The 57,671-nt window shown below is 73.8% G+C and carries 33 protein-coding genes (1 of these 33 running past the window's edge); 26 read left to right on the forward strand and 7 right to left on the reverse strand.

The features are described 5' to 3' along the window. The 12 genes from AB0F03_RS18770 to AB0F03_RS18825 all read left to right on the forward strand — a co-directional run. Nucleotides 1-8,581, forward strand: an 8,581-nt coding sequence (locus tag AB0F03_RS18770) for an SDR family NAD(P)-dependent oxidoreductase (protein ID WP_361992840.1), incomplete at its 5' end; no start/stop codon positions are given. A gap of 94 nt (nucleotides 8,582-8,675) precedes the next feature. Further along, on the forward strand, nucleotides 8,676-19,607 hold the full coding sequence (locus tag AB0F03_RS18775) for a type I polyketide synthase (RefSeq protein ID WP_361992843.1): 10,932 nt from the start codon (nucleotides 8,676-8,678) through the stop codon (nucleotides 19,605-19,607). A 30-nt stretch (nucleotides 19,608-19,637) separates the two neighbouring features. Beyond that, nucleotides 19,638-30,224, forward strand: coding sequence for a type I polyketide synthase (locus AB0F03_RS18780; RefSeq protein WP_361992846.1), 10,587 nt, complete (start codon nucleotides 19,638-19,640; stop codon nucleotides 30,222-30,224). A gap of 43 nt (nucleotides 30,225-30,267) precedes the next feature. Beyond that, nucleotides 30,268-31,065, forward strand: coding sequence for an arylamine N-acetyltransferase (locus tag AB0F03_RS18785; RefSeq protein ID WP_361992848.1), 798 nt, complete (start codon nucleotides 30,268-30,270; stop codon nucleotides 31,063-31,065). A 56-nt stretch (nucleotides 31,066-31,121) separates the two neighbouring features. Further along, nucleotides 31,122-32,465 (forward strand): NAD(P)/FAD-dependent oxidoreductase, encoded by a 1,344-nt coding sequence (locus tag AB0F03_RS18790; protein ID WP_361992851.1) that lies wholly within the window; start codon nucleotides 31,122-31,124, stop codon nucleotides 32,463-32,465. 96 nt (nucleotides 32,466-32,561) lie between these two features. Continuing rightward, nucleotides 32,562-33,638 carry a 3-dehydroquinate synthase family protein gene (locus AB0F03_RS18795; RefSeq protein WP_361992854.1) on the forward strand — a complete coding sequence of 359 codons (1,077 nt, stop codon included), beginning with the start codon at nucleotides 32,562-32,564 and terminating at the stop codon, nucleotides 33,636-33,638. Further along, a complete protein-coding gene (locus tag AB0F03_RS18800; RefSeq protein ID WP_361992857.1) occupies nucleotides 33,635-35,053 on the forward strand; it encodes a 3-deoxy-7-phosphoheptulonate synthase class II in 1,419 nt (472 codons plus the stop codon). Before AB0F03_RS18795 ends, AB0F03_RS18800 begins: the two co-directional genes overlap by 4 nt. Further along, nucleotides 35,050-36,006 carry a ThiF family adenylyltransferase gene (locus AB0F03_RS18805; protein ID WP_361992860.1) on the forward strand — a complete coding sequence of 319 codons (957 nt, stop codon included), beginning with the start codon at nucleotides 35,050-35,052 and terminating at the stop codon, nucleotides 36,004-36,006. Before AB0F03_RS18800 ends, AB0F03_RS18805 begins: the two co-directional genes overlap by 4 nt. A 167-nt stretch (nucleotides 36,007-36,173) precedes the next feature. After that, nucleotides 36,174-37,334, forward strand: a complete 1,161-nt coding sequence (gene rifK, locus AB0F03_RS18810) for a 3-amino-5-hydroxybenzoate synthase (protein ID WP_361992863.1) — start codon at nucleotides 36,174-36,176, stop codon at nucleotides 37,332-37,334. After that, complete coding sequence (locus AB0F03_RS18815; RefSeq protein WP_361992866.1) at nucleotides 37,331-38,425, forward strand: Gfo/Idh/MocA family oxidoreductase; 1,095 nt, start codon at nucleotides 37,331-37,333, stop codon at nucleotides 38,423-38,425. Before rifK ends, AB0F03_RS18815 begins: the two co-directional genes overlap by 4 nt. Nucleotides 38,426-38,432: 7 nt before the next feature. Further along, a complete protein-coding gene (locus AB0F03_RS18820) occupies nucleotides 38,433-39,128 on the forward strand; it encodes an HAD-IA family hydrolase (protein ID WP_361992868.1) in 696 nt (231 codons plus the stop codon). Nucleotides 39,129-39,130: 2 nt separating this feature from the next. Continuing rightward, a complete protein-coding gene (locus AB0F03_RS18825; RefSeq protein ID WP_361992871.1) occupies nucleotides 39,131-40,051 on the forward strand; it encodes an ROK family protein in 921 nt (306 codons plus the stop codon). A 59-nt stretch (nucleotides 40,052-40,110) separates the two neighbouring features. Here the strand turns inward: AB0F03_RS18825 and AB0F03_RS18830 are convergent, their stop codons facing one another. After that, entirely contained in the window at nucleotides 40,111-41,718 is a 1,608-nt protein-coding gene (locus AB0F03_RS18830) for a bifunctional 3-(3-hydroxy-phenyl)propionate/3-hydroxycinnamic acid hydroxylase (protein ID WP_361992874.1), read from the reverse strand. Nucleotides 41,719-42,063: 345 nt separating this feature from the next. Between AB0F03_RS18830 and AB0F03_RS18835 the strand changes: the two genes are divergently transcribed. The 5 genes from AB0F03_RS18835 to AB0F03_RS18855 all read left to right on the forward strand — a co-directional run bounded on the left by AB0F03_RS18835 (nucleotide 42,064) and on the right by AB0F03_RS18855 (nucleotide 46,068). Continuing rightward, nucleotides 42,064-42,837 (forward strand): alpha/beta fold hydrolase, encoded by a 774-nt coding sequence (locus tag AB0F03_RS18835; protein WP_361992877.1) that lies wholly within the window; start codon nucleotides 42,064-42,066, stop codon nucleotides 42,835-42,837. A gap of 32 nt (nucleotides 42,838-42,869) precedes the next feature. Further along, entirely contained in the window at nucleotides 42,870-44,264 is a 1,395-nt protein-coding gene (locus AB0F03_RS18840) for a cation:proton antiporter (protein WP_361992880.1), read from the forward strand. After that, nucleotides 44,261-44,704 carry a type II 3-dehydroquinate dehydratase gene (locus AB0F03_RS18845; RefSeq protein WP_361992883.1) on the forward strand — a complete coding sequence of 148 codons (444 nt, stop codon included), beginning with the start codon at nucleotides 44,261-44,263 and terminating at the stop codon, nucleotides 44,702-44,704. The genes AB0F03_RS18840 and AB0F03_RS18845 overlap by 4 nt, the downstream gene beginning before the upstream one ends. 64 nt (nucleotides 44,705-44,768) lie before the next feature. Further along, nucleotides 44,769-45,461 (forward strand): alpha/beta hydrolase, encoded by a 693-nt coding sequence (locus AB0F03_RS18850; protein ID WP_361992885.1) that lies wholly within the window; start codon nucleotides 44,769-44,771, stop codon nucleotides 45,459-45,461. A 22-nt stretch (nucleotides 45,462-45,483) separates the two neighbouring features. Further along, entirely contained in the window at nucleotides 45,484-46,068 is a 585-nt protein-coding gene (locus AB0F03_RS18855; RefSeq protein WP_361992888.1) for an SRPBCC domain-containing protein, read from the forward strand. On the opposite strand, the gene AB0F03_RS18860 is transcribed toward AB0F03_RS18855, so the two are convergent. Together AB0F03_RS18860 and AB0F03_RS18865 are read right to left on the reverse strand one after the other, a co-directional pair. Continuing rightward, entirely contained in the window at nucleotides 46,052-46,825 is a 774-nt protein-coding gene (locus AB0F03_RS18860; protein ID WP_361992891.1) for a restriction endonuclease, read from the reverse strand. The genes AB0F03_RS18855 and AB0F03_RS18860 overlap by 17 nt on opposite strands. Before the next feature lie 258 nt (nucleotides 46,826-47,083). Then, the gene (locus tag AB0F03_RS18865) at nucleotides 47,084-47,287 is read right to left on the reverse strand and encodes a cold-shock protein (RefSeq protein WP_121785754.1); all 204 of its coding nucleotides are present in this window, start codon (nucleotides 47,285-47,287) and stop codon (nucleotides 47,084-47,086) included. Nucleotides 47,288-47,618: 331 nt separating this feature from the next. Here AB0F03_RS18865 and AB0F03_RS18870 point away from each other — a divergent pair, with 331 nt between their 5' ends. The 6 genes from AB0F03_RS18870 (at nucleotide 47,619) to AB0F03_RS18895 (ending at nucleotide 51,574) form a co-directional block, all read left to right on the forward strand. Next, nucleotides 47,619-47,813 carry a DUF2795 domain-containing protein gene (locus AB0F03_RS18870; protein WP_361992895.1) on the forward strand — a complete coding sequence of 65 codons (195 nt, stop codon included), beginning with the start codon at nucleotides 47,619-47,621 and terminating at the stop codon, nucleotides 47,811-47,813. A gap of 81 nt (nucleotides 47,814-47,894) precedes the next feature. Then, a complete protein-coding gene (locus AB0F03_RS18875; protein ID WP_361992898.1) occupies nucleotides 47,895-48,842 on the forward strand; it encodes a polysaccharide pyruvyl transferase family protein in 948 nt (315 codons plus the stop codon). Nucleotides 48,843-49,096: 254 nt separating this feature from the next. After that, the gene (locus AB0F03_RS18880) at nucleotides 49,097-49,258 is read left to right on the forward strand and encodes a hypothetical protein (protein WP_361992901.1); all 162 of its coding nucleotides are present in this window, start codon (nucleotides 49,097-49,099) and stop codon (nucleotides 49,256-49,258) included. 20 nt (nucleotides 49,259-49,278) lie between these two features. Then, nucleotides 49,279-50,424: a Vms1/Ankzf1 family peptidyl-tRNA hydrolase gene (locus AB0F03_RS18885; protein WP_361992904.1), complete on the forward strand. Its 1,146-nt coding sequence runs from the start codon at nucleotides 49,279-49,281 to the stop codon at nucleotides 50,422-50,424. Between the two features lie 176 nt (nucleotides 50,425-50,600). Beyond that, nucleotides 50,601-50,789 carry an SDR family NAD(P)-dependent oxidoreductase gene (locus AB0F03_RS18890; RefSeq protein WP_361992906.1) on the forward strand — a complete coding sequence of 63 codons (189 nt, stop codon included), beginning with the start codon at nucleotides 50,601-50,603 and terminating at the stop codon, nucleotides 50,787-50,789. Continuing rightward, a complete protein-coding gene (locus AB0F03_RS18895; protein ID WP_361992909.1) occupies nucleotides 50,786-51,574 on the forward strand; it encodes an alpha/beta hydrolase in 789 nt (262 codons plus the stop codon). Before AB0F03_RS18890 ends, AB0F03_RS18895 begins: the two co-directional genes overlap by 4 nt. A 25-nt stretch (nucleotides 51,575-51,599) precedes the next feature. On the opposite strand, the gene AB0F03_RS18900 is transcribed toward AB0F03_RS18895, so the two are convergent. Then, nucleotides 51,600-52,880 carry a PP2C family protein-serine/threonine phosphatase gene (locus tag AB0F03_RS18900; protein WP_361992912.1) on the reverse strand — a complete coding sequence of 427 codons (1,281 nt, stop codon included), beginning with the start codon at nucleotides 52,878-52,880 and terminating at the stop codon, nucleotides 51,600-51,602. A 111-nt stretch (nucleotides 52,881-52,991) separates the two neighbouring features. Continuing rightward, complete coding sequence (locus AB0F03_RS18905) at nucleotides 52,992-53,720, reverse strand: GAF and ANTAR domain-containing protein (protein ID WP_361992915.1); 729 nt, start codon at nucleotides 53,718-53,720, stop codon at nucleotides 52,992-52,994. Between the two features lie 551 nt (nucleotides 53,721-54,271). Between AB0F03_RS18905 and AB0F03_RS18910 the strand changes: the two genes are divergently transcribed. Next, on the forward strand, nucleotides 54,272-55,972 hold the full coding sequence (locus AB0F03_RS18910) for a RecQ family ATP-dependent DNA helicase (RefSeq protein WP_361992917.1): 1,701 nt from the start codon (nucleotides 54,272-54,274) through the stop codon (nucleotides 55,970-55,972). Nucleotides 55,973-56,041: 69 nt separating this feature from the next. After that, entirely contained in the window at nucleotides 56,042-56,284 is a 243-nt protein-coding gene (locus AB0F03_RS18915) for a hypothetical protein (protein WP_361992920.1), read from the forward strand. 18 nt (nucleotides 56,285-56,302) lie between these two features. Here AB0F03_RS18915 and AB0F03_RS18920 read toward each other — a convergent pair whose 3' ends face one another. Continuing rightward, nucleotides 56,303-56,584, reverse strand: coding sequence for a hypothetical protein (locus tag AB0F03_RS18920; RefSeq protein WP_361992923.1), 282 nt, complete (start codon nucleotides 56,582-56,584; stop codon nucleotides 56,303-56,305). 202 nt (nucleotides 56,585-56,786) lie between these two features. Between AB0F03_RS18920 and AB0F03_RS18925 the strand changes: the two genes are divergently transcribed. Next, nucleotides 56,787-57,263 carry an ATP-binding protein gene (locus AB0F03_RS18925; RefSeq protein ID WP_361992926.1) on the forward strand — a complete coding sequence of 159 codons (477 nt, stop codon included), beginning with the start codon at nucleotides 56,787-56,789 and terminating at the stop codon, nucleotides 57,261-57,263. Between the two features lie 21 nt (nucleotides 57,264-57,284). Here AB0F03_RS18925 and AB0F03_RS18930 read toward each other — a convergent pair whose 3' ends face one another. Further along, on the reverse strand, nucleotides 57,285-57,671 hold the 3' end of the coding sequence (locus AB0F03_RS18930; RefSeq protein ID WP_361992929.1) for a MerR family transcriptional regulator. It continues 696 nt past the right edge of the window; only the last 387 of its 1,083 coding nucleotides appear in the window; the start codon falls outside the window, past its right edge; the stop codon is at nucleotides 57,285-57,287.

Below are 57,671 nucleotides of genomic sequence, written 5' to 3' on the forward strand. Positions count from 1 at the left end.
CGGTGATGCGGAAGCTTTGGACGAGGCGCTGGCCGTGCTGGAGGCGGACGGTGTGCGGGTGCGCCGGGTCGCGGTGGATTACGCCTCGCACACCCGTCATGTCGAGGCGATCGAGACGGCGTTGGGGGAGGCGTTCGCGGACATCCGCAGTCAGGCGCCGGTGGTGCCGTTCTTCTCGACGGTGACCGGTACCTGGGTGCGCGACGAAGATGCCCTGGACGGCGGTTACTGGTACCGCAATCTGCGCGGCCAGGTCCGTTTCGGGCCGGCGATCGCCTCCCTGCTCGCCGAGGGGCACTCGGTGTTCGTGGAGTCCAGCGCCCACCCCGTTCTCGTGCAGCCGGTGAACGAGATCGTGGACGAGGCGCAGTGCGAGGCGGTCGTCACGGGCTCCCTGCGCCGGGAAGAGGGCGGGTTCCGGCGGTTGTTGACGTCGATGGCGGAACTCTTCGTCAAGGGCGTGGCGGTCGACTGGACCGGTGTGCTGCCCGAGGGCGCCGAGACCGCCGACGTGGAACTGCCGACGTATGCCTTCGAGCACCGGCATTACTGGCTGAAGCCCGCTCCGGCGGCGGACGCGGCCTCCCTGGGGCAGACCCGCGCCGACCACCCGCTGCTCGGCGCGGTCGTGGAAGTGCCCGAGACGGGTGGGGTGTTGTGCACCTCGCGGCTGTCGCTGCGCACACATCCCTGGCTGGCGGACCACGCCGTCGGCGGCGCGGTGCTCGTCCCCGGTACCGGGCTGGTGGAGCTGGCCGTACGGGCCGGTGACGAGGTGGGCTGCGGGATTCTCGAGGAGCTGGTCGTCGAGGCACCGCTGGTCCTGCCGGAGCAGGGCGGAGTACGCGTGCAGGTCACCGTGGGCGGCCCGGAGGAGACGGGCACCCGGACGGTCGCCGTCTACTCCGCGCCCGACGACACCACCGGAGACGCGGGCGCCGACGCCTGGACCCGGCACGCCACCGGCACGCTCACCGCCCTGGTGACCGCCGACGCGCCCCAGTCGGACGCCGGCCTCACCGTGTGGCCGCCTACCGGCGCCCGCCAGGTGGACATCTCCGGCGGCTACGAACTGCTGGCCCAAGCCGGCTACGGCTATGGGCCGGTCTTCCAGGGCGTACGAGCCCTGTGGCGGCGCGGCGACGACCTCTTCGCCGAGGTCGCCCTCCCGGAGGACCAGCGGGCGAGCGCCGCCCGGTTCGGCATTCACCCGGCGCTGCTCGACGCCGCGCTGCACCCCGCGATGCTGGAGGTGGCGCTCTCGGACCCCGAGGGCGAGAACCGTACCGACGACGGTGTCCACCTCCCGTTCGGCTGGAACGGGCTGCGCCTGCACGCGGCCGGTGCCACGGCGCTGCGGGTGCGTCTGAATCGGTCCGCGCCCGACGCCCTGGCCCTGGAAGCGGCGGACGAGACCGGCGCTCCGGTGCTCACGCTGCGCTCGCTGGTCTCGCGGAGCGTGTCCGCCGACCAGCTGGGCGGGTCGGGCGACGACAGCCGGCAGTCCCTGTTCCGCGTGGAGTGGACGGAGCTGCCCGCGACGACGGAGCCCGGCACCGACCTGCCGCCCGCCTGGGTGCCCATCGCCGAGCCGGCGCACGTGGCCGCGCTGACCGACGGCTCGGGCGTGCCCCCGGTCGTCGTCCTAGAGGCCGGCCGCGGCGACGTGACGGCCGGCACGGACGACGAAGCGGCGCTGGCCGCCACGGGCCGTGTGCTGGAGATCGTCCAGGAGTGGCTGGCCAGGCCCGGACTGGAGGCGGCCCAGCTGGTCGTCGTCACCCGGGGCGCCGTGCCCGCCGACGGGGAGCGGACGGTGACCGACCTGGCGGGGGCCGCCGTATGGGGCCTGGTCCGCGTGGTCCAGGCGGAGAATCCCGACCGGATCGTCCTGCTCGACACGGACACCCCCGCAGGTGCTGACGTCGAGTCGCTGCTCACCGCCGTACTGGCCACGGCGGAACCCCAGGTGGCCGTGCGTGGCACCCGCCTGTTCGCGCCGAGGCTCGCCCGCGCGACGGCGCCCACGGTTGCGGACCCCCATTTCGGCCCGGAGGGGTCGGTGCTGGTCACGGGTGGCACCGGTGTGCTGGGCGCGCTGGTGGCGCGGCATCTGGTCGTGCGTCATGGGGTGCGGCATCTGGTGCTGGCCAGCCGGCGTGGTGTGCAGGCGGAGGGTGCCGCGGAGCTGGTGGCGGAGCTGTCCGGTCTGGGTGCGGAGTCGGTGTCCGTGGTGGCGGCGGATGTGTCGGACCGTGCGCAGGTGGCGGAGCTGCTGGGCGCGGTGGCGGCGGAGCGTCCGTTGTCGGGTGTGGTGCACACGGCCGGTGTCCTGGACGACGGCGTGATCGGCGCCCTCACCCCCGAGCGCCTGGCGGGGGTGTTCGCGCCCAAGGTCCCGGCAGTCACACATCTCGACGAACTCACCCGTGAACTCCTCCCGGCTTCCGGTGCGTTCATCGTGTTCTCGTCGGCGGCGGGCGTGTTCGGTTCGGCGGGACAGGGCAACTACGCGGCGGCGAACGCCTATCTGGACGCGGTGGTGCAGCGGCGCCGGTCCGCGGGCCTGCCGGGTGTGTCGCTGGCGTGGGGCCTGTGGGAGCAGGCCACCGGAATGACCGGCCACCTCGACACCGCCGACCAGGCCCGGGTGAGCCGCAACCGTAGTCAGACCCTGGCGTCCGACGAGGGCCTGGACCTGTTCGACGCGGCCCTGCGCACCGGGGACCCGCTGCTCGTCCCGATCAAGCTGGACCTGCGGGCGATGCGTGCCGACGCCGCTGCCGGACGCGGTGTGCAGCCCCTGCTGCGGGGCCTGGTCAAGGTCCCCCGGCAGGCCGCCCGGGCAGCGGCCACCGCCGGTGACGACACCGGGCACCTGGCGCGCCGGCTGGCCGGGCTGGGCACGGCGGAGCAGGAGGCGTTGCTGCTGGACCTGGTCCGCACGCACGCGGCGACCGTGCTCGGGCATGCCGGTCCGGAGGGCGTCAAGCCGGACACGGCGTTCCGTGACTCCGGGTTCGATTCGCTCACCTCGGTCGAACTGCGCAACCGGCTCCGCGACGCGACCGGCCTCAAACTGCCCGCCACCGTCGTCTTCGACCATCCGACCCCGCTCGCCCTGGTCCGTCATCTGCACGGCGAGCTGGGGGAGACGGTGTCGGTGGCGACCACCGAACCGGTCACGGCACTCGCCGACCCGGACGAGCCGATCGCGATCGTCGGCATGGCGTGCCGGCTGCCCGGCGGCGTCAACAGCCCCGAGGCATTGTGGAAGTTGGTGTCCGAGGGCCGGGACGCGATGTCGGGCTTCCCCGACGACCGCGGCTGGGACCTGGAGGGCCTGTTCGACGCCGACCCCGACAAGGCCGGTACGTCGTACGTCGACCAGGGCGGATTCCTGCACGAGGCGGGCCTGTTCGACGCATCCTTCTTCGGTATCTCCCCGCGTGAGGCGCTGGCGATGGATCCGCAGCAGCGGCTGCTGCTGGAGACCTCCTGGGAGGCACTGGAACGGGCCGGTATCGACCCGACCTCCCTCAAGGGCACCGACGTCGGCGTGTTCTCCGGCCTGATGGGCCAGGGCTACGGCTCCGGCGGCGAGGTGCCCGCGGAGCTGGAGGGATTCGTCACCACCGGAGCCGGCAGCAGCGTGGCCTCGGGCCGGGTGTCGTACGTCTTCGGCTTCGAGGGGCCGGCGGTGACCGTGGACACGGCGTGTTCCTCGTCCCTGGTCGCCATGCACCTGGCCGCCCAGGCTCTGCGGGGCGGCGAGTGCTCCCTGGCCCTGGCCAGCGGCGCGGCCGTCATGTCCAGCCCCGGCGCCTTCGTCCAGTTCTCGCGGCAGCGGGGTCTGGCCGCCGACGGTCGCTGCAAGTCGTACGCGGACGCGGCCGACGGCACGGGCTGGGCCGAGGGCGCGGGTGTCGTCGTACTGGAGCGGCTGTCGGAGGCGCGCCGCATGGGGCACCGGGTGCTGGCGGTCGTACGCGGCAGTGCCGTGAACCAGGACGGTGCGTCGAATGGTCTGACCGCTCCCAACGGGCCGTCGCAGCAGCGGGTGATCCGCAAGGCGCTGGCGAACGCGGGCCTGACCCCGGCGGACGTGGACGCGGTCGAGGGCCACGGCACCGGCACCGTCCTCGGTGACCCGATCGAGGCACAAGCACTCCTCGCCACGTACGGCAAGGAGCGGAAAGAGCCTTTGTGGCTGGGCTCGTTGAAGTCCAACATCGGACACACACAGGCCGCCTCCGGTGTGGCCGGCGTGATCAAGATGGTGGAAGCCATGCAGCACGGTGTCCTGCCGCCCACCCTGCACGTGGACGCGCCGTCGTCCCAGGTCGACTGGACCGCCGGAGCGGTCGAACTGCTCACGGAAGCACGCGACTGGCCCGACACCGGGCGCCCGCGCCGCGTCGGCGTCTCCTCGTTCGGACTGAGCGGGACGAACGCGCATCTGATCCTGGAGCAGGCGGCGGAGGAGGAGGCCACCGAGCCGACGGCCCCGGTCGATGGTGTGGTGCCGCTGATCGTCTCCGCGCGCAGCACCGGCGCACTGGCCGGCCAGGCGGGCCGCCTGGCGGAGTTCGTCCGCCGGACCGACGCACCGACGGCGTCAGTCGCCGGTGCCCTGGTCACCCGGCGGGCGGTTCTGGCCGAGCGGGCGGTCGTGGTTGCCGGTTCGCGTGAGGAGGCGGTGGCGGGACTGGGCGCGCTGGCTGCGGGGGAGTCGTCCCCGGTCGTGGTGACGGGGTCGGATGCCGGTGGGAAGACGGTGTTCGTGTTCCCGGGTCAGGGTTCGCAGCGGGTGGGTATGGGCGCGGAGTTGTATGAGCGGTTCCCGGTGTTCGCGGGGGCGTTGGACGAGGCGTGTGCGGCTCTGGATGCGCAGCTTGCGGGTGCGGTGGAGCACTCGGTGCGGGATGTGGTGTTCGGGGCGGGTGACGGCGGTCTGATCGATCAGACGGTGTTCACTCAGGCGGGGTTGTTCGCGGTGGAGTCGGCGTTGTTCCGGCTGGTGGAGTCGTGGGGTGTGCGGCCGGATGTGGTGGCCGGGCATTCGATCGGTGAGGTTGTGGCCGCGCATGTGGCTGGGGTGTTGTCCCTCACGGATGCGGCGGCGTTGGTGGCGGCTCGGGGTCGGTTGATGCAGGCGTTGCCGTCGGGTGGGGCGATGGTGGCGGTGGCGGCGAGTGAGGCGGAGGTCGCCGGACACCTGGGTGCGGGTGTGGATCTGGCGGCGGTGAACGCGCCGGGTTCGGTTGTCCTGTCGGGTGGCGAGGACGCCGTGAATGGAGTGGTGGAGAGGCTGCGGGAGCAGGGTCGCCGGGTGAAGCGGCTGACCGTCTCGCATGCTTTCCATTCGGCGTTGATGGAGCCGATGCTGGCCGAGTTCGGCGAGGTGCTGTCGGGGCTGACCTGGCACGAGCCGGCCATCGCTGTCGTGTCGAACGTGACCGGAAAGCTGGCCGAGCCGGGCCAGTTGAGCGATCCCGCCTACTGGGTGGATCACGTCCGGCGTCCGGTCCGTTTCGCCGACGGCATCGCCGCCTCGGGTGGGTCGGTGTTCCTGGAACTCGGTCCCGGCGGCGCCCTGACCGGTGCCATCGCGGAATCGGCCGGTGAGGACGCGGTGAGCGTTCCCGCCCTGCGGGATGACCGGGGGGAGGAGCAGACCCTCCTGCTGTCCGTCGCGGAGCTGTTCGTGCGCGGTACGAAGATGGACTGGGCGGCGGTGTTGCCCGAGGGTGCCGGCACGGTGCACGTGGACCTGCCGACGTACGCCTTCGACCACCAGCACTACTGGCTGCGCATGGCTCCCGCCACGGACGCGGTCGCGCTCGGCCAGAGCACGGCGGACCATCCACTGCTGGGCGCGGTGGTCCAGTTGCCGCAGTCGGACGGCCTAGTCTTCACCTCGCGTCTCTCCCTGCGCACCCACCCCTGGCTGGCCGACCACGCCGTCGGGGGAGTGGTCCTGGTGCCCGGTGCGGGGTTGGTCGAGCTGGCCGTGCGCGCCGGTGACGAGGTCGGCTGCGGAGCGGTGGACGAGCTGGTCATCGAGGCACCGCTGGTCGTTCCCGAGCAGGGCGGTGTGCGAGTACAGGTCACCGTCGAGGCGCCCGACGCGGAAGGCCGCCGCCCGCTGGCGATCCACTCCGCGAGGGAGGACACCGTCGGTGACGTCGGTGCCGACGGCTGGACCCGGCACGCCACCGGCGCCCTGAGCACGGCACCCGCTGCCACCGAGACCTTCGACTTCACCGCCTGGCCCCCGCCCGGTGCCCAGTCCGAAGATCTTTCGGGCGCGGAGGAGCGGCTGCTCCGGCACGGTTACGAGTACGGCCCGGTCCTCCAGGGGCTGCGGGCGGTGTGGCGGCGCGGTGACGAGCTGTTCGCCGAGGTCGCCCTGCCGGACGGGCAGCGGGACGCGGCGGCCCGGTTCGGCATCCACCCGGCCCTGCTGGAAGCCGCCTTCCAACCGGCATTGCTGGAGATCACGGCGACCGACGACGAGCAGGTGTGGCAGCCACTGGAATGGCACGGCCTGACGCTGCACGCGGAGGGCGCCACGGCGCTGCGCGTGCGGCTCCTCCGGACCGCTCCCGGCGTGCTGGCGGTCCAGGCCACCGACGAGTCCGGCGGACCGGTCGTGACCGCCCAGACGGTCACACTGCGACCGCTCTCGGCCGAGCAGTTGACCACGACGGCCGGTTCGGACGCGTTGTTCCGGGTGGAGTGGAGTGAGCTGCCGTCCGTGCCGGGTGTTGCTGAGGTGCCGGGGGTGACGGTGGTCGATGCCCGTACCCGTGGGAGCGGTGAGACCCCGGTGGTGCTGGTGGGGCGGGTGCTGGAGGCGGTGCAGGGGTGGTTGGCGGACGAGGCGGCCGTGGATGGCCGGCTGGTCGTCGTGACCCGGGGGGCGGTGCCGGCTGGTGGTGATGCGGAGGTCAGTGATCCGGGGGGCGCGGCCGTCTGGGGGCTGGTGCGTGCCGCCCAGGCGGAGAACCCCGACCGGATCATCCTGATCGACACCGACACCGACACCGACGCCTATAGCGACACCGGCACCGACGCCTCCTATAGCGGCACCGAAGCCCTCGCCACCGGCGTCACCACCGCCGATCTCGGTCCCGCCCTCGCCACCGGCGAACCCCAACTCGCCCTGCGCGGCGCGGCCATGTACGTGCCCCGCCTCGCCCGCGCACTCCCCGCCCCCACCACACAACCCGCGCTCGACCCGGAAGGCACCGTCCTGATCACCGGCGGCACCGGGGCGCTGGGCGCCGAGGTCGCCCGGCATCTGGTCGGGCGGCACGGCGTACGCCACCTCGTGCTGGCCGGACGGCGCGGCGCGGACGCCGAGGGAGCGACCGCGCTCGTCGCCGAACTCGAAGACCTGGGCGCCGCCGTTTCGGTGGCCGCCTGCGATGTCACCGACCGGGACGCGGTCGCCGCGCTCCTGACCGCCGTACCGGACGCGCATCCGCTGACCGCGGTCGTCCACGCGGCCCGCGTCTTCGACGCCGGAGTGATCGGCGAGGTGGACGACGACCGCATGGCCCGCGTCTTCGCACCGAAGGTGACCGGCGTACGGCACCTGGACGAGCTGACCCGCGAACTCGCTCCGTCTCTCGCCGCGTTCGTCCTGGTGTCGTCCGCCTCCTCGGTCTTCCTGGGCGCTGGTACCGGCGGCTACGCGGCGGCCAACGCCTACCTCGACGCGGTGGCCCATCAGCGCCGGGCGGCCGGTCTGCCGGCTGTCTCGCTGGCCTGGGGACCGTGGGAGCGGACGGGTGGCCAGGACACCGCCACCGGCGAGGCCGCCCGGAACCGGACCGGCCGCCGTGGGGGTGTCGTACCCCTCACGCCTCCGGAGGGCATGGAACTGCTCGACGCGGCACTCAAGACCGGTGAGGCGCTGGTGCTGCCGGTGCGGCTGGACCTCCGGGCGGTGCGCGCCGACGCCGCACTGGGCGGCGGAGTCCCGCCCCTGCTGCGGGGGTTGGTGCGGACCGGCCGTAAGACCGCGCGGGCCGGTGCCGGTGACTCCGGCGGACTGGTACGCCGACTGGCCTCGTTGGCCCCGGCCGAGCAGGAGGCCCTGCTGCTCGGGCTGGTGCAGGGCCAGGTGGCGACCGTCCTCGGGCACACCGGAGTGGACCAGGTGAGGGTCGAAACGGCGTTCAAGGAAGCAGGGTTCGACTCCCTCACCTCCGTCGAACTGCGCAACCGGCTGCGCGAGGCCACCGGCCTCAACCTGCCCGCGACCGCCGTCTTCGACTACCCGACCCCGCTCGCCCTCGCCCGCTACCTGTACGACCGGCTGGCCCCGGCCGCCGACGCCGCACCGGCCACGCACCCGCTGCTCGCCGAACTGAGCAGGCTGGAATCGTTGCTGGCCGACACGGCTTCCGACGACGGCACGCGCGCCCAGGTCGCCACCCGGCTCCAGGGCCTGCTGACCACCTGGTCCACGGCGAACGGCACGGCGCAGGAAGCCGAGGAGGACCTCGACTTCACGTCCGCGTCCGACGACGAACTCTTCGAACTCATCGACACGGAGTTCGGCCATTAGCCGGCGGCCGGTCGCCCGGCACCGCCCGCACCCCGCCTCCACGCCCGCCCCGCCGTCCACCTGACGCCGTAGCCCCACTAGGAGCTGACCCGCAATGGCGGATGAAAGCAAGCTTCGCGACTATCTCAAGCGCGTTCTCACCGACGCGCGCCGCTCCCAGCAACGCGTCCGTGAACTCGAGGCCGAGAAGGCGGAGCCGATCGCGATCGTGGGCATGGCATGCCGGCTGCCCGGTGGGGTGAGCGGACCCGACGACCTGTGGCGGCTCGTCCGCGAACGCGAGGACGGCGTCTCGGGATTCCCCACCGACCGGGGCTGGGACCTGGAGGAACTGTTCGACTCCGACCCCGACAAGACGGGCAAATCCTACGTCAGCCAGGGCGGGTTCCTGCACGAGGCGGCCCTCTTCGACGCGGGCCTCTTCGGGATCTCCCCGCGTGAGGCGGTGGCGATGGACCCGCAGCAGCGGCTGCTGCTGGAGATGTCGTGGGAGGCGCTGGAACGGGCGGGACTGAACGCGTCCGCCCTCAAGGGCTCCGACGTCGGTGTCTTCGTGGGGGTCATCAACGAGGGGTACGCGACCGGCGGCCCGGTCCCGCCGGAGCTGGAGGGTTTCACCGGCACCGGCACCACCGGGAGCGTGGCCTCGGGCCGCATCTCGTACGTCCTCGGCCTAGAGGGTCCCGCGGTGACCGTGGACACCGCCTGCTCCTCGTCCCTGGTCGCCATGCACCTGGCCGCCCAGGCGCTGCGGCGCGGGGAGTGCACCATGGCCCTGGCCGGGGGCGCGACCGTCATGGCCGGCCCCGGCATGTTCATGCAGTTCTCCCGGCAGCGGGCGCTGGCCGCCGACGGCCGCTGCAAGTCGTACGCGGACGCGGCAGACGGCACCGGCTGGGCCGAGGGCGCCGGTGTCGTCCTCCTGGAGCGCCTGTCCGACGCCCGTCGCAACGGCCACCGGGTCCTGGCCGTCGTCCGCGCGTCCGCCGTGAACCAGGACGGCGCGTCCAACGGCCTGACCGCCCCGAACGGCCCCTCGCAGCAGCGTGTCATCCGCAAGGCGCTGGCCGAGGCCGGCCTGACCTCCGCCGACGTCGACGTGATCGAGGGCCACGGCACGGGCACCGTCCTCGGGGACCCGATCGAGGCGCAGGCCCTGCTCGCCACCTACGGCCAGGACCGCGAACAACCGCTCTGGCTCGGCTCGTTGAAGTCCAACATCGGGCACACACAGGCCGCCGCCGGAGTCGCCGGCGTCATCAAGATGGTGCAGGCGATGCGGTACGGCGTCCTGCCGCCCACGCTGCACGTCGACACACCCTCCTCCCAGGTCGACTGGTCGGCCGGGGCCATCGAGCTGCTGACCGAGGAACGCGCTTGGCCCCGGACCGGCCGCCCCCGCCGGGCCGGCGTCTCCTCCTTCGGTGTCAGCGGCACCAACGCGCACCTGATCCTGGAGGAAGCCCCGGAGGAACCGGCCGGGGAGCCGACCGCACCGGCCGACCGGGTCGCTCCGTCCGTGGTCCCGTCCGTGGTTCCGCTGGTGGTGTCCGCGGCCACCGCGGGGGCGATGGGGGGCCAGGCCGGGCGCCTGGCAGCATTCGTCGCCCGCACGGACACGCCCCTCGCCGACATCGCGGGCGCGCTCGTCTCCCGGCGGGCCCTGCTGTCCGAGCGGGCCGTCGTCGTCGTGGGTTCCCGCGCCGAGGCGGCGACCGGGCTGGGCGCACTGGCGAGCGGGGAGAGCAGTCCCGCGGTGGTGACCGGTGCGGTGACCGCGCCCGGCAGGACGGTGCTGGTGTTCCCCGGTCAGGGTTCGCAGTGGCTGGGCATGGGCCGGGAACTGCTCGACTCCTCACCGGTGTTCGCGGAGCGGGTCGGGAAGTGTGCTCGGGCTCTGGAACCTTGGGTGGACTGGGACTTGACGGCGGTATTGCGCGGTGAGGTTGATCTGCTGGCGCGGGTGGATGTGGTGCAGCCGGCGAGTTTCGCGGTGATGGTGGGGCTGGCGGCTGTGTGGGCGTCGGTGGGTGTGGTGCCGGATGCGGTGGTGGGGCATTCGCAGGGTGAGATCGCGGCTGCGTGTGTGGCGGGTGCGTTGTCGCTGGCGGATGCGGCGTGGATCGTGGCGGTGCGCAGTCAGGTGATCGCGGGGGAGCTGGCGGGCCGGGGTGGTATGGCCTCGGTGGCGCTGCCCGAGGCCGAGGCCGCTACCCGGATCGCTGTGTGGGAGGGCAGGGTCGAGGTCGCCGCCGTGAACGGTCCTTCGTCGGTGGTGATCGCCGGTGATGCGGAGGCTTTGGACGAGGCGTTGGCCGTGCTGGAGGCGGACGGTGTGCGGGTGCGCCGGGTCGCGGTGGATTACGCCTCGCACACCCGTCATGTCGAGGCGATCGAGGGCGCGTTGGGGGAGGCGTTCGCGGATATCCGCAGCCAGGCGCCGGTGGTGCCGTTCTTCTCGACGGTGACCGGCGAGTGGGTGCGCGACGAAGATGCCCTGGACGGCGGTTACTGGTACCGCAATCTGCGCGGCCAGGTCCGTTTCGGGCCGGCGATCGCCTCCCTCCTCGCCGAGGGCCACACGGTGTTCGTGGAGTCCAGCGCTCACCCCGTTCTCGTGCAGCCGGTGAACGAGATCGTGGACGAGGCGCAGTGCGAGGCGGTCGTCACGGGCTCCCTGCGCCGCGAAGAGGGCGGTTTCCGGCGGTTGTTGACGTCGATGGCGGAACTCTTCGTCAAGGGCGTGGCGGTCGACTGGACGGGTGTGCTGCCCGAGGGCGCCGAGGCCGCCGACGTGGAACTGCCGACGTACGCCTTCGACCACCGCCACTACTGGCTCCGCCTGAATGGAGCGACGGACGCCACCGCCCTCGGACAGGCCCCCACGGACCACCCCCTGCTCGGCGCGATCGTGGAAGTGCCCGAGACGGGCGGGGTGTTGTGCACCTCGCGGTGGTCGCTGCGCACGCATCCCTGGCTGACGGACCACACCGTCGGTGGAGTGACCCTGGTCCCCGCAGCGGCGCTCGTGGAGCTGGCCGTGCGGGCCGGTGACGAGGTCGGGTGCGGGACCGTGGACGAGCTCGCCGTCGTCGCGCCGCTGGTGCTGCCGGAGCAGGGCGGGGTACGCCTCCAGGTCGCGGTCGGCGGTGTGGACGAGAGTGGCGGCCGTGCGGTCACCGTGTACTCGACACGGGAGGACGCGGACGAGGTCAGCGGGGCGGAGGCCTGGGTCCGGCACGCCACCGGTGTGCTGACGGCGACGCCCAAGCCCGGCGAGAGCCCGCAGGGCGATTTCGGCGCCTGGCCGCCGCCCGGTGCCCAGCGCATCGACGTGGAGGCGCTGTACGGCGGTCTGGTGCGGCGCGGGTATGAGTACGGGCCCCTCTTCCAGGCCGTACGGGCGCTCTGGCGGCATGGTGAGGAGATCCTCGCCGAGGTCGCCGTGCCGGAGGACGAGCGTGCGGAGGCCGGCCGGTTCGGGCTCCACCCGGCGCTGCTGGACGCCGCGCTGCACCCGGCGTTGCTGGACGCGGCCTCGGCCGACGGCGGCTCGCGGGTGTGGCAGTACCTGACCTGGCGCGGGCTCGCGTTGCACGCCGTCGGGGCCTCGGCGCTGCGGGTGCGGATCGCGCCGCACGGCCGGGACGCCCTGGCCCTTGAGGCGGTCGACCAGGCCGGCGGGCTGGTGCTGCGGGCGGAGTCGGCGGAGCTTCGGCCGCTGTCCGCCGAGCAGCTGGAGGCCGCCGAGGGCACGGTCAGCGACGACTCACTGTTCCGCGTCGACTGGACCGAGACGGCCACGGCCGGCGAGGTGTCCGACGAACCGCCGTCCTGGGCCGGAGTGTGGTCCGCCGACGACGTCACCGCCCTGGCGGACAGCGCGAGCACGGCGGAGGAGCTTCCGGCGCTGATCGTGCTGGACGCCAAGGTGGACCAGGGCCAGGCCGAGGCTGATGGCGCAGGTGAGGGTCGAAGTGACGCGGCGCTGGCCCTGACGAACCGGGTACTGGCTGCCGTGCAGGCATGGCTGGCCGCGCCGGCCCTGGAGCCGACCCGGCTGGTCGTGGCCACGCGGGGCGCCGTCCCGGCCGGCGGCGACGCCGCGGTGAGCGACCCGGCGGGCGGCGCGGTCTGGGGTCTCGTCCGGGCCGCCCAGTCCGAGAACCCCGGCCGGATCGTGCTGCTCGACCTCGACCCGGGGCCCCGGCCCGGTGCCACCCCGGGTCTGGCAGCCGACGCCGGCCTCGACCGTGTCCTGCACCGGCTGCTGTCCGACTCGGAGCCCGAACTGGCCGTACGCGGCGAGACGTCGTACATTCCCCGGCTCACCCGGGCGATCGCTGCGGGGCCCGACCGTTCCGCACCCGTGGCCACAGAGCCCGTGCGGCTGGACCCGGAGGGCACGGTCCTGATCACCGGCGGCACGGGCTCGCTCGGCGGATTGCTGGCCCGGCACCTGGTCGCCCGGCACGGCGTACGCCACCTGGTGCTGGCCAGCAGGCGGGGCCAAGCCGCCGAGGGTGCAGCCGAGTTGGTGGCCGAGCTGACCGGACTCGGCGCCGCCGGGGTCACGGTCGCGTCCTGCGACGTCACCGACCGCGCCGCGGTCGCCGCGCTGCTCGCCGAGACGCGCCGGTCCGGCCGCCCGCTGACCGGGGTCGTGCACACCGCGGGCATCGCCGACGCCGGCGTGATCGGCACGATCCGCCCCGAGCGGGTGGCGCAGGTGTTCGCCCCGAAGGTGACGGCGGTACGGCACCTGGACGAGCTGACCCGTGAACTCGTACCGGAGCTGGCCGCGTTCGTCGTCTTCTCCTCCGTCTCCTCCGTCTTCCTCGGCGCGGGCACCGGCAGCTACGCGGCGGCCAACGCCTTCCTGGACGCCGTGGCCCACCAGCGCCGGGCCGAAGGCCTGCCCGCCACCTCACTCGCCTGGGGCCTGTGGGATCAGGCCACCGGCGGTATGGCGGCCGGCATGGACGACCTCACCCGCAGCCGGATGAACCGGCGGGGCGGTGTCCTCCCGATGACGCCCGAGGACGGCATGGACCTCTTCGACGCCGCTCTGCGCACCGGGGAGGCCCTGCTCGTACCGGCCAAACTGGACCTGCGGCAACTGCGCACCGACGCCGCCGCCGGCCGCGCCGTCCCCACACTCCTGCGCGGCCTGGTGCGCACCGGACGGCAGACCGTGCGGGCCGCGGCCGGGGACAGCGGCGGCGGCCTGGCGGACCGGCTGGCCGGGCTGGGCACGGCGGAGCAGGAGGCGTTGCTGCTGGACCTGGTCCGCACGCACGCGGCGACCGTGCTCGGGCATGCTGGTCCGGAGGGAGTCAAGCCGGACACGGCGTTCCGTGACTCCGGGTTCGACTCGCTCACCTCGGTCGAACTGCGCAACCGGCTGCGTGAGGCCACCGGCCTCAAACTGGCAGCCACGGTCGTCTTCGACCACCCGAACCCGCTGTCCCTCGCCCGCCACCTGCACGGCGAACTGGGGGAGACGGTGGCAGCGCCGCCCAGCGCGACGCTCAGCGCGCCCGCCGATCCCGATGAACCGATCGCGATCGTCGGCATGGCGTGCCGGCTGCCCGGCGGCGTCGACGACCCCGACGCGCTCTGGCAGCTGGTGTCCGACGGCCGGGACGCGATGTCCGGCTTCCCCGAGGACCGCGGCTGGGACCTGGGCGGTTTCTTCAGCGACGACCCGGACCAGACCGGCACGTCCTACGTGAGCCAGGGCGGATTCCTCTACGACGCCGCCCTGTTCGACGCCGCCTTCTTCGGTATCTCCCCGCGTGAGGCGCTGGCGATGGACCCGCAGCAGCGGCTGCTGCTGGAGACCTCCTGGGAGGCGCTGGAGCGGGCCGGCCTCGACCCGACCTCCCTCAAGGGCACCGACGTCGGCGTGTTCTCCGGCCTGATGGGCCAGGGCTACGGCACGTCGGGGCCGGTACCGCCCGAGCTGGAGGGCTTCACCGGTACCGGAGGCATGGGCAGTGTGGCCTCCGGGCGCGTCGCCTACGTGTTCGGCTTCGAGGGCCCCGCAGTGACCGTGGACACGGCCTGTTCCTCGTCCCTGGTCGCCATCCACCTCGCGGCGCAGGCCCTGCGCAACGGCGAATGCTCGATGGCCCTCGCCGGTGGCGCCACCGTCATGGCGACCCCGGGTACGTTCGTCGAGTTCTCGCGGCAGCGGGGTCTGGCCGCCGACGGCCGCTGCAAGTCGTACGCCGACGCGGCCGACGGCACCGGCTGGGCCGAGGGCGCGGGTGTCGTCGTACTGGAGCGGCTGTCGGAGGCGCGGCGCAAGGGCCACCGGGTGCTGGCGGTCGTGCGGGGCAGTGCCGTGAACCAGGACGGTGCGTCCAACGGGCTGACCGCCCCGAACGGGCCGTCGCAGCAGCGGGTGATCCGCAAGGCGCTGGCGAACGCGGGGCTGACCCCGGCGGACGTGGACGCGGTCGAGGGCCACGGCACCGGCACCGTCCTCGGCGACCCGATCGAGGCACAGGCCCTGCTCGCCACCTACGGCCGCGAGCGTGAACAACCACTGTTGCTCGGCTCGTTGAAGTCGAACATCGGGCACACCCAGATGGCCGCGGGCGTGGCCGGCGTGATCAAGATGGTGCAGGCCATGCAGCACGGCGTGCTCCCCGCCACGCTGCACGTCGACACCCCGACCTCCCAGGTCGACTGGGCGGACGGTGCGGTCGAACTGCTGACGGAGGCCCGCCCGTGGCCGGAGGTGAACCGGCCCCGCCGGGCGGGCGTGTCCGGGTTCGGTGTGAGCGGTACGAACGCGCACGTCATCCTGGAGCAGGCGCCGGAGGAGGACGTCACCGAGCCGGTGGTCGCTCAGGCCGAGGGCGCGGTCCCGGTGGTCGTCTCCGCGCGCAGCGCCGGTGCACTCGCCGGACAGGCGGACCGGCTGGCGGAGTACATCCGCCGGACCGGCGCACCGCTGACCGCCGTCGCGGGAGGCTTGGTGTCCCGGCGGGCGATGCTGTCCGAGCGGGCCGTGGTGGTCGCCGGGTCGCCGGAGGAAGCGGTGGCCGGACTGGAGACGCTGGCCGTCGGCGGGTCCTCGCCGCTCGTGGTGACGGGCTCGGCCACCGGCGGCAGGACGGTGCTGGTGTTCCCGGGTCAGGGTTCGCAGCGGGTGGGTATGGGCCGGGAGTTGTATGAGCGGTTCCCGGTGTTCGCGGGGGCGTTGGATGAGGCGTGTGCGGCTTTGGATGCGCAGCTTGCGGGTGCTGTGGAGTACTCGGTGCGGGATGTGGTGTTCGGGGCGGGTGACGGCGGTCTGCTGGATCAGACGGTGTTCACTCAGGCGGGGTTGTTCGCGGTGGAGTCGGCGTTGTTCCGGCTGGTGGAGTCGTGGGGTGTGCGGCCGGATGTGGTGGCCGGGCATTCGATCGGTGAGGTCGTGGCCGCGCATGTCGCCGGGGTGCTGTCCCTCACGGATGCGGCGGCACTGGTCGCGGCGCGGGGTCGGTTGATGCAGGCTCTGCCGTCGGGTGGGGCGATGGTGGCGGTGGCGGCGAGTGAGGCGGAGATCGCCGGACACCTGGGTGCGGGTGTGGATCTGGCGGCGGTGAACGCGCCGGGTTCGGTCGTCCTGTCGGGTGGCGAAGACGCCGTGGCGGCGGTGGCGGAGAGGCTGCGGGAGCAGGGTCGCCGGGTGAAGCGGCTGACCGTCTCGCATGCTTTCCATTCGGCGTTGATGGAGCCGATGCTGGCCGGGTTCGGCGAGGTGCTGTCGGGGCTGACCTGGAATGAGCCGGCCATCGCTGTCGTGTCGAACGTGACCGGAGAGCTGGCCGAGCCGGGCCAGTTGAGCGATCCCGCCTACTGGGTGGATCACGTCCGCCGTCCGGTCCGTTTCGCCGAGGGCATCGCCGCGGCGAACGGAGCCGTCTTCCTGGAACTCGGTCCCGGCGGCGCCCTGACCGGTGCCATCGCGGAATCGGCCGGTGAGGACGCGGTGAGTGTTCCGGCCCTGCGCGACGATCGCGACGAGGAGCAGACCCTGCTCGTGGCCGTGGCCCACCTCTTCGTACGGGGTGCCGCAGTGAACTGGGCGGCCACTCTCCCGAAGGGTGCCACCGAGGCGCACGTGGACCTGCCGACGTACGCCTTCGACCACCGCCACTTCTGGCTTCCGGCGGCACCCGTCACCGACGCGGTCGCCCTGGGCCAGAGCGCGGCGGACCATCCCCTGCTGGGCGCGGTGGTGGAGGTGCCGGAGACCGGCGGGGTGCTGTTCACCTCCCGGCTCTCCCTGCGCACCCACCCCTGGCTCGCCGACCACGCCGTCGGGGGAGTGGTGCTCCTGCCCGGCACCGGTCTGGTCGAGCTGGCCGTGCGCGCCGGTGACGAGGTCGGCAGCGGAGTGCTGGACGAACTCGTCATCGAAGCACCCCTGGTCGTCCCGGCACAGGGCGGTGTCCGGGTCCAGGTCGCCGTCGGCGGGGCGGACGACAGCGGGCTGCGGACCGTCGCCGTCTACTCGGCGCGCGAGGACACGGCAGGCGAAGTCGGCTCCGACGCCTGGACCCGGCACGCCACCGGCACCCTCACCACCACGCTCGCCGGTACCGGGACCGGCACGTTCGACTTCACCGCCTGGCCGCCGCCCGGCGCCGAGCGGGTCGAGGTGGACGTCGACGCCTTCTACTCCGGTCTCATCGAGCAGGGCTACACGTACGGCCCGGTGTTCCAGGGGCTGCGGACGGTGTGGCGGCGGGGCGACGAGGTGTATGCCGAGGTCGCCCTGCCGGAGGGGCAGCGGGAGGAAGCCGCACGGTTCGGCATCCACCCAGCTCTGCTGGACGCCGCCCTGCACGCCAACGGTTTCGTCGCCCCGGCCGACGCGCCCCCTGCGGGCGACGGCCCGCGCACGGTGCTGCCGTTCGCCTGGAACCGGCTTGCGCTGCACGCCTCCGGGGCCTCGGCACTGCGCGTGCGCGTGGCACCGTCCGGACCCGACGCGGTATCGGTGCAGGCCGTCGACGAGACCGGTGACCCGGTGCTGACGACGGAGTCGCTGGTGTTCCGCGCGGTGACCGCGGAACAGCTGGAGGCGGCGGCCGGTGCGCCCGGTGCCGACGCGCTGTTCCGCGTGGAGTGGACCGACCTTTCCGTGCCCGCTCGTGCGGCTACACCGCTACCGTCCTGGACGCGGGCGGCCACCGCGGCGGACCTCGCCGAACCGGCCTGGACGGACGCCGTGCCCGAGCTACTGGTCGTGCCGGCCGACGGGCCCGACGACGCCCTGGACCGCACCTCCCGGGTGCTGGACGTCCTACGGGCCTGGCTGGCCGACGAGCGGCTCGCGGAGTCGCGGCTCGTCGTCGTCACCCGGGGCGCGGTACCCGCCGGCGGTGACGAGACGGTGACCGACCCGGCGGGGGCGGCCGTGTGGGGCCTCGTCCGTTCCGCCCAGACGGAGAACCCCGACCGGATCGTCCTCATCGACACCGACGACACCCACGACAGCGCCCCTACCGACGACCCCCGGGGCCCACGGACCGCGGACGAGTCCCTCGCCGCGCTCCTCACCACCGCCCTGGCGGCCGGGGAACCGCAGCTCGCGCTGCGCGGTACGGCCGTCCGCGCACCGCGCCTGGTCCGGGCCGCGTCCGCGGGCACCAGCGCGGACGGCGCGCACGGGGACCCCGACGGCACCGTCCTCGTCACCGGCGGCACCGGCTCGCTGGGCGCCCTGCTGGCCCGGCACCTGGTCGAGCGGCGCGGCGTACGGCACCTGCTGTTGGCCGGCCGGCGCGGTCCGGACGCGGCGGGCGCCCGGGAGCTGGTGGACGATCTGACGGCGCTCGGCGCGGTCACCGTACGCGTCGCCGCCTGCGACCTCGCCGACCGGGAGGCGGTGGCGGCGCTGCTGGACTCCGTACCGGACGACCACCCGCTCACCGCCGTCCTGCACACCGCGGGCGTCCTGGACGACGGCGTCATCGGCACCCTCGACCGGGAACGCCTGGCCCACGTCTTCGCACCGAAGGTCGTGGCCGTACGGCACCTGGACGAGCTGACCCGGGAACGGGCTCCGCAACTCACGGAGTTCGCGGTGTTCTCCTCCGCCGCCGGACTGTTCGGTTCGGCCGGCCAGGGCAACTACGCCGCCGCCAACGCCTGGCTCGACGCCGCGATGGCCCGCCGCCGGGCGGCCGGCCTGCCGGCTCGCTCCCTGGCCTGGGGGCCCTGGGAGCAGACCACGGGAATGACCACCGGCACGGAAGCGGCGGCCCGCACCCGCGGCAACCGGCGCGGTGGCGTCCTGCCGCTCACCCCGCAGGAGGGCATGGCCCTCTTCGACGCGGCCCTGACCGGCGACGACACGCTGCTCGTCCCGGTGAAGCTGGACCTCAGGGCCGTACGCGCCGAAGCGGCCACCGGCACCGGCGTACCACCCCTGCTCCGCCAACTGGTGCGCACCGGACGGCAGTCGGCGCGAGGATCCGCGGGTGACGGCGGGGACGGCCTGATGCGCCGCCTCGCCGGGCTGGACCGCGACCGGCAGGAGGCCCTGCTGCTGGACGTCGTCCGCGGCCATGTAGCCGGCGTGCTCGGGCACTCCGGGGCGGACGGCGTCGGCGCCGAGACGGCGTTCAAGGACGCCGGGTTCGACTCCCTCACCTCCGTGGAGCTGCGCAACCGGCTGCGCGGCGCGACCGGCGTCAACCTCTCCGCAACCGTGGTCTTCGACTACCCCACACCGCTCGCGCTCGCCCGCCATCTGCACGGCGAACTCGCCCCGGAGGGCGCCGGGCACCGGCCCGTGGCGGAGGCGGACGAGGAACGGCTGCGCCACGCCCTGCTCGCCCTCCCGCTGGAACGCTTCCGGGAGGCCGGACTGCTGGACGCGCTGGTCGAACTGGCCGCCCACGAACCCGGCGCGCCCGCGCCCGGCGCACCGGACACCGCCCCAGGGGCACTGGCCGATCTGGACGTCGACGACCTCGTACAACTCGCGCTCGGCGACGGCGAATCCCTCGAAGGCTGACGCGGCACACGACTGATTGGGGCAGGGAAAGTGAGTGCTTCCTACGAGAAGCTTGTCGAGGCGCTGCGGAAGTCGCTGGAAGAGGTCGGCACGCTGAAGAAGCGGAATCAGCAGCTTCTCAGCGCGTCGCGTGAGCCGGTCGCGATCGTGGGCATGGCGTGCCGGCTGCCCGGCGGTGTCGACACCCCCGAGGACCTCTGGGAGCTGGTCGCCGAGGGCCGCGACGGAGTGTCGGGCTTCCCCGACGACCGCGGCTGGGACCTGGACACCCTGCTGGACGCCGATCCCGAGAAGACCGGCACATCCTACGTCGATCAGGGCGGCTTCCTGCGGGGCGCCGGCCGCTTCGACGCGGAGTTCTTCGGCATCTCGCCGCGCGAGGCACTCGCGATGGACCCGCAGCAGCGACTGCTGCTGGAGACCTCCTGGGAGGCGTTGGAGCGGGCCGGTGTCGACCCGGCGACCCTCAAGGGCACCGACGTCGGCGTCTTCAACGGCATCATGGGCGTCGACTACTTCGCCGGCGGGAGCGTCCCGCCCGAACTGGAGGGCTTCACCGGCACCGGCGCCGCCTCCAGCGTGGCGTCCGGCCGCATCTCCTACGTCTTCGGCCTCGAAGGCCCCGCGGTCACACTCGACACCGCCTGCTCGTCCTCCCTGGTCGCCATCCACCTCGCCGTGCAGGCGCTGCGCCGGGGAGAGTGCACGATGGCCCTGGCGGGCGGTGCCACGGTCATGGCCACGCCCGGCCTGTTCATCGACTTCTCCCGGCAGCGGGGCCTCGCGGCCGACGGCCGCTGCAAGGCCTACTCATCGACCGCGGACGGCACCGGCTGGGCCGAGGGCGCGGGTGTCGTCGTACTGGAGCGGCTGTCGGAGGCGCGGCGCAAGGGCCACCGGGTCCTCGCGGTCGTGCGCGGTACGGCAGTCAACCAGGACGGCGCGTCGAACGGATTGACCGCCCCGAACGGGCCGTCGCAGCAGCGGGTGATCCGCAAGGCGCTGGCCGCGGCCGGGCTGACCCCGGCGGACGTGGACGCCGTGGAAGGCCACGGCACCGGCACGACCTTGGGCGACCCGATCGAGGCGCAGGCCCTGCTCGCCACCTACGGCAAGGAACGCGAAGAGCCCTTGTGGCTCGGCTCGTTGAAGTCCAACGTCGGCCACACCCAGGCCGCCGCCGGTGTCGCCGGCGTCATCAAGATGATCCAGGCGATGCGCCACGGCGTGCTCCCGGCCACCCTGCACGTAGCGGAGCCCTCCCCGCGCGTCGACTGGGCATCGGGCGCCGTACGGCTGCTCACGGAGGCCCGCGCATGGCCGGAGGTGAACCGGCCCCGCCGGGCGGGCGTGTCCGGGTTCGGCGTCAGCGGCACGAACGCGCACGTCATCCTTGAGCAGGCGCCGGACGAAGCTGTCACCGAACCGGCGGCCCCGGCCGACGGTGTCATCCCGGTGATCGTCTCCGCGCGCACCGCCGGAGCCCTGGCCGGACAGGCGGGACGGCTCGCCGAGTTCGTCGCCGGCACCGACACCGCACTGCCCACCATCGCCGGTGCGCTCGTCTCGCAGCGCACAGCACTGCCCGAACGAGCCGTGGTCCTCGCCGGATCCCGCGACGAGGCCCTCACCGGGCTGCGCGCACTGGCCGACGGGCAGACGGCGCCCTCGGTGATCACGGGGTCGGATGCCGGTGGGAAGACGGTGTTCGTGTTCCCGGGTCAGGGTTCGCAGCGGGTGGGTATGGGCGCGGAGTTGTATGAGCGGTTCCCGGTGTTCGCGGGGGCGTTGGACGAGGCGTGTGCGGCTCTGGACGCGCAGCTTGCGGGTGCGGTGGAGCACTCGGTGCGGGATGTGGTGTTCGGGGCGGGTGACGGCGGTCTGCTGGATCAGACGGTGTTCACTCAGGCGGGGTTGTTCGCGGTGGAGTCGGCGTTGTTCCGGCTGGTGGAGTCGTGGGGTGTGCGGCCGGATGTGGTGGCCGGGCATTCGATCGGTGAGGTCGTGGCCGCGTATGTGGCTGGGGTGTTGTCCCTCAGGGATGCGGCGGCACTGGTGGCGGCTCGGGGTCGGTTGATGCAGGCGTTGCCGTCGGGTGGGGCGATGGTGGCGGTGGCGGCGAGTGAGGCGGAGGTCGCCGGACACCTGGGTGCGGGTGTGGATCTGGCGGCGGTGAACGCGCCGGGTTCGGTTGTCCTGTCGGGTGGCGAGGACGCCGTGGTGGCGGTGGTGGAGAGGCTGCGGGAACAGGGTCGCCGGGTGAAGCGGCTGACCGTCTCGCATGCTTTCCATTCGGCGTTGATGGAGCCGATGCTGGCGGAGTTCGGCGAGGTTCTGTCGGAGCTGACCTGGAATGAGCCTGCCGTTCCGGTGGTGTCGAACGTGACCGGAAAGCTGGCCGAGCCGGGCCAGTTGAGCGATCCCGCCTACTGGGTGGATCACGTCCGCCGTCCGGTCCGCTTCGCCGACGGCATCGCCGCCTCGGGCGGTTCGGTGTTCCTGGAACTCGGCCCCGGCGGCGCCCTGACCGGTGCGATCACCGAGTCTGCGGCCGAAGACGCCGTAAGTGTTCCCGCACTGCGCGACGACCGGGGGGAGGAGCAGACCCTCCTGCTGTCCGTCGCGGAGCTGTTCGTGCGCGGTACGAAGGTCGACTGGGCGGCGCTCCTCCCGGAGGGTGCCACCACCAGCCACGTGGAGCTGCCCACGTACGCCTTCGACCACCAGCACTACTGGCTTCCCGCCCCCCGGCCGCTCCTGGACGCCACCGCCCTGGGTCAGAACGCGGCCGACCACCCGCTGCTGGGTGCGGTGCTCCAGCTGCCGCAGTCGGACGGGCTGGTCCTCACCTCCCGGCTGTCCCTGCGCACCCACTCCTGGCTGGCCGACCACGCCATCGGGGGAGTGGTCCTGGTGCCCGGCACCGGTCTGGTCGAGCTGGCCGTGCGCGCCGGTGACGAGGTCGGCTGCGGAGTGCTGGACGAGCTGGTCATCGAGGCACCCCTGGTCGTTCCCGAGCAGGGTGCCGTACGTGTCCAGGTCACCGTCGGCGGGCCGGACCAGAACGGGACGCGCAGTGTCGAGGTGTACTCCACCCGCCAGGACGTCGGTGCGGAGAGCGGGCCGGACGCCTGGACCCGGCATGCCAGCGGCACCCTGAGCACGGCGACCGCTCCCACCGGGACCCACGACTTCACCGCCTGGCCTCCGCCCGGCGCCCGACAGATCGACATCTCCGACGGCTACGAGAAGCTGACGCGCGCCGGATACGCGTACGGCCCGGCGTTCCAGTGCGTGCGCAAGGTCTGGCGACGCGACACGGAACTGTTCGCGGAGGTCGTCGTCCCCCCGGAACAGCGGGAGAACGCCGCCGGGTTCGGCATCCACCCGGCGCTGCTCGACGCGGCCCTGCACGCCAGCATCCTGGACGCGGCCGCCGGGGTCGCCGACGGAGCCGTGGTGGAGGACGACCCGGTGGTACGGCTGCCGTTCGCCTGGAACGGGCTGACGCTGCACGCCTCCGGTGCCACGTCGATCCGGGTACGGCTCCTGCGGCCCGACCCGGACACGCTGTCCCTGGAAGCCGTCGACGAATCCGGCGATCCCGTGCTGACCCTGGACTCCCTGGTGTCGCGGGCGGTCTCGGCGGAGCAGCTCGACGCGGCGGCCGGCGTTTCCGGTTCGGACGCGTTGTTCCGGGTGGAGTGGAGTGAGCTGCCGTCCGTGCCGGGTGTCGGTGAGGTGCCGGGGGTGACGGTGGTCGATGCCCGTACCCGTGGGGGCGGTGAGACCCCGGTGGTGCTGGTGGGGCGGGTGTTGGAGGCGGTGCAGGGGTGGTTGGCGGACGAGGTGGCCGTGGATGGCCGGCTGGTCGTCGTGACCCGGGGGGCGGTGCCGGCTGGTGGTGATGCGGAGGTCAGTGATCCGGGGGGCGCGGCCGTCTGGGGGCTGGTGCGTGCCGCCCAGGCGGAGAACCCCGACCGGATCATCCTGATCGACACCGACACCGACACCGACACCGACGCCTATAGCGACACCGGCACCGACGCTTACAGCGGCACCGAAGCCCTCGCCACCAGCGTCACCACCGCCGATCTCGGTCCCGCCCTCGCCACCGGCGAACCCCAACTCGCCCTGCGCGGTACGGCCATGTACGTGCCCCGCCTCGCCCGCGCACTCCCCGCCCCCACCACACAACCCGCGCTCGACCCGGACGGCACCGTCCTGATCACCGGCGGCACCGGGTCCCTGGCCGGTCTCCTGGCCCGGCATCTGGTGACCCGGCACGGTATCCGGCACCTTGTGCTGGTGAGCCGGAGCGGTCTGGAGGCGGCCGGAGCGCGGGAGTTGGTGGCGGAGCTGGAGGGGCTGGGCGCGGAGTCGGTGGCGGTGCCCGCCTGCGACGTCACCGACCGGGACGCGGTGGCGGCCCTGCTCACCGGGCTGACCGGCCCCCGGCTCACCGCCGTCGTCCACGCGGCCGGTGTCTTCGACGCCGGGGTCGTCGGTGAGATCCAGCCCGAGCGGCTGGCCCAGGTGTTCGCGCCGAAGGTGACCGCCGTGCGGCACCTGGACGACCTGACCCGCGAACTCGTCCCCGATCTTGACGCGTTCCTCACCTACTCCTCCGTCTCCGGTGTCTTCCTCGGCGCCGGCACCGGCGCTTACGGCGCCGCCAACGCCTGCATGGACGCCCTCATGTCGGCCCGCCGCGCGGCCGGGTTCCCGGCGCGGTCGCTCGCCTGGGGCCTGTGGGAGCAGACCACCGGCATGGGAGCCGACCTCGACGAGCTGTCCCGCAGCCGCATGAACCGCCGGGGTGGTGTGCTGGCCCTCTCCGCCGAGGAGGGCATGGAGCTGTTCGACGCGGCGCTGGGCGGCGACCAGACGCTGCTCGTGCCGGCCAGGCTGGACCTGCGGGGCCTGCGCGCCGACGCCACCGCCGGCACGGCCGTACCGCCCCTGCTGCGCGGGCTCGTCCGCGCCGGCCGGCGTGCCGCGCGCGGTGCCGGCCGGGAGGGGCGTGACGGACTGGCCGGGCGGCTGGCCGGGCTGGCCGCGGCCGAGCGGGAGTCGTTGCTGCTGGACCTGGTCCGTACCCATGTCGCGAATGTCCTCGGGCATGCCGGGCCGGACCGGGTGAGGGCCGAAACCGCCTTCAAGGACGCCGGGTTCGACTCCCTCACGTCCGTCGAACTGCGCAACCGGCTGCGCGAGGCCACCGGCCTGAGCCTGCCCGCCACCGCCGTCTTCGACTACCCGACCCCGCTCGCCCTCGCCCGGCACCTGCACGAGGAGTTCCAGGGTGTGACCCCGGCCGTGTCCGCGCCGGTGGCCGCGCCGCGTGATCCGGAGGAGCCGATCGCCGTCGTGGGCATGGCCTGCCGGCTGCCGGGCGGGGTCGGCAGCCCGGAGGACCTGTGGCGCCTGGTCAGCGAGGGCCGCGACGGTGTCACCGGGTTCCCGACGGACCGCGGCTGGGACCTCGACCGGGTGCTCGACGACGACCCCGAGCACGTCGGGACGTCGTACGTCGCGCAGGGCGGCTTCCTGCACGAGGCGCCGCTGTTCGACCCGGTGTTCTTCGGTATCTCACCGCGTGAGGCGGTGGCGATGGACCCGCAGCAGCGGCTGCTGCTGGAGACCTCGTGGGAGGCGCTGGAGCGGGCCGGTATCGACCCGACCGGACTCAAGGGCACGGACGTCGGGGTGTTCAGCGGCATCATGGGCGTCGACTACTACTCCGGCGGTGACGTCCCGGAGGAGGTGGGCGGCTTCGCCCTGACCGGTGCCGGGGCGAGCGTGGCATCGGGCCGGGTGTCGTACGTCTTCGGTTTCGAGGGGCCCGCGGTGACCGTGGACACCGCCTGCTCGTCGTCCCTGGTCGCCCTGCACCTGGCCGCGCAGGCGCTGCGCAACGACGAGTGCTCCCTGGCCCTGGCCGGCGGTTCCACCGTGATGGCCGGGCCGGGGATGTTCATGGAGTTCTCGCGGCAGCGGGCGCTGGCCACGGACGGTCGCTGCAAGTCGTACGCGGACGCGGCCGACGGCACGGGCTGGGCCGAGGGGGCGGGTGTCGTCGTACTGGAGCGGCTGTCGGAGGCGCGGCGCAAGGGTCACCGGGTGCTGGCGGTCGTGCGGGGCAGTGCCGTGAACCAGGACGGTGCGTCCAACGGGCTGACCGCCCCGAACGGGCCGTCGCAGCAGCGGGTGATCCGCAAGGCGCTGGCGAACGCGGGGCTGAGCCCGGCGGACGTGGACCTGGTGGAGGGCCATGGCACCGGTACGGTCCTCGGTGACCCGATCGAGGCGCAGGCCCTGCTCGCCACGTACGGCAAGGAGCGGGAAGAGCCCCTCTGGCTGGGCTCGTTGAAGTCCAACATCGGACACGCCCAGGCCGCCGCCGGGGTCGCCGGTGTCATCAAGGCCGTACAGGCGCTGCGGCACCGGGTGATGCCCGCCACCCTGCACGTCGACACGCCGTCCTCGCAGGTCGACTGGTCGGCCGGTGCGGTGAACCTGCTCACCGAGGCCCGGGAATGGGCCGACCCGGGACGGCCGCGCCGGGCCGCGGTGTCCTCGTTCGGACTCAGCGGCACCAACGCGCACGTGATCCTTGAGGAGGTCTCCGAGGAGCCGGAGCAGCCGCCCGGGACCGAGCCGGCCCCCGGCGGTGTGGTGCCGCTGGTGGTGTCCGCCCGCGGTACCGGCGCGCTCGCCGGGCAGGCCGCCCGGCTCGCGGCGTTCCTCGGCGGCACCGACGCCGCACCGGCCGACGTCGCGGCGGCCCTGGTGACCCGGCGGGCCGTCCTCCCCGAGCGGGCCGTCGTCGTGGCCGGCACCCGGGAGGAGGCCGTGGCGGGGCTGGGCGCGCTGGCCCGCGGCGAGAGCAGCCCCACGGTCGTGACCGGCAGCCCCGCCGCCACGGCCGGCACCGGGAAGGTCGTCCTCGTCTTCCCCGGCCAGGGCACCCAGTGGGCCGGGATGGGCCGTGAACTGCTGGACAGCTCGCCGGTGTTCGCCGAGCGGATCGCGGAGTGCGCCCGGGCCCTGGGACCGTGGGTGGACTGGGACCTGGAGGACGTGCTGCGCGGTGAGGCACCGGCCGAGCTGCTGCGACGCACCGATGTCGTCCAGCCGGCGAGCTTCGCCGTGATGATCGGCCTGGCGGCCGTCTGGGCGTCGGTGGGTGTCGTACCGGACGCGGTGACCGGTCACTCGCAGGGCGAGATCGCCGCGGCCTGCGTCGCCGGAGCGCTGTCACTGGAGGACGCGGCACGGCTCGTGGCGCTGCGCGCCCAGGTGATCACCGAGCGGCTGTCGGGGCTCGGCGGCATGGTCGCGGTCGCCCTGCCGGAGGCCGAGGCGACCGCCGCCGTGACCCGCTGGGCGGGCCGTGTGCACGTCGCCGCGGTCAACTCCCCGTCCTCGGTGGTGGTGGCCGGAGACGTCGGCCTGCTGGACGAGGTCGTGGAGACGCTGACGGCCGAGGGCGTCCGGGCCCGGCGGATCGCGGCGGACTTCGCCTCGCACACCCCGCACGTGGAGGCGGTACGCGAACTGCTCACGAAGGCGTTCGCCGACGTCCGCAGCCAGGCCCCCGTCATCCCCTTCCATTCGACCGTCACCGGTGAGCGCGTCACCGAGGCCGGCACGCTGGACGCCGACTATTGGTACCGCAACGTGCGCCGGCAGGTCCGCTTCGCCCCCGCCGTCACCGCCCTGCTGGAGTCCGGGCACACCGTGTTCGTGGAGGTCAGTGCCCACCCGGTGCTCGTCCAAGCCGTCAGCGAGACCGCCGACGGCGCCGACGTGCTCGTCACCGGCTCGCTGCGCCGCGACGACGGCGGCCCCCGGCGGCTGCTGGCCTCCATGGCCGAACTGTTCGTCAGGGGCGTGCCGTTGGACTGGACGGGCGTCCTGCCGGCCGCCGGCCGCCCCGTCGACCTGCCCACGTACGCCTTCGACCACCAGCACTACTGGCTCCCCGCACCCGCCGCCGCGGGCGACGCCGCCTCCCTGGGACTGGCCGGCGCCGATCACCCGCTCATCGGCGCGGTGGTCGAGGTCCCGGACACCGGCGGCGTGCTGTGCACCTCCCGGCTGTCGCTGCGCACCCACCCGTGGCTGGCCGACCACGCCGTCGGCGACGTCGTCCTGCTGCCCGGCACCGGCCTGGTCGAACTCGCCGTCCGCGCCGGCGACGAGGCCGGCTGCTCCACCCTGGAGGAACTCGTCATCGAGGCCCCGCTGATCCTCCCGCCACAGGGCGGCGTACGCGTGCAGGTGAGCGTCGGCGGCCCCGGCGAACACGGCACCCGTACGGTCGCCGTCCACTCCACACCCGACGGCGCGGCCGGCGCCGACGGCTGGACCCGTCACGCCACCGGTGTCCTCGCCCCGGCGCCCCCCGCCCGCACCCCCGCCCACCCGGACCTCACCACCTGGCCGCCGGCCGGCGCCGAACGCGTCGAGGTGACCGCACAGGACTTCTACGCCGGACTCCGCGACCACGACTACCACTACGGGCCCGTCTTCCGCGGCCTGAGCGCGGTGTGGCGGCGCGGCGAGGAACTCTTCGCCGAGATCGCCCTGCCCGAGCAGGAGCACAAGGCAGCCACGGAGTACGGCATCCATCCCGCGCTCCTCGACGCCGCCCTGCACACCAAGGCGTTCCTCAGCAGCGGCGAGCACCGCACGATGCTGCCCTTCGCCTGGAACGGGCTCACCCTGCACGCCTCCGGGGCGACCTCCCTGCGGATCCGGGTCGCCCGGCCCGCCCCGGACGCGCTGTCCCTGGAGGCCGCCGACGACACCGGCAGCCCCGTCCTCAGCGCAGGCTCGCTGGTGTTCCGCCCGGTCGCCCCGGACCAGCTGCGCACCACCGGCGGCGGCGACATGCTCTTCGGCGTCGACTGGGTGCCGCTGCCCCGGCCCGAGGACGCGCCGGCCCCGTCCTGGCTCCGGCTGTCCACGGCGGAGGAGGTGGCGACCCTCGCCGAGGACGCCCCGGGCGGCGCCGAGCTGCCCCGCGCGGTCGTCGTGGAGGCCGCGACCGCCGGCCCGGACGACACCCCGCTCGCCGTGACGGACCGCACGCTGGAGGTCGTCCAGACCTGGCTGGCCGGCGGCGGCCTGGAGGACACCCGGCTGGTCGTGCTCACCCGGGGCGCGGTGCCCGCGGGCGGCGACACGGCGGTCACCGACCCGGGCGGCGCGGCCGTCTGGGGTCTGGTCCGCGCCGCGCAGGCCGAGAACCCCGGCCAGATCGTGCTGCTCGACACGGACAGCGGTACGGGCACCGGCCCGGACAGTGACACGGGCACCGGCCCGGACACGGAGGACGCGGGCCGCCTCGGCTCCCTGCTCGGCGCGGTCCTGGCCACCGGCGAACAGCAACTCGCGATACGTGGCAATGCGCTGTACGTGCCCCGCCTGACCCGGGTGGTCCCGGCGCCCGCCACGGAGCCGGTGCTCGACCCGGACGGCACCGTCCTGATCACCGGCGGCACCGGGTCCCTGGCCGCTCTCCTGGCCCGGCACCTGGTGACCCGGCACGGTATCCGGCACCTTGTGCTGGTGAGCCGGAGCGGTCTGGAGGCGGCCGGAGCGCGGGAGTTGGTGGCGGAGCTGGAGGGGCTGGGCGCGGAGTCGGTGGCGGTGCCCGCCTGCGACGTCACCGACCGGGACGCGGTGGCGGCCCTGCTCACCGGGCCGGCCGGGCCCCGGCTCACCGCCGTCGTCCACGCGGCCGGCCTGTACGACGCGGGCGTGGTCGGCGAGATCGAACCCGAGCGGCTGGCCCGGGTGTTCGCGCCGAAGGTGACCGCTGTGCGGCACCTGGACGAGCTGACCCGCGAACTCGTCCCCGACCTTGACGCGTTCCTCACCTACTCCTCCGTCTCCGCGGTGTTCCTCGGTGCCGGCACCGGCGCCTACGCGGCGGCCAACGCCGCCATGGACGGGCTCATGGCAGCCCGCCGCGCGGCCGGGTTCCCGGCGCGGTCGCTCGCCTGGGGCCTGTGGGAGCAGACCACCGGCATGGCCGCCCGCACCGACGAACTCACCCGCGGCCGGCTCAGCCGCCGCGGCGGCGTCCTCGCCCTCGGCCCCGAGGAAGGCATGGAACTGTTCGACGCGGCGCTGGGCAGCGACCGGACCCTGCTCGTGCCGGCCAGGCTGGACCTGCGGGGCCTGCGTGCCGACGCGACCGCCGGCACGGCCGTACCGCCCCTGCTGCGCGGGCTCGTCCGCGCCGGCCGGCAGGCGGCGCGGACCGCCGTCAGCGGGGACGAGCGGCGCCGGCTGGCCGAACGCCTGGCCGGGCTGCCGGCGGAGGAGCGGGCCGAGACCCTGCTGGAGCTGGTGCGCACCCAGGTGGCCGTCGTCCTCGGCTACGCCGCCACCCACCAGGTCGACGCCGGCCAGGGCCTGTTCGAGATCGGCTTCGACTCGCTCACCGCCCTCGAACTGCGCAACCGGCTCGGCGAACTGACCGGGACCAAGCTCGGCGCCGGCCTCGTCTTCGACCATCCGACCCCCGCGATGATCGTCGCCCATCTGGCCGAGCGCCTGTACGGCGACGACGCGCCCGGGCCCGTGGCCCTCTCCGTCTGAGGCGTCCACCCACCACCCCGTACCGAAGGGAGCAGATCACCGCATGTTCGACGTGGATGCCTACCTCCGCCGCCTCGGCCGGCCCGGACCGCGGCCGGGGCCGGACCTCGACACCCTGCGCACCCTGCACAAACGGCACCTGATGACACTGCCGTACAACGTCGCCGGACAGGGCTTCGCCGACGGCGTCCACCTCGTGGACGTGGACGAGGACGCGGTGTTCCGCACCGGCGTCCTGGAGGGCCTGGGCGGCACCTGCTTCCAGCTCAACCGGCTCTTCTTCCGGCTCCTGACCGAACTGGGCTACGAGGTCACCCTGCTGGCGGCGAGCACCGCCGAGGGCCGGGAGAACTTCGGCACCGAGATCGAGCACATGTTCATCAGGGCCGCCGTCGACGGCCAGGACTGGCTCGTCGACGTCGGCTACCCCGGACCGTCGTACCTCGAACCGCTGCGCGTCAGCGACGAGGTGCAGACCCAGTACGGCTGCCAGTACCGGCTCGTCGGCACCGAGGACGGCGCCACCGCCGTGCAGCGACGCGGACGCGTGACCCGGTGGGGCACCGTCTACACGTTCCGGCCGCAGGCCCGCCAGTGGCACGACTGGAAGGAACTGGAGGACCGGGCCCGGGCCCACCACGCCACCGCCTCCCAGGACGACGGCCAGGGCATCCTGTGCGGCCGGACGTTCGACAACGGTCAGGCCGTGCTCAAGGGCCGCCGCTACCTCGTCGTGCGGGACGGACGCGAACGCGTCCGCACCGTCGTCGACGACACGGAACACCGCAGGCTCGTCGCCGCCCTGCTCACCGGCGACCTCGACTCCGGCGACCTCGCGTGACCCGGAGAGGGACCAACCGAACCAACGGCACCAGCCAGAAGACGGAAGGACAACTCATGGGGAACAACTCGGCCGACGTGGTCGTCATCGGTGGCGGACCGGCCGGCGCGATCAGCGCCTACGTGCTGGCCAAACAGGGACACTCCGTCGTGCTCCTGGAGCGCGAGGAGGCCCCGCGCTTCCACATCGGCGAATCGCTACTGCCGTACATGATGGGCCTGTTCGACCGGATCGGCATCCGGGAGGCCGTCGAGGCCGGGGGCTATGTGCCCAAGTTCGGCGGCGAGTTCATCGACCCGACCGAGAAGAAGTTCTTCTCCGGCGTGTTCCGCGCCGACTTCGGCCTCCAGGGCGACGGCCGCTACGACCGGGCGTTCCAGGTCCAACGGGCCCGGTTCGACAGCATGCTGGTCCAGGAGGCAGGCAAGGCCGGCGCCGAGGTCCACCTCGGCGCCACCGTCGGCGACCTGCTGATGGACGGCGACCGCATGACCGGCGTCCGCTACACCAAGAACGGCGAGGAGCACGAGGTCCGCTCCCGGTACGTCATCGACGCCAGCGGGCGCGCCGGCCGCGTGGCCAACAAGTTCGGGCTGCGCAAGACGCTGGAGAAGCTGCGCATGGTCGCGGTGTTCCGGCACTACGAGGGCCTGGACGAGCAGCACAACCTCGGCGTCGAGGGCGACATCCAGGTCGGCGCGCACGGCGACGGCTGGGTGTGGGCCATCCCGCTGTCGAAGGACGTCATCAGCGTCGGCACCGTCATGCCCCGCGACGTCTTCCGCGCCTCCACCCCGGAGAAGGTGTTCGAGGAGCACCTCGCCCGGGTCCCGCGGATCACCGCCCGGCTGACCGGCACCCGCCCGGTCATGGACCTGAAGGTGGAGACCGACTACTGCTACCACGCCGACACCGTCACGGGCCCCGGCTGGCTCATGGTCGGCGACGCCGGCTGCTTCGGCGACCCCATGTTCTCCGGCGGTGTCCTCGTCGCCTCGGCCACCGCCGTCCGCGCTGCCGAGACCCTCGGCGAGGCCCTGCGCAACCCGCAGGACGCCGACCGGCTGATCGACGACTACGCCAACTTCTTCAAGACCGGCTACGACACCTACATCCGGCTCATCCACGCCTTCTACGACGGTGAACTCGTCGCGGTCGCCGCCGACGCCGGCCGCACCACCGACCGGGAGACACTGGAGCGCTATCTGATCCGGCTCATCGGCGGCGACTTCTGGAGCGAGCACAACGCGGTCGCCCAGGAGATGCGCCGGCGGACCGAATGGGACACCTTCGCACCGTTCCAGCGGGTCTTCGGCTGCCCGTCCTACCCGCACTTGGACGAGCAGGACCGCAAGGAACGCGCCGAGTCCCGGGTCCGCCGGGTGACCGCCGGCCAGTAGCCCGCCCCGCCACGGAGTCCCGGCCGCGACACCCCGCCGGCCGGGCTCCGGGCGACGGCCCCCAGCCCGCGCGCAACCGAACAGGATGAGGCGGAAGTGACAGAACAAGTCCCGGTGCGCTTCGGCGACCGGTCCTACGAGGTGCTCATCGGCCCCGGAGTGCGCTCCACGCTGCCCGCGGTCATCGAGAAGCTGGGCGCCCGGCGCGTCGCGGTGGTCTCGGCGCGGCCCGCCCCATGGGTGCCGGACACCGGCGTGGAAACCCTGCTGCTGCCCGCCCGGGACGGCGAACCGGACAAGACCCTCGCCACCGTCGAGGCGCTGTGCGCCGCGTTCGTCCGGTTCGGGCTGACCCGCTCCGACGCCGTCGTCTCCGTCGGCGGCGGCACCACCACCGACGTCGTCGGCCTGGCCGCCGCGCTCTACCACCGCGGCATCCCCGTCGTCCACCTGCCGACCAGTCTGCTCGCCCAGGTCGACGCCAGCGTCGGCGGCAAGACCGCCGTCAACCTGCCCGAGGGCAAGAACCTGGTGGGCGCCTACTGGCAGCCCGCCGCCGTCCTGTGCGACACCGACTACCTGACCACCCTGCCGGCCCGCGAACTGCGCAACGGGCTCGGCGAGATCGCCCGCTGCCACTTCATCGGCGCCCCCGGCCTGCACGGACTGCCGCTCACCGAGCAGATAGCGGCCAGCGTGACCCTCAAGGCCGGCATCGTCTCCGCCGACGAACGCGACAACGGGCCACGGCACCTGCTCAACTACGGCCACACCCTCGGCCATGCCCTGGAGGCGGCCACCGGGTTCGCCCTGCGGCACGGCGAGGCCGTCGCCGTCGGCACCGTCTTCGCCGGCCGGCTCGCCGGAGTCCTCGGCCGCATCAGCCCCGACCGGGTCCGGGAACACCAGGAGGTGGTCACCGCCTACGGCCTGCCCACCGCACTGCCCGACACCACCGAACCCGGCACACTGACCGCCCTGATGCGCCGGGACAAGAAAGCCCGCGCCGGCCTCACCTTCGTCCTCGACGGCCCGGCCGGCGCCGAACTCGTCGCCGACGTGCCCGAACCGGCCGTCACCGAGGCCCTCGCCCGGATGGAACGCGCCCCCCTCGAACGGCTCCTCGCCGTCACCCCGGCCGGCAGCGCGGGAACGGAGGCGGCGGTGACATGACATACCCACCACGATGGCCGCCGGACACCCCGGCCCGGAGCCGGCGGCGAGCCGTCGAACGCACCCTCGCCGACCGGCTCGACGCGGCCCTGGCCAGGCCCGCCGCACAGCAGCCCGACTGGCCCGACCCGGACCGGGCCCGCGCCGTGGTCCGCCGGCTGAGCGCCGGCGAACCCCTCGTCACCCCCGCCGAGACCCGGCGGCTCCTCGACCGGCTCAGAGCCGTCGCCCGGGGCGAGGCACTCCTGCTCCAGAGCGGCGACTGCGCGGAGACCTTCGCCGACAGCACCGAGGCCCACCTGCGGGGCAACCTCGGACTGCTCCGGCGGATGGCACTCGTCCTCACCCACGGCGCCGGCCTGCCCGTGGTCACGGTGGCCCGCGCCGCCGGCCAGTACGCCAAGCCCCGCTCCGCCCCCGCCGACGCCCACGGGCTCCCGGTGTACCGGGGCGACATCGTCAACTCCGCCGAGGCGACCCACGCCGCCCGCGCCCCCGACCCCGAACGCATGGCGCGGGCCCACGGCCACGCCCGCGAGGCGATGACCGTCGTCCGCCGGCTCGCGCGTGGTGACCTCGCCGATGCGCACGCCCTGCACGAGGAGAACCGGCGTTTCACCGACACCGCGCCGGGAGGCCGCCGGCACGCCGCCCGGTCCGCGGAGATCGGCCGCGGCCTGCGCTTCATGACCGGCATCGGCGCCCCCGCCCCCCGGCTCGGTGAGATCTGGACCAGCCACGAGGCGCTGCTGCTGGACCACGAACGCACCCTGCTGTGGATCGACGCGGAGGGAATCGAGCCCCGGCTGTCCAGCGGGCTGGCCCACTTCCTGTGGATCGGGGAACGCACCCGGCAGCCCGACGGAGCGCACCTCGCCTTCGCCGAGCTGCTGGCCAACCCCGTCGGCGTGAAGATCGGCCCCGGCACCACACCGGAACAGGCCGTGGAGTACGTCCGCCGGCTCGACCCGCACGGCGTCCCCGGCCGGGTCACCCTGATCAGCCGGATGGGCCACGACCGGGTGCGCGAGGTGCTCCCGCCGATCGTGGAGAAGGTCACCGCCTCCGGCCGCCAGGTGATCTGGCAGTGCGACCCCATGCACGGCAACTCCCGGACCACGGCCGGCGGCTACAAGACCCGGCACTACGACCACATCCTCGCCGAGATCACCGGCTTCCTCGACGTGCACCGGGCCCTGGGCACCCACCCCGGCGGCCTGCACCTGGAGGCGACCGGCGAGGACGTCACCGAGTGCGTCGGCGGCGCCCGCGGTCTGGCCGAGGCCGACCTGCCCACCCGCTACCGCACCGCCTGCGACCCCCGCCTCAACGCCGAACAGGCCATGGAACTCGCCTTCGCGGTGGCGGAGCTGTTCGCGGCCGGCCCGGCCCCCAGCCCGGAGACGCCACGATGACCGACACCCCTCGACCGACCGAGACCAGCAGCATCACCGCCACCGGCAACGAGACCGGCATCACCAGCGGCACCGGCACAGGCACCGCCACCGGAACAGGCACCGCCCCCACGGCCGGCACCGGAACCGGCAGCACCGCCGGCGCCCCCCGGCAGAGCCCGGTCGGTGGACGCACCCGGCTCTACGCCGTCCTCGGTGATCCGGTCGAGCAGGTCCGGTCGCCCGGGCTCCTCAACCCGCTCTTCGCCCGGCTCGGCATCGACGCCGTGCTCGTCCCCGTACACGTCCGGCCCGCCGACCTGGAGAGCGTCGTCCGGGGACTGCAACGCGTCGGCAACCTCGACGGCCTGTTCGTCACCGTCCCGCACAAGACGGCCGCGGCCCTGCTGGCCGACCGGCGCAGCCGCACCGTCGAGATCACCGGCAGCGCCAACGTGCTGCGGCGCGAGAGCGACGGCGCCTGGCTCGCCGAGAACTTCGACGGCTCCGGGTTCGTCACGGGCCTGGCCCGGGCGGGCCACCAGCCGAAGGGCGCCAAGGTGGCCCTCGTCGGCGCCGGCGGAGCGGGCAGCGCCATCGCGGCGGCACTCCTCGACGCGGGCGTGGACCGGCTGACGATCACCGACCCCGACACCCCGCGCCTGACCGCGCTCGTCGGCCGGCTGGCCGCGCACTGGCCCGGCCGGGTCCACGCCATGGGCCGGCCGCCCCTGGACGACACCGGCATCGCCGTCAACGCCACCCCGCTCGGCCTGCACCCCGACGACCCGCTGCCCTTCGAACCCCGCGAGCTGCGGCCCGGCACCGTCGTCGCGGACATCATCATGAAACCCCGCGACACCCGGCTGCTGCGCGAGGCCGCCGCGCACGGACTCCCCGTGCACCACGGAAGCCACATGCTCACCGAGCAACTCGACTCCTACCGCGCCTTCTTCGCACTGCACACCCCCTGAGCGGCGCGCCACCGGCCGACTACCAGACCGAGGGATGGAAGGGCCCGCACACCGGCATCTAGGCTGAGGACGGCCAGCACCGCGCGACCCGTCCGGACCGGCACTCCGCCCCTCGCCTCGCCCGCTCACCTTCCACCAGCCCGTTCCCGACGGAGATTTGGAGAACCATGAACGCGCGACCGGCACCCCAGTTCCCCGAGTGGCCCCAGTACGACGACGCCGAGCGGACCGGACTGATCCGCGCCCTCGAACAGGGTCAGTGGTGGCGCATGGGCGGAAAGGAAGTCGAGTCCTTCGAGCGCGAGTTCGCCGACTTCCACGGCTCCCCCTACGCCCTCGCCGTCACCAACGGCACCCACGCCCTCGAACTCGCCCTCCAGTGTCTGGGCGTCGGCCCCGGCACCGAGGTCATCGTGCCGGCCTTCACCTTCATCTCCTCCTCGCAGGCCGCCCAGCGCATCGGCGCGGTCGCCGTCCCCGTCGACGTCGACCCGGACACGTACAACATCGACGTCGCCGCGGTGGCCGCCGCGATCACCCCGCGCACCCGGGCGATCATGCCCGTGCACATGGCCGGCCTGGTCGCCGACATGGACGCCCTCGGCAAGCTCTCCGCCGACACCGGTGTACCGATCCTCCAGGACGCCGCCCACGCCCAGGGCGCCCGCTGGCAGGGCAAGCGGGTCGGCGAACTCGGCTCGGTCGCCGCGTTCTCCTTCCAGAACGGCAAGCTGATGACCGCCGGCGAGGGCGGCGCCGTCCTGTTCCCCGAGAGCGACCTGTACGAGGCGGCGTTCCTGAGGCACAGCTGCGGCCGGCCGCGCGCCGACCGCCGCTACATGCACCAGGTCGCCGGCACCAACATGCGGCTCAACGAGTTCTCCGCCTCCGTGCTCCGCGCCCAGCTGCGCCGTCTGCCCGCCCAGACCGAACTGCGTGACAAGCGCTGGGCGTTGCTGTCCCGGCTGCTCGGTGCCGTCGACGGGGTCGTACCACAGGGCAGTGATGTCCGCGCCGACCAGAACACGCACTACATGGCGATGTTCCGCGTTCCCGGCATCTCCGAGGAGGACCGCAACACCCTCGTCGACCGGCTGGTGGACGCCGGGCTGCCCGCCTTCGCCGCGTTCCGTGCCGTCTACCGCACCGACGCCTTCTGGGAGACCGGCGCCCCCGACGAGAGCGTCGAGCAGATCGCCGAACGCTGCCCGCACACCGAGGCCATCAGCAGCGACTGCGTCTGGCTGCACCACCGGGTGCTCCTCGCCGACGAACCCGACCTGGAGATCACGGCCGAGATCGTCGCGGACGCCGTGGCCGCCGTATGAGCGTGCGGGCCGCCGTGGTGGGGCTCGGCTGGGCGGGACGTGAGCTGTGGCTGCCCCGGCTGCGGTGCCACCCGGACTTCGAGCTGGTCGCCGTGGCCGACCCCGACCCCGCCGCGCGGGCGGCCGTCGGCGCGGCGACCGGCACGCCCGCCCACGCGACCCCGGACGCGCTCGACGCCGGGTCCGTCGACCTCGCCGTCGTCGCCGTACCCAACCACCTGCACACCACGGTCGCCGCCGGCCTGCTCCGCCGGGGCGTGTCCGTCTTCCTGGAGAAGCCGGTGTGCCTGTCCAGCGCCGAGGCCGACGTGCTGGCCGCGGCCGAGCGCGACGGCGGCACCCTGCTGGCCGGCAGCGCCGCCCGGCACCGCGCCGACGTACAGGAACTGGCCGGGCTGGTGCCCGGCCTGGGGCGGGTCCGGCATGTCGACCTGGCCTGGGTGCGGGCCCGTGGCGTGCCGCGCGCGGGCGGCTGGTTCACCCGGCGCAGCGAGGCCGGCGGTGGCGCCCTCGTCGACCTCGGCTGGCATCTCCTGGACACCCTGACCGCCCTGCTCGGCCCGTCCCCGGTCCGCCAGGCGGTCGGCGCCACCTCGGACGACTTCCTGAACACCGGCGAGTGGTCCGCCGCCTGGCGCCGCGAACAGCCCGTCACCGCTCCCACCGGCGACGTCGAGGACACCGCCCGGGGACTCTTGCTCCGCGAGGACGGCATCTCCGTGTCGCTGCACGCGAGTTGGGCCTCGCACGAGGCACGGGACCTCACCCTCGTGCGCGTCGAGGGCAGCGCCGGCACCGCCGAACTGCGCTGCACCTTCGGCTTCAGCCCCAACCGGCAGCCCGAGTCCGTCCTGACTCTCACCCGAGAGGGCACCACCCGCCGGCTGCCGGTGCCCGCCGAACCCGTCGGCGCCGAGTACGCCCGGCAGCTCGACGGTGTCCCGGCGCTCCTCGCCGACCCGGCCGGCCGGGGCCGGGCCGTCGCCGAGGCACGGACCACCGTACGGCTCGTGGAGCGGCTCTACGCCTCCGCGCGGGCCGATCGCGACGGGCCGAGCGAGCCCGTGTACCAGCGGACCACGAGCAGATGAGGACCCCATGACGATCCCCTCGACCGACCGGCCCGTCGCCACGGCCGGCCTCCTCACGGCGACCCGGACGGCGGTGGTCTTCGACCTCGACGGGGTGATCGTGGACAGCTTCGCGGTCATGCGGGAGGCGTTCGCGGTCGCCTACGCGGAGACCGTCGGCGACGGCCCGGCCCCGTTCGAGGAGTATGTACGCCACCAGGGACGCTACTTCCCCGACATCATGCGGATCATGGGGCTGCCCCCCGAGATGGAGGAGCCCTTCGTCCGCGAGAGCTACCGGCTCGCCCACCGCGTCGAGGTCTTCGACGGCGTCGTCGAACTCCTGCTCACCCTGCGGGTGCGGGGCCTGCGGCTGGCCGTGGCCACCGGCAAGAGCGGCGAACGCGCCCGCTCCCTCCTCGACGGCCTCGGCCTGCTGCCGTTCTTCGCGCACGTCATCGGCTCCGACGAGGTGGCCCGGCCCAAGCCCGCACCCGACATCGTGCTGCGCGCCCTGGAACTGCTGGGCGTGGAGCCCGGGCAGGCCATCATGGTCGGTGACGCGCCCACCGACCTGGCCAGTGCCCGCGACGCCGGTGTCGCCTCGGCCGCCGCTCTGTGGGTCGGCCCCGACGAGGCGGAACTGCTCGCCGCCGGACCCGACGCGGTCCTGCGCCGCCCCCTCGACCTGCTCGCCCTGTGCCCCGCCGTGCCGGGCGCCTGACCGTGCCCGCTCCCGGGGGCCGGCTGCCCGGCCCCGGTCCGGCGCCGGGCCGTCTCGGCGTCGACATCGGCGGCACCAAGGTCGCCTTCCGGGCCGAGACCGGTGACGGCCGCGTCGAGGAGTCCACCTTCACCTGGGGCCCGCACCGCGACGCCGGCCGGGACCTGGCCGACCTCGCCGCGCACATCGAGCGGTTGCCCGCCCTCACGGACGTGCGGGCCGTCGGCGTGGCCCTGCCGGCCACCGTCGGCCCCGGTGAGCGGATCACCGCCTGGCCCAGCCGCCCGGCCTGGACCGGCCTCGCCGTCGGCCCGGCGCTGCGGGAGCTGTTCCCCGGGGCGGCCGTCGCCTGGGCGGACGACGGCGACCTCGGCGCCCTCGCCGAAGCGGACGCCGCCGGCTGCCCCCACCTGCTCTACGTCGGCGTCGGGACCGGAGTCGGCGGCGGACTCGTGCTCGACGGCGAGCTGTGTCCCGGGCCTGGCCGGGGCTCCTTCGAGATCGGCCACCTCGTCGTCGACCAGGACGGCCCCGAGTGCGTCTGCGGCCGCCGGGGCTGCCTCCAGGCCACCGCCTCGGGACCGGCCACCCTCGCCCGCGCGGCCCGGCTGCGCGGCACGCCCGTCACCTTCGACGCCCTGCGGGACGGGCTGCGCGACCACCTGCCCTGGGCCGAGGCCGCCCTGGACCGGACGGCCCGCGCCCTCGCCACGGCCATCGCCGGCGTCGGTGAACTCGTCCGTCCCGAACGCGCCCTGCTCGGCGGCGGCTTCGCCGCGGGCATCCCTGCCCTGCTCGACACGGTCGCCGCCCACCTGACGGCCCTGGGCCGCCCCGGCCACCCCACCCCGCCGCTCACCCCGGCCCGCCTGGGCGGTCTGTCCTCCCTGCGCGGCGCACTGCTCCTCGCCCGCCGGCTGTGACCCGCCGCCCCGGCCCGGGAGGCGGGGCGGCGTACTGACGCCCCGCCGGGCCGTCCCGTTCAGTGCACGCCCGCCGTGACCGCCGGGGCCGGAGTGGTCAGGGCGGTGCGCAGGCCGTCCACGAGGGCGGTCACTCCCGCCGGGTCGGACGCCGCGCCGAAGACGTGGTGGTCGGGGCGCACCAGCAGCGCGGTCGCGCCGTACCGTTCGAGCCAGGCGCACAGCACCCCGTCGGTGTCCACCGCGTCCACCACGCCGGCCGTGCCGTCCGCCGTCCCGTCGTACGGGCCCGTGGCCGGCCACAGCCGTACGACCGGGGCGCCGAGGTCCCGCAGGAAGGACAGCCGCTCCGGACCGAGGCCCGGCTCCGTCCCGGCGCGGGTGAGCAGGGCGAAGCCGCCGCCCACGACATCGTCCAGCGGCTCCCCGCCGGCCGGCCGGTGCAGCCGGCCGTGCGGCAGGACCTCGCCCGCCGGGGGCACGCGGCTCTCCGCGCCGGCGCCCGCCGGGCGGTGCAGCAGCCCGCAGGTGATCGGCCGCGCCGGGTCCGGCCGGCCCGGCCCCCGCCCGCGCCGGTTCGCCAGCACCGTCGCGTCGCGCTCCGCCGCGGCCGCCGGGTCCGTCACACAGATCAGCCGCCCCAGCTGCACCGAGGCCAGGATGGACTCACGTACCTGCGTCCGGCGCTCCTCGGTGTAGGTGTCGAGGAGGGACTCCGGGGAGGTGCCGCGCAGCACCAGGTCCAGCCGCCAGGCAAGGTTCACCACGTCCCGTATCCCCGAGCACATGCCCTGCCCCGCGAACGGCGGCATCAGATGTGCCGCGTCCCCGGCCAGCAGCACGTGCCCCGCCCGCCAGGCGTCGGCCCACCGCGCCTGGAAGATGTACGTGGTGCTGCGCAGCAGCCGCGCGGTCTCGGGGGTGACGCCGAACGGCGCCAGCAGCCGCCACGCGGTCTCCTCCCGGTTCAGGTCGGCCGCCCGTTCGCCCGGCAGCCGCATGAACTCCCAGCGCCGGTGCCCGGGCCCGCTCCCGACCAGCGTGGTGGGCCGGGCCGGATCACAGATCTGCACGTTGGTCGGCGTGAACTCCCTCGGCTCACGCAGTTCCACGTCACACAGCAGCCACTCGTAGGAGAAGCCGAGGTCGGTGACGGACACGCCCATCCGGTCGCGGACGAAGCTGTTGGCGCCGTCGCAGCCGACCACCCACCGCGCCGGGAACGTCTCGGCCGTCCCGTCCTCGTCCTCGGCGGTCACCGTGACCCCGGCCGGACCGTCGGCGATGTCCACCACCTGCCGGCCGCGCAGCACCGTGATGCCCGGCAGTCGCGCGGCGCGGGCGGCGAGCAGTTCCTCCAGCGCGGGCTGGTGCATGGTGTTGGCGTCGGGCCAGCCGTACGGGCCCCGCGTGGTGAACTCGATGTCCAGCAGCGGCTTTCCGTCCGCCGTGCGCCACTGGTACCCGGTGCCCGGCTCGGTGATCCGGCCCAGCTCCCCGCCGATGCCGGTGCCGGCCAGCAGTCGCGCCGTCTCCCCGTCGAAGCTCGTCGCCCGGGGCAGCGTGTACGGCCGCCGACGGCGTTCCAGGACCGTCACCCGCCAGCCGCGCCGCGCCAGCAGCAGGGACAGCACCGAGCCGACGGGCCCGTACCCGACGACCACCACGTCCGTCCCCGGCCCGCCCCCCGGTGAACCGCCGGACGCCGCGACCCCGTCCGGTGACACGGCGGGCCGTGACGCAGCGCGCGGTGACGCCTCACGCGGTGACGCCGCGGACGGTGACGCATCGGGCGACGGTGACGCATCGGACATGGAAACCCCCTCGGTGCTGCCTGGCTGACCGGCCTGCTCGGGTGACTCGTGGCGAGCGTAAGGGCCCGGCGGCCGGTACCGGCCGGAATCCGCCGCGGGCTATCAGGTTGAGGGATACCGGCCCCGGCCCGCCCCGGCCTACGCTGCCGAACGTCCCGCCCGGACGCTGGTCCCCGACGCGAAAGCGAGCCCTTCGGCATGCCTGGAGCAACCGCACAGTTCGAGAAGTGGGTCAGTGTCTTCCGCCCCTCGCCGGACAGCGCGGTACGCCTCGTCTGCCTGCCGCACGCCGGCGGTTCGGCGAGCTTTTTCTTCCCGGTCGCCACGGCCCTCGCCCCCGCGGTGGAGGTCCTCGCGGTCCAGTACCCGGGCCGGCAGACGCGCCGGCAGGAACCCGGCATCGACAACATCCCCGAGTACGCCGACCAGATCTTCGCGGCGCTGCGCCACCTGGACGACCGGCCGCTCGCCCTGTTCGGGCACAGCATGGGCGCGGTACTCGCCTACGAGGTGGCCCTGCGCATGCGGGACGCCGGACTGCCCTCCCCGGTGCGGCTGTTCGCCTCCGGCCGGCGTGCCCCCTCCCGCTACCGCGACGAGCACGTGCACGCGGCCACCGACCAGCAGGTGCTGGCGGAACTGCGCGCCCTCAGCGGGCCGAACCAGGCGATCCTGGCCGACCCCGAGGTGCTGGCGATGTTCCTCCCGGCGATCCGCAGCGACTACACCGCGATCGAACGCTACCGGCACGAACCGGGCCGGCTGCTCGACTGCCCGGTGACCGTCCTCACCGGCGACAGCGACCCCAGGACGACGCTCGACGAGGCACGCGCCTGGGAGGAGCACACCACCGGGCCGACCGACCTGCGCGTCTTCTCCGGCGGTCACTTCTTCCACGTCGAGCGGAGCGCCGAGGTCCTCGCGCTCCTGAGCCGCAGCCTGAGCGGACAGGGTGCCGACACCGCCCACTGATCCCGTCGCCCGCGCCGATGAGGGGAAAGCCCGTGACGCTCGCCGACCCGGTGCCCACGATGGCCCCGCACTCGCTCCTGGTCTTCCTCCTCCAACTCGCCTTCCTGCTGCTGTCCGCGTTCGTCCTGGGCCGGCTCGCCGAACGCCTGCGGATGCCCGCGGTCGTGGGTGAGCTGTGCGCCGGCATGCTCCTCGGCCCGTCCGTGCTGCACCATCTGCTGCCCGGCTTCTCCGACTGGCTGCTGCCCCACCGGCCCGAGCAGACGCACCTGCTGGACGCGACCGGACAGCTCGGCGTGCTGCTCCTCGTCGGCGTCACCGGCGCCGAACTGAACTTCGGCCTGGTACGCAAGCGCGGGGCCACCGCCGTCCGGGTCAGTGTCGCCGGTCTCCTGCTGCCGCTCGGGCTCGGTATCGCCACCGGCTTCGCGCTGCGGGGTGTGCTCATGCCGGCCGGCGTCGACCCCACGGTCTTCGCGCTCTTCCTCGGCGTGGCGATGTGCGTCACGGCCATCCCGGTGATCGCCAAGACGCTCCTCGACATGAAGCTGCTCCACCGCGACATCGGCCAGCTGATCCTGTCCGCCGGTGTCGTGGACGACGTCGTCGGCTGGTTCCTGCTGTCCGTGGTCTCCGCGATGGCCACCGCCGGTCTGACCGCGGGCGTCGTCACGACCTCCGTGCTCTCCCCGGTCGCCGTCGTGCTGTCCGCCGTGCTGATCGGCCGCCCGCTGGTGGGTGCCGCGCTGCGCCGGGCGGGCCGCGCCGAGGGCCCCGGGCCCACCGTGATGACGGTCGTGATCCTCGTCGTCCTCGGCGCCGCCGCCACCCAGGCCATGAGGCTGGAGGCGATCTTCGGTGCTTTCGTCTGCGGCGTGCTGGTCGGCACCAGCAAGGATGTGGACCGGGAGAAGCTGGAACCGCTGAAGACCACCGTGCTGGCCTTCCTCGCCCCGCTGTTCTTCGCCACCGCCGGGCTGCGGATGGACCTCACCGGGCTGCGCCACCCGGACGTCCTCGCCGCCGCCTGCGCCGTCCTCGCCGTCGCCGTCCTCGGCAAGTTCTCCGGTGCCTTCCTCGGCGCCCGGCTCAGCCGCCTCAACCGCTGGGAGGCGCTCGCCCTCGGGGCCGGCATGAACGCCCGCGGCGTCATCGAGGTCGTCGTGGCGATGACGGGCCTGCGCCTGGGCGTCCTGGACACCGACTCGTACACCATCATCGTCCTCGTCGCGATCGTGACCTCGGTGATGGCGCCGCCCATCCTCCGGGTCGCCATGGCCCGCGCCGAGAAGCTCGCCGAGGCCGGACTCGTCCTCGCGGACCGGGACGCGGACGGACCCCGGCCGCCGCACGGCTCCGGCCGGCCCGGCGCGCCCGGCGGCGGCGCGCCCCACAGCGACACGCCCAACAGTGAGGTGACCCCATGACCACCCTGCTCCTGCTGAACGGCCCCAACCTGGGCATCCTGGGCCGGCGCGAACCCGAGATCTACGGCACCGACACCCTCGCCGACATCGAGAAGGCCGTCGCCGCCGAGGTGAGCGGCGCCGGCTGGGAGGTGCTGTCCCTCCAGCACGACTCGGAGGGCGACCTGGTCCGCGACATCCACCGGCACCACTCCGACACCGTCGGCGCCATCGTCAACCCCGGTGCGCTGATGATCGCCGGCTGGAGCCTGCGCGACGCGCTCGCCGCCTACCCGCGGCCCTGGATCGAGGTGCACCTGAGCAACGTATGGGCGCGCGAGCAATTCCGGCACGAGTCCGTGATCGCCCCGCTGGCCTCCGGCGTCGTGGTCGGCCTGGGCCCGATGTGCTACCGGCTGGCCGCGGCCGCCCTGCTCGAACTGGTCGGGACAGAGCGCTGACGCCCGCCGGGCCGGCCCCCGCCGCGCCCGCACCCGCCCACCGCGTGTCGAAAGGACCCCGCTCATGAAGCTCGCACTGCACGAGGCCGGCGACGGAGACCGGACGGCGCTGCTCGTCCACGGCGTGATGTCGTCGGCGGACACCTGGCGCCGGGTGGCCCCGCTGCTCACCGCGCGCGGCTACCGCGTGATCATGCCCGACCTGCGCGGCCACGGCGACAGCCCGCACGCCGACGAGTACACGCCCGAGCTGCTCGCGGCCGACCTGGTCGAGTCCGTACCGGCGGGCGTCGACCTCGCCCTCGCCCACTCGTTCGGCGCGCCCGTGCTCGCCCTCGCGGTGCCCGGCCTGCGCCCGGCCCGCGTCGTCTACAGCGACCCGGCGTGGCGGCTCGGCGCCCAGTCGGTGGACGAGGTACGGGAGTTCGCACAGGCCACCAAGTCGGCCACCGCCGAGAGCATCCGCCGGCTGTGCCCGCGCTGGCTCCCCGAGGACATCGAGGCCGAACTGACCGGCTACGCCCGCTGGGACGTCCGGGCCATCGAGTGGCTCCAGAGCGACCGGGACCTGATCCCCGCGCGCGCCGAGGTGCCCTCACTCGTCCAGGGCGCCGGTGACCACCACCTCGTACCCGACGAGCTGGCCGAGCGGCTCCGCGAGCGCGGCTTCGAGGTGGTGTACGTGCCGGACACGGGTCACTGCATCCACCGCGACGACGTCGACGGCTTCCTGAAGTCGTTGGAAGGCTGGCTCTGACGGCCTGTGTTACGTTGATCCAATGGACGCTGCCGGTCAGGTCACACGGGCGGAAACGGATTCTTCTTCCACCGGTGACACACCACCACCCGCGTTACACGGCTCGTTCTCCCTCGACCTGGACTTCACGGTGGCGCGGGCCGAGGTCTTCCGGGGCTTCGCCGACCCGTCCGTGCGCCGGCGCTGGTTCCGCCTCCCCGGCCGTTCCTCCACCGCCGAGCACGAGCTGGACTTCCGGGTCGGCGGCGGGGAGAGCGCCCGTAACGTCTTCGTCAACGGCGACACCGAGGAACACCTCGCCTACCGCTCGCGGTTCCTGGACATCGTGCCGGACGCCCGCATCCTGTACGTCTACGAGGCCGAGGTCGACGGCAGCCGCCGCTGGGTCTCCCTCGTCACCGTCGAACTGGCCGACGACCCCGCCGGATCCCGCCTGACCTGGACCGAGCAGTTCACCTGGCTCGTCCCCACCGGCGACGGCAGCCAGGACCTCGCCCATCTGCGCGGCGGCACCCGGCTCCAGCTCAACGGCCTGTCCGCCGCGGTGAATCCCGACCGCCACCGCGGCCTGCGCAGGGCCACGACCTCGGTCAGCAAGGACCACTGACGTCCACGAGCATCCACGGCGCCGGACCGGTGCCGTCGCTCCAGGCGTCCAGGGCCGCGCGGTTCAGGCACAATATCCCGCACTGCTCGGCGTACTCGACGGCCGGCGCCGTGAAGTCGCTGGTGGTGACGAGGACCGCGACATCGGCCTCGTGCACGGTGTAGCAGGTACCGCCGAAGCGCTGGAGGTCCTGCGAGCCGACACGGTTCGCATCGCCGTACCGCTTGCACTGGACGACCAGCCGCCGGCCGTCCGGGGCCACGGCCAGCACGTCGGCGCCCAAGTCACCGGCGCCGCCCACGACTTCCACAGCCGTACAGCCGTCCCGTTCGCACAGCGCGGCCACGGCCTGCTCGAACTCGTCGGCGTCCAGAGCGCCGTAGTCGACGGTGCCAGGAGCATCGAGCCCGGTGGGGGAGGAGAGGTCCGGGCCGGCCGGCTCGGCCTGCCGGGGCACGAACGCGGCCGGGGCCCGCAGCTCCTCCAGCGCCGTGTGCGCCGCCTCCTCCAGCGCCACGGCGGCCCGCTGGGCGGTCCGGGCGGGGGACAGGCGGCGGCGCCGACGGCGCAGCGCCAGTCCGGCGGACACGGCGAGCAGACACAGGACGGCCACCCAGACGGGACGCCGCTCGGCGGCCGAGGCCGCTGTCCGGGCGGCGAAACCGAGCACGCACAGGGCGAGGGCGAGGACCGCGAAGAACAGGGCGGTCGCGCGCAGATCGAACGGCCGGCGGGTCCCACCGGTGGGGCGGCTCATGCGGCGTACGGGCATGGTCACGGTGGTGACGCCCCTCTCTCCCGGCTGGATATGAAGATCACCAAGGACGGGTGCCCGCGATCCGCCGGTTCATCAACACCCCCTGCGTCTGGACCGGTTGGTCACGGCACGCACGGTCTTCCTGTGCGGCATACGAAACCGGCCGGGCGGCGAACCGCCCGACCGGTCTCGTGCCCCGCTGCGGGGGCGTCACCGATATGGGTGAGGGGTGGGCCGGCAGTGCCGTGCCCGGCCGGATCAGACCGGACGGATGTTCTCCGCCTGGGGACCCTTCTGGCCCTGGGTGACGTCGAACTCCACCTTCTGGCCTTCCTGGAGCTCCCGGTAACCCTGGGTGGCGATGTTCGAGTAGTGGGCGAAGACGTCGGGGCCGCCACCGTCCTGCTCGATGAAGCCGAAGCCCTTTTCGCTGTTGAACCACTTGACCGTACCGCTGGCCATCACTATCTCCTTCGAGCGAACCGGGCCCGCGTTCTCGGGCCCCGGCAGGAGCCGCCCTGGTTCGTAAAGACGCTGAACAGCAAGAACGCCCGTGGTTTGCGATCACGGGCGAACGGGACTTCGGAACCACGACTGCTGGAATCCGACGCTACACCCGCGCCCCGCCCACCGCCACCACAAAGCGCCGGTGGGCGCGTTGGTGGACCGGACGGCCCCCTTCCGAGCCGACGTGCGGAGATCAACGCCGTGTGCACACGATGCACCTGTCGGCCGGCCCGGCACGACGGGAGCCGACGTCGCGATCCCCTCTCAGCACGGCAAGGAGACCACCATGGCGAGCATCAGCCCGATCGACCTCCAGAAGGCGCTGAAGGGCGCCAGCTATCCCGCCGGCCGGGACGACCTCGTCAGGCTGGCCAAGGACAACGGCGCGGACGACACCCTCGTCGAGAAGCTGTCCGACGCCCCGACGGACCAGTTCGACGGCCCGAACGACGTCCAGAAAGCCGTGTTCGACAACGAGTAGCCCCCGTGGCCGTCCGGCCGGACGGGTCATCTCGCCGGCCTGGGCGCTCGCCCTCCACCCCGAAGGGAACCCGCCCGCACTGTGCGCGGACAACTGCCGGAGCCACCCCCGGACACACGCCGGAGACTGCTGCTGACCGGGTGGTTCAGCTTCCTGCACGGCGAGGCGACCGCCGGGGACGTACTGGCCCTGGACCGGGTCCGGGACGTGCTGGGACGCGCGGGCGTCGCTCATGACGTCGCCTGGAGCCCCGGCTTCCGTCCCGGGGCCCTCCATCTGGAGGACGTACGGCCCGAGGACTACTCCCACCTCGTGTTCGTGTGCGGCCCGCTGCACGGCCGGCAGATCGAGGACCTCCACCGGCGGTTCGCGCACTGCGTGCGGATCGCCGTCGGGACGTCCGTCATCGCTCCGGACAGTCCCGCCGTGACCGGCTTCCACCGGGTGCTGGCCCGGGACGCCGGGACCGCCGAGCCCGGCCGGGATCTGGCGGCCCGGGCTCCCGCCCTCCCGCCGCGGCCGGTCGTCGGCCTGGTGCTCACCCACGGCCAGCACGAGTACGGGCGGCAGCGGCGGCACGGCCAGGTCGCCGAGCAGGTCACCCGCTGGCTCGCGGCCAAGGACTGCGCCCGGCTGGAGATCGACACCCGGCTCGACATCCGCGACTGGCGTCTGTGCGCGACGCCCGCCCAGCTGGAGGCCGTGCTCACCCGGCTGGACCTCGTCGTCACCGACCGTCTGCACGGGCTGGTCCTGGCGCTGCGCGCGGGGGTACCGGCACTGGCCGTCGACCCGGTCGAGGGCGGGGCGAAGGTCACCGCGCAGGCACGGGCCTGCGACTGGCCGGCCCTGGTGCCCGCGGAACGGCTGGACCAGCCCCGGCTGGAACGCTGGTGGCACTGGTGCCTGACCGCCGGGCGGGTGACCGCCGGGCAGATCGCCGCAGAGTTCCGCGAGGGCGTCGTCAGGGACGGCGCCGACCGCCTCCTGGAGGCGCTGGCGGCCCCTGTCGCCGACCGGGCCGGTTAGCGGGACCGCCGGCCGTCCGCCCCGCACGCCGCGGCCGTCGTGCCCCGCACGCGCCGGCCGTCCGCCCCGCACGCCGCCGCCGTTTGCCCCGGGACCCGCGGGGGACCCGGCCGGCACAGGAGGCGGTCATCGCCTGAACCCTCCCGCTCCTGTGGGCGCATTCATTCAAACAGGTGTTTACAGGGAGCAAGCGAGGCAAGTCGGTCCGGTGTCGTCGTACACAACCGGTGTCGTCGTGCACAGAAGGAGTCGTCATGACCGTTCCCGAGGAGAACCGGCCGAAGACCGAGTCGACCGACGAGGTCCTCAAGGACACGGACGGCACCGGCCGGCCCGCCGCGGGCGCGACCGGCCGGACGGTCGAGGAGGCACTGGAGGAGGCGGGGATCAGCCCCGACGACTTCGAGGAGAAGTAAGCGCCGACGGAGGAGCAAGCGTGCACCTGTCTTTCCTGCAACCGCTCTTCGACCGCCCCGGACCGTACGCCACCGTCTACTTCGGCCCGCCCCACAGCGACGAATCGGGCGCCAAGCAGCAAGAACTGTCCGTACGCGAGGTCTGCCGGTCGCTGGAGCAGGACGGCGCGGACGCGGCGACCATCGAAGCGGTCCGCGACGCCCTCACCCGGATCGGGCCCCCGGAGGACCCCGCCGGCCGGGTGGTCTTCGCGGCCGGCGGCGAGGTGGTGCTCAGCCACCGGCTCACCCGCCCGCCGCAGCGGCCCCTCGCCTGCTGGGCCCCGCTGCCCCGCCTGACGCCCCTGCTGGAACTGTCCGGCCAGGACCCGCTCTGCCTCGTGGCCTACATCGACCGCACCGGGGCCGACTTCGAACTGCGCGGCGCGACCGGCCCGCGGGACGCCGGACAGGTCGAGGGCCGGCCGCACCCCGTGCACCGCACGGCCTCGGCCGACTGGTCCGAGCGGCATTTCCAGCTCAAGGTCGAGAACACCTGGGAACACAACGCCGGCGAGATCGCCGAAGCCCTGAGCACCGCGTACGAGGAATCCGGCGCCGACCTGGTCGTGCTGGTCGGTGATCCCCGTGAACGGCCGGCCGTGCACCACAAGCTGCCCGAGGCCGTCCAGCGGGTCACCGTGGAGACCGAGCACGGCGGTCGCGCCGCGGGCTCCTCCTCGCCCGCCCTGGAAGAGGCCATCGAGGAGGCCAGGCGGCAGTACACGCGTCGGCGCGTCGAGGAGGCCCTCGACCGCTTCCGCGCCGGACGAGCAGGCACCGACCGGCCCGCGGACGCGGTGGAAGGCGTCCCCGCGCTCGTGGAGGCGGCCCGCGAGCACCGCATCGACACGCTGCTCGTCCGCCCCGACGGGCCGGAACTGGGCCGCGAGACCTGGGTGGGCGCCCAGCCCGACCAGGTGGCGGTGCGGCGGACCGAGGCCAGGACCCTGGGCGAGAGCGATCCGACGCCGGTCCGCGCCGACGACGCGCTGCTGCGCGCCGCCGCCGCCACGGCCGCCGACGTGCTGATCATCCCTCCCGAGGACGCCGAGGACGACTCGGACATCCCCACGGGAGGCCTGGGCGCCCTGCTGCGCTGGACGTACGAACCGGCCCCGGCGTAGGGCTGACCCGGCGTGAGGCGGCCCGGTACGAGGGGCCCGGCCCCGGCCGGCACGGCGACCACGGCCGCCCGGTACGCCGGGCGGCCGTCCGTCCGACCGAACGACGAAGTACACGGACGACACGATGATCCGCGCGGACGAAGTGCGCGGATCAGAGGCGCAGAAAGGGACCGTCGATGCGAGTGCGCGACACCGCGGTCGTGATCACCGGGGCGGCCGGCGGCATCGGGCGGGCCACCGCCCTGGCCCTCGCCCGTAAGGGACGCGCCGTGGTCCTGGCCGCGCGGCGGGAGGAGGCACCGGCCGCCGCCACCCTGCCGGCCGGCGCGGCGGCGGGTGTCGAGCGCCGGGCCCGGGCCCGTTGAGCCGCTGGGACAGCCAGGAGTTCACGGCCGCCGCCGGCACCCGCGTCCACTCCGCCGCGCTCGGCCCGTACGACGCCCCCGAGGTCGTGTGCGTCCACGGCCTCGGCTGCTCCTACCGCTACTGGCTGCCGTTCGCCCGGGCTCTCGCGCCACGGGCCAGGACCGTCGCCGTGGACCTGCCCGGCTTCGGCCGCACCCGCGGTCCGGACCACGCCCTCGACGTGCGGCAGCTGTCGCTGGCACTGGCCGACTGGCTCCGCGTCACCGGTCGCGGGCCGACGGCCCTCGTGGCCAACTCGATCGGCTGTCAGATCGTCGTCGACCTCGCCGTGCACGCGCCCGAGCTGGTGGGGCCCGTGGTGCTCAACGGGCCGACCTTCGACCGACGCGCCCGCTCACTGTGGACCCAGGCGGCCCGACTGCTGCGGGACGTCCCGTGGGAGCGGCCGTCACTCGGGCCGCCGCTGCTCACGAGCTACGCCGAGTGCGGCGTGCGCCGCGCCCTGCGCACGTGCCGGTACGCGCTGCGCGACCCCGTGGAACACAAGCTGCACCGGCTGCGCACGCCCGTGGTGGTGGCCCGCGGGGCGCGGGACCCCGTCGTGCCGGAGGCGTGGGCCAGGGAGGTCACCGCACTGCTTCCCCACGGCCGCCTGGTCACCGTACCGGGAGCCGGGCACGCCCTGAACTTCTCGGCACCGGAGGAACTGGCCCGCGTCACCCTCGACCTGCTCCGTGAAGGAGAGCGGGACAAGGAGGGCGGAAACGTCGGCGGGCCGCCGTGAACCGGGCACCCGGGGCCTGCCGCGCTCACCGGTTGCCGGGCCAGCCGGCCGTCAGGTCGTCGGGCACCCCGGCCAGCGCCGCGGCGTCGGCCGTGGCATCGACCCGGGGACCGAGCCATTCGCACACCACGATGGTGGCGTCGTCCCGCAGCCGGCTGTGGTGCAGATGCCTCTGGATGAGGCGGCGCAGGGTCTCCGGGACGGACAGGCCGTCGATGTGATGGCGGACCAGGATGTCGACGAAGCGGGCGAGTCCGAACTCCTCACCACCGGGGACCTGGGCCTCGGTGATGCCGTCGGTGTACAGGACGAGCCGGTCACCGGGCTGGAGCTGCTCGCGGCAGAGCTTGGTGGGCAGCCGCAGATCGGTCCCCATGGGATGCGTCGGCGGACACCGCAGAAGGGTGGTCCAGCGTCCGTCCCGGATCAGCACGGGCGGATGGTGGCCGCGGTTGACCCAGGTCAGCATGCCGGTGGACGTGTCGAGGTCGGCGAGGATGCCGGTGACGAAACGGGTCCGGCCGAACTGTTCGATCAGCACCCGCTCGATGGCGTCACCGAGATCACCCAGGTCCGTTCCCTGCCTGCGGTGGTTGCGGCAGGCGCCCATGGCGAGGGCGGCGGTGAGACCGGCCGACGTGTCGTGGCCCATGGCATCGAAGATCGACAGATGGAGGACGTCGGCGGCGGTGGCGTAGTCGTAGGCGTCCCCGCTGACCTCGTACGCGGGCTCCATCACGGCACCGATGACCACGCGGCTGTCGGTGTAGGTGCGGGGCGGCATCAGCGTCCACTGCATCTCCGCGGCGACGTTCATGGGCTGGATGCGGGTCAGCCGGGCGTAGGAGTCACTGGTGTCCCGGCTGCCGACCACCAGCATCGCCACCAGGGAGGCCAGCGCCAGCATGTCCTGGCGGACGTCCTCCCCGTCCTCGGCGGAGGCCACGTGCAGTACGCCGAGGCGTTCGGTGCCGTCCAGGAGCGGCACCCACCATGCCCGGAGCCCGTCCCCGTTGTCGGCGGCGGGCACGACGCACCCGTACTGGAAGGCGCGCCCGGCGACCGTCCCCTCCACGGACAGCTCCGCCTTGCCCTCGGGCGCGCCCGCGTGGGCGTCCAGCCCCTTGCCGGTGAGCAGCCGCAGAGCGTCGCGCCGTAGATCTCCCAGGTAGATGAGCACATCGGAGAAACCGGCCGTCGCGGCGTGCTCCGCGACCCGTGACGGCAGGCGTTCGAACGAGAGCACGTGGCTCTCGGCCAGCAGCCCCGCCAGCATGCGCCGCACCGCTCGGTCCCGCTCTGTCATGGCACACCTCCCTACGTCCCCTGCGCCCCGACGCCACCGGATCGGGCTACGTGTACCCCTTCGCCACCGGCCGGCCCGGCAACTCGGTGACGTGCGCGGACGGCGAGCCGTTCAGGGCCGGGGCCGCAGCGGGCGCCCGTCCGACGGCGGACCGCCGCCGACGCTGGTGAGCAACTCCGCACACAGGTCACGGAGCTTGATGTTGCGGCTCTGGGAGGCCGTGCGCAGCAGGTCGAAGGCCTCTTCGGCCCGGCACCGCTGCCGGCCCATGATCACGCCGATCGCCTGGTCGATGACGGCGCGGGACTCCATCGCGGTGCGCAGTTCGTCGGCGTACTGCCGCGCGTCCGCGATGCGCTGCGCGAGCGCGATGGCTCCGGTGGCCTGCGCGGCGAGCGCGCGCAGCCCGGTGAAATCCGCGTCGGCGAAACCGAGCGCCTTCGGCGAGTACAGGTTGAGCGCACCGGCCGTGTGGGTGTGGGCGGCGATCGGCAGCGAGAGCGACGAGCGGGTCCCGCAGGCGGCGGCGAAGGCCGGATACGGACCCCAGCGCTGCTCGTCCAGCATGTCCGTCACTTCCACCTCCTCGCCGGTGCGCAGCGACTGGAGACAGGGCCCGTCGTCCTGCCCGTACTGGGCCTCGTCCAGGTCGGAGGCGCCGACACCGGAGCTGACCACGGTCAGTGGCCGCCCCTGCCGCTCCAGGGTGATCCCGACGCCCTGGGCGGCGGGCGCCAGGACCGGCGCCCGGTCCGCGAGCGCCTGGAGAAACCGTTCCACGGAGTCGGTGCTCAGGAGGAGGGAGGTGAGGTCAGGGAGCGCAGACGGCTGTTCGGTCATGATGCTGCGTCCTTCCGGGCCCGTGCCCGAGGGTCGGCATCGTGCGCGCCGCCGGGACCACGGGGATCCACCCCGAAGAGACACCTCCGGCGGAACCGGCCGGCCCGCCCCGGAGGAACGGAAGTGACGGCCCTGCCAACCCCAGTATCCTCGCATTCCCCGCGATCTCCCCGGCGGGGAGTGTGCTGTCCGGTCAGCGGGAGCCCGCCGGCGGCGACCGCCCGGCTCGGGCGGTCACCATCGCCGGAACGGAAGCACGGCGTGGGGTCGCGGCGCCGGCACGGCCGTGCGGTGTCGGGCCCGGAACGGCCGTGCGCTGTAGGGCGCGGGAACGGCCGTACGGCACCGGGTGAGGGACGGAAGTGAGCCGTGCCGCACCCCGGGGCGGGCCCCGCCCCTGGGACGTTTCCTCCGCCGTGCCGCACCCGTCCAGCGACCTGACCGACGCACGGGTCCGGCCCAGCCGGTATCGCGGCCGGTCCGGCGGGTACCCAGGTCGGCGCGACGGGCGCGACACACCGCGTCCGCACCGAGCAGTGAGGGAGTGGGCCATGGGAGGGAAGGAGCCGGGGACGGAGCAGGACCGGGCGACGCGCCTGAGGGAGATAGCCGCCGACGTGTTCGGCTGGGACACCCTGCTGCCCGAGCAGCTCACCGCCATGCAGTGGGTGCTGGACGGCGAGGACGCCCTCGTCGTCATGCCGACCGGGTCGGGCAAGTCCGCCGTCTACCAGGTGCCCGCCCTGATGCTGTCCGGGCCGGTCGTGGTCGTGTCGCCGCTGCTGGCCCTCCAGCGGGACCAGATCGCCGGGCTGCCGGAGGGCGACCACGGCCCCGGCGCGGTCGCGCTGAACTCCGATCTCGGTGCGGCCCGGACGGAGGCCGCCTGGGAGGCGGTGCGCGCGGGTGAGGCGCGCCTGCTGTACCTGTCGCCCGAGCAACTGGCCAAGGACGAGGTGGCGGAGCGGCTGGCGGAGGTGGAACCGGCCCTGTTCGTGGTCGACGAGGCCCAGTGCGTGTCGTCGTGGGGCCACGACTTCCGCCCCGACTACCTGCGCCTGGAACAGGCGGTGCGCCGGGTGGGCAGGCCACCTCTGCTCGCGCTGACCGCCACCGCCGCGCCGCCGGTGCGCAAGGAGATCGCCGAGCGGCTCGGCATGCGCCGGCCGCGGCAGCTGGTGACCGGCTTCGACCGGCCGAACATCCGGCTGGAGGTCCGCCGCTTCCTCGACGACGGCGACCGGCGCCGGGCCGTGGTGGAGCGGGCCGCCACCGAACCCAAGCCGGGCATCGTCTACGCCGCGACCCGCAAGGACAGCGAGTACTACGCCGCGGAACTGGCCTCCCTGGGCCTGGCCGCCGAGGCCTACCACGCCGGGCTGCGGGCCGCCGAACGCGCCCGTATCCACGACGCCTTCCTCTCCGGCGCCGCGGACGTGGTCGTGGCGACCTCGGCGTTCGGCATGGGGATCGACAAGGAGGACGTACGGTTCGTCCTCCACGCCTCGCTGCCCGGGTCCCTGGACGCCTACTACCAGGAGATCGGCCGCGGCGGCCGGGACGGGCGCCCGTCCCTCGCCGTACTGCACTACCGGCCGGAGGACACGGGCATGCAGACCTACTTCGCCGGCCGCACCCCCAGCCACGACGTCCTGTCCGAGGTGGCCGACGCCGTCCACGACCACGGTGAGGACCCCGCCGACCTGGACGAGCTGCGCGAGGACACCGGCCTGTCCCGGAACCGGGTCACCGCGGCGGTGAACCTGCTGGAGGAGGCCGAAGCCGTCACCACGGGGGAGGAGGGCGAGGTCCTGCCGGCCCCCGACCTGTCTCCCGGTCAGGCGGCCGAGCGGGCCGCGCGGACCGCGCAGGCGCATCGCCTGACCGACCGCACGCGGGTCGAGATGGCCCGGGCGTACGCCGAGACGACCGGTTGCAGACGGGACTTCCTGCTCGGCTACTTCGGTGAGGACTACACGGCACCGTGCGGGAACTGCGACAGCTGTGACGACGAGGACACCGAGCAGGGGCAGGAGCGGCCCGCCCACCCCGCGGCGGCGTCCTACCCCGTCGGCGCGGAGGTACGGCACGGGCAGTGGGGTGACGGCACCGTGCTCAGCGAGGATCAGGACCGCATCACGGTGCTGTTCGACCAGGCCGGATACCGCACGCTCGCTCTGGAGGCGGTGGCCGGGCGCGACGACCTGCTCACGGTGGTGCGCAGGCCGGGCGAGGACCGCTCCGCCGGCTGACGCACGGCCGTTTCCGGTGCCCGCCGCAGGGAACCCGGCGGCAACCCGACGCCGAGGGGAGTGAGGAACATGACCGACCAGAACGATCACCGCGAGGACCGCTACGACCGGGCACGCAGCCCGGAGGAGCCCGGAGCGCACTCCGGCTCGGAGAGCCATGCACAGGAGCGGGCCGTGCCGGGCACGGCCAGTGCCGAGGAGGGCTACCAGGCGGAGCGGGGCACGCGCGCGGGCAAGCCCCTGGAGGGCGTCGAGGCCGAGGACCGTCCCGAGCGGGACCGGGACGCCGAGGACGGCGGACAGTCCGCCTAGGTCCTCCCGGTCCGACGGTCAGTCCGGGCCCTCGGGAAGGTAATAGGTCTGCCTCAGGAAGGCGGCCATGTCCTGGAGCGCCTGCGTGTACCCGGCCCGGTAGCGCGCGTCGGTGTCCGTGCGCCGGCTCTCCGCCTCCGCCCATGCGTCCAGACGCAGGGCGATGAGCAGATGGTTGCGGTACAGGGCACCGTGTACGCCGTCGAGGGCGGCCAGCGCACGCCCCTCGTCCCAGTCCTCCAGGCCCCGGGTGTCGAAGGCGAACAGCGCTTCGAGCGGCTCTTCGTCCGGCTGTGGCACGATGCTCCTCCTCGCTCACCGTCGGCGCCACGGGGCCCGCAGACCCGGCTGGGGCGAGAGGCGGGTGACCGCACGGACGCACGTACCGGTACGGTCGGTGCAACCAGCACGCGACGGATCGCGTGAGAGGTCGGGGGACGAGTTGACGTTTTCAGGGTAAGCGGCTCGATGACGAAAGACGCTTCGGAAGTGAGGCGACTGTATGCACCTGTCTGAGGACGGTGAAGGCCGGCGGTCACGGCAGGATGCCGTCGGGTCGGTGTCCGCTGCCTTCGAAGGGGACGAGGGCATCGCCGCGGCACGCGATCTGGCCCGTTCCTTCCTGTCCGACGTGCAGGCCGTGCACGGGCTGCCGGTGTCCGGCCGCGCGATGGGCATGGTGCAGCTGGTGGTGAGCGAGCTGGTGACCAACGCCCGCAAGTACGCTCCCGGGCCGTGCCTGCTGACGCTGACGGTCGGGGACGGCGCGGTCCAGGTGAGCGTGTGGGACAGCGACCCGACGCTCCCGGCGGTCCTGGCGCCCGACCCGGACCGCATCGGCCAGCACGGACTGGAGATCGTGATGGCGGTCAGCCAGAGCTTCGCCGTCCACCGCGAGCCGATGGGCAAACGCGTCACGGCGACGGTGACACTGGCGGACGACCCGGGAGGGGGCGCGGCGGGCCGCCAGATGATGTGACGGAGCCCCGCGCGAGAAGAGTCAGTCCTCCAGGCGGACCGGCATCAGGAGCGAGAAGGTGGTCTCGTCCTCGGGCCGGCGGATCGCCAGGGGTGCGGTGGGGGCACCCATTTCCAGGACGAGTTGATCCCTGGCGCCGGCGGCGAGCGCGTGCAGCAGGAACTCGCGGTTGACGGCGACATCGTCCTTGTGGTCGTCACCGTCGTCGCACACGGTCACGGAGCCGTTGTCCGTCACCCTGAGCACGCTGAGGTGGTGGCGCTCTCCGTCCTCGCCGGGGGTCTCGCGCGCGCGGACCGGACCGGTCTCCAGGGCCTTGCGGAAGGCCGCCGTATCGATGGGGGCCCGGCGCCCGGCCGGCAGCTGGACGAGGCGGCGGTAGTCGGGGAACTCGTGGCCCAGGCTCTG

This window comes from Streptomyces sp. NPDC028722, assembly GCF_040637655.1.
In the GTDB taxonomy this organism is placed as follows: Bacteria; Actinomycetota; Actinomycetes; order Streptomycetales; family Streptomycetaceae; genus Streptomyces.

Bases quoted from the DNA above. Each gene is read 5' to 3' on its own strand.
- AB0F03_RS18880 (WP_361992901.1), top strand. From the start codon at position 49,097: ATGACCGTTCCCGAGGAGAACCGGCCGAAGACCGAGTCGACCGACGAG.
- AB0F03_RS18820 (WP_361992868.1), top strand. From the start codon at position 38,433: ATGACGATCCCCTCGACCGACCGGCCCGTCGCCACGGCCGGCCTCCTC.
- AB0F03_RS18855 (WP_361992888.1), top strand. From the start codon at position 45,484: ATGGACGCTGCCGGTCAGGTCACACGGGCGGAAACGGATTCTTCTTCC.
- AB0F03_RS18860 (WP_361992891.1), bottom strand. From the start codon at position 46,825: ATGAGCCGCCCCACCGGTGGGACCCGCCGGCCGTTCGATCTGCGCGCG.
- AB0F03_RS18905 (WP_361992915.1), bottom strand. From the start codon at position 53,720: ATGACCGAACAGCCGTCTGCGCTCCCTGACCTCACCTCCCTCCTCCTG.
- AB0F03_RS18815 (WP_361992866.1), top strand. From the start codon at position 37,331: ATGAGCGTGCGGGCCGCCGTGGTGGGGCTCGGCTGGGCGGGACGTGAG.
- AB0F03_RS18805 (WP_361992860.1), top strand. From the start codon at position 35,050: ATGACCGACACCCCTCGACCGACCGAGACCAGCAGCATCACCGCCACC.
- AB0F03_RS18900 (WP_361992912.1), bottom strand. From the start codon at position 52,880: ATGACAGAGCGGGACCGAGCGGTGCGGCGCATGCTGGCGGGGCTGCTG.
- AB0F03_RS18910 (WP_361992917.1), top strand. From the start codon at position 54,272: ATGGGAGGGAAGGAGCCGGGGACGGAGCAGGACCGGGCGACGCGCCTG.
- AB0F03_RS18785 (WP_361992848.1), top strand. From the start codon at position 30,268: ATGTTCGACGTGGATGCCTACCTCCGCCGCCTCGGCCGGCCCGGACCG.
- AB0F03_RS18835 (WP_361992877.1), top strand. From the start codon at position 42,064: ATGCCTGGAGCAACCGCACAGTTCGAGAAGTGGGTCAGTGTCTTCCGC.
- AB0F03_RS18870 (WP_361992895.1), top strand. From the start codon at position 47,619: ATGGCGAGCATCAGCCCGATCGACCTCCAGAAGGCGCTGAAGGGCGCC.
- rifK (WP_361992863.1), top strand. From the start codon at position 36,174: ATGAACGCGCGACCGGCACCCCAGTTCCCCGAGTGGCCCCAGTACGAC.
- AB0F03_RS18915 (WP_361992920.1), top strand. From the start codon at position 56,042: ATGACCGACCAGAACGATCACCGCGAGGACCGCTACGACCGGGCACGC.
- AB0F03_RS18845 (WP_361992883.1), top strand. From the start codon at position 44,261: ATGACCACCCTGCTCCTGCTGAACGGCCCCAACCTGGGCATCCTGGGC.
- AB0F03_RS18890 (WP_361992906.1), top strand. From the start codon at position 50,601: ATGCGAGTGCGCGACACCGCGGTCGTGATCACCGGGGCGGCCGGCGGC.
- AB0F03_RS18775 (WP_361992843.1), top strand. From the start codon at position 8,676: ATGGCGGATGAAAGCAAGCTTCGCGACTATCTCAAGCGCGTTCTCACC.
- AB0F03_RS18865 (WP_121785754.1), bottom strand. From the start codon at position 47,287: ATGGCCAGCGGTACGGTCAAGTGGTTCAACAGCGAAAAGGGCTTCGGC.
- AB0F03_RS18800 (WP_361992857.1), top strand. From the start codon at position 33,635: ATGACATACCCACCACGATGGCCGCCGGACACCCCGGCCCGGAGCCGG.
- AB0F03_RS18850 (WP_361992885.1), top strand. From the start codon at position 44,769: ATGAAGCTCGCACTGCACGAGGCCGGCGACGGAGACCGGACGGCGCTG.
- AB0F03_RS18925 (WP_361992926.1), top strand. From the start codon at position 56,787: ATGCACCTGTCTGAGGACGGTGAAGGCCGGCGGTCACGGCAGGATGCC.
- AB0F03_RS18790 (WP_361992851.1), top strand. From the start codon at position 31,122: ATGGGGAACAACTCGGCCGACGTGGTCGTCATCGGTGGCGGACCGGCC.